53 protein-coding genes and 1 riboswitch (2 of these 54 running past the window's edge) are annotated in these 57671 nt (G+C 34.0%); of the genes, 24 read left to right on the forward strand and 29 right to left on the reverse strand.

All coding sequences use genetic code 11. From position 1 onward, the window contains the following. The 10 genes from GWR14_RS09425 to GWR14_RS09470 form a co-directional block, all read right to left on the reverse strand. On the reverse strand, window positions 1-519 hold the 5' portion of the coding sequence (locus tag GWR14_RS09425; protein WP_163408784.1) for a cytochrome P450. 828 nt of this gene lie to the left of the window's left edge; 519 of the gene's 1347 nt are visible here — the first part of the coding sequence; the start codon lies at window positions 517-519; the stop codon falls past the left edge of the window. A gap of 10 nt (window positions 520-529) precedes the next feature. Beyond that, on the reverse strand, window positions 530-1552 hold the full coding sequence (gene ruvB, locus GWR14_RS09430; RefSeq protein ID WP_163408785.1) for a Holliday junction branch migration DNA helicase RuvB: 1023 nt from the start codon (window positions 1550-1552) through the stop codon (window positions 530-532). A 105-nt stretch (window positions 1553-1657) separates the two neighbouring features. Beyond that, window positions 1658-3460 carry a cytochrome c oxidase subunit I gene (locus GWR14_RS09435; RefSeq protein ID WP_163408786.1) on the reverse strand — a complete coding sequence of 601 codons (1803 nt, stop codon included), beginning with the start codon at window positions 3458-3460 and terminating at the stop codon, window positions 1658-1660. Window positions 3461-3490: 30 nt separating this feature from the next. After that, window positions 3491-4681 carry a cytochrome c oxidase subunit II gene (locus GWR14_RS09440; protein WP_163408787.1) on the reverse strand — a complete coding sequence of 397 codons (1191 nt, stop codon included), beginning with the start codon at window positions 4679-4681 and terminating at the stop codon, window positions 3491-3493. A gap of 19 nt (window positions 4682-4700) precedes the next feature. Further along, on the reverse strand, window positions 4701-6227 hold the full coding sequence (locus tag GWR14_RS09445) for a quinol:cytochrome C oxidoreductase (RefSeq protein ID WP_163408920.1): 1527 nt from the start codon (window positions 6225-6227) through the stop codon (window positions 4701-4703). 27 nt (window positions 6228-6254) lie between these two features. Next, window positions 6255-6800 carry a c-type cytochrome gene (locus GWR14_RS09450; protein WP_163408788.1) on the reverse strand — a complete coding sequence of 182 codons (546 nt, stop codon included), beginning with the start codon at window positions 6798-6800 and terminating at the stop codon, window positions 6255-6257. A gap of 8 nt (window positions 6801-6808) precedes the next feature. After that, on the reverse strand, window positions 6809-7333 hold the full coding sequence (locus GWR14_RS09455) for a DUF3341 domain-containing protein (protein WP_109191793.1): 525 nt from the start codon (window positions 7331-7333) through the stop codon (window positions 6809-6811). Continuing rightward, window positions 7326-8729 carry an NrfD/PsrC family molybdoenzyme membrane anchor subunit gene (nrfD, locus tag GWR14_RS09460; protein ID WP_109191792.1) on the reverse strand — a complete coding sequence of 468 codons (1404 nt, stop codon included), beginning with the start codon at window positions 8727-8729 and terminating at the stop codon, window positions 7326-7328. Before nrfD ends, GWR14_RS09455 begins: the two co-directional genes overlap by 8 nt. Window positions 8730-8762: 33 nt before the next feature. Next, complete coding sequence (locus GWR14_RS09465) at window positions 8763-11822, reverse strand: TAT-variant-translocated molybdopterin oxidoreductase (protein WP_163408789.1); 3060 nt, start codon at window positions 11820-11822, stop codon at window positions 8763-8765. Window positions 11823-11854: 32 nt separating this feature from the next. Next, window positions 11855-13183: a c-type cytochrome gene (locus GWR14_RS09470; protein ID WP_163408790.1), complete on the reverse strand. Its 1329-nt coding sequence runs from the start codon at window positions 13181-13183 to the stop codon at window positions 11855-11857. 219 nt (window positions 13184-13402) lie between these two features. On the opposite strand from GWR14_RS09470, the gene GWR14_RS09475 reads away from it, so the two are divergent. Beyond that, on the forward strand, window positions 13403-13792 hold the full coding sequence (locus tag GWR14_RS09475) for an SPOR domain-containing protein (RefSeq protein ID WP_163408791.1): 390 nt from the start codon (window positions 13403-13405) through the stop codon (window positions 13790-13792). A gap of 312 nt (window positions 13793-14104) precedes the next feature. Here GWR14_RS09475 and infB read toward each other — a convergent pair whose 3' ends face one another. From infB to rimP, 3 genes are read right to left on the reverse strand one after another with little or no spacing between them, the layout of a single operon-like run. Next, window positions 14105-16975 (reverse strand): translation initiation factor IF-2, encoded by a 2871-nt coding sequence (infB, locus tag GWR14_RS09480; RefSeq protein WP_163408792.1) that lies wholly within the window; start codon window positions 16973-16975, stop codon window positions 14105-14107. Window positions 16976-17034: 59 nt separating this feature from the next. Beyond that, window positions 17035-18288 carry a transcription termination factor NusA gene (nusA, locus tag GWR14_RS09485; protein ID WP_144215481.1) on the reverse strand — a complete coding sequence of 418 codons (1254 nt, stop codon included), beginning with the start codon at window positions 18286-18288 and terminating at the stop codon, window positions 17035-17037. 13 nt (window positions 18289-18301) lie between these two features. Then, the gene (gene rimP / locus GWR14_RS09490; protein WP_163408793.1) at window positions 18302-18766 is read right to left on the reverse strand and encodes a ribosome assembly cofactor RimP; all 465 of its coding nucleotides are present in this window, start codon (window positions 18764-18766) and stop codon (window positions 18302-18304) included. Window positions 18767-18941: 175 nt separating this feature from the next. Here rimP and GWR14_RS09495 point away from each other — a divergent pair, with 175 nt between their 5' ends. Next, the gene (locus GWR14_RS09495; RefSeq protein WP_163408794.1) at window positions 18942-19766 is read left to right on the forward strand and encodes a universal stress protein; all 825 of its coding nucleotides are present in this window, start codon (window positions 18942-18944) and stop codon (window positions 19764-19766) included. Window positions 19767-19812: 46 nt separating this feature from the next. Here the strand turns inward: GWR14_RS09495 and GWR14_RS09500 are convergent, their stop codons facing one another. Next, window positions 19813-20841: a LacI family DNA-binding transcriptional regulator gene (locus GWR14_RS09500; protein ID WP_163408795.1), complete on the reverse strand. Its 1029-nt coding sequence runs from the start codon at window positions 20839-20841 to the stop codon at window positions 19813-19815. 351 nt (window positions 20842-21192) lie between these two features. Here GWR14_RS09500 and rplM point away from each other — a divergent pair, with 351 nt between their 5' ends. From rplM to tsf, 4 genes are all read left to right on the forward strand, one after another. After that, entirely contained in the window at window positions 21193-21648 is a 456-nt protein-coding gene (gene rplM / locus GWR14_RS09505; RefSeq protein ID WP_091493496.1) for a 50S ribosomal protein L13, read from the forward strand. Next, the gene (gene rpsI / locus GWR14_RS09510) at window positions 21648-22034 is read left to right on the forward strand and encodes a 30S ribosomal protein S9 (protein WP_035645327.1); all 387 of its coding nucleotides are present in this window, start codon (window positions 21648-21650) and stop codon (window positions 22032-22034) included. Before rplM ends, rpsI begins: the two co-directional genes overlap by 1 nt. Before the next feature lie 176 nt (window positions 22035-22210). Further along, window positions 22211-22972 carry a 30S ribosomal protein S2 gene (rpsB, locus tag GWR14_RS09515; protein WP_109191769.1) on the forward strand — a complete coding sequence of 254 codons (762 nt, stop codon included), beginning with the start codon at window positions 22211-22213 and terminating at the stop codon, window positions 22970-22972. A 140-nt stretch (window positions 22973-23112) separates the two neighbouring features. Then, the gene (gene tsf, locus GWR14_RS09520) at window positions 23113-24075 is read left to right on the forward strand and encodes a translation elongation factor Ts (RefSeq protein ID WP_163408796.1); all 963 of its coding nucleotides are present in this window, start codon (window positions 23113-23115) and stop codon (window positions 24073-24075) included. 165 nt (window positions 24076-24240) lie between these two features. Here the strand turns inward: tsf and GWR14_RS09525 are convergent, their stop codons facing one another. Continuing rightward, entirely contained in the window at window positions 24241-26358 is a 2118-nt protein-coding gene (locus GWR14_RS09525; protein WP_163408797.1) for a M3 family metallopeptidase, read from the reverse strand. Window positions 26359-26578: 220 nt separating this feature from the next. Here GWR14_RS09525 and GWR14_RS09530 point away from each other — a divergent pair, with 220 nt between their 5' ends. From GWR14_RS09530 to GWR14_RS09590, 13 genes are all read left to right on the forward strand, one after another. Next, window positions 26579-30265 carry a TraB/GumN family protein gene (locus GWR14_RS09530; RefSeq protein WP_163408798.1) on the forward strand — a complete coding sequence of 1229 codons (3687 nt, stop codon included), beginning with the start codon at window positions 26579-26581 and terminating at the stop codon, window positions 30263-30265. A 54-nt stretch (window positions 30266-30319) separates the two neighbouring features. After that, complete coding sequence (locus GWR14_RS09535; protein ID WP_163408799.1) at window positions 30320-30982, forward strand: queuosine precursor transporter; 663 nt, start codon at window positions 30320-30322, stop codon at window positions 30980-30982. 12 nt (window positions 30983-30994) lie between these two features. After that, entirely contained in the window at window positions 30995-31684 is a 690-nt protein-coding gene (locus tag GWR14_RS09540) for a hypothetical protein (RefSeq protein ID WP_163408800.1), read from the forward strand. Next, window positions 31684-32253 (forward strand): DNA-3-methyladenine glycosylase I, encoded by a 570-nt coding sequence (locus GWR14_RS09545; RefSeq protein ID WP_163408801.1) that lies wholly within the window; start codon window positions 31684-31686, stop codon window positions 32251-32253. Before GWR14_RS09540 ends, GWR14_RS09545 begins: the two co-directional genes overlap by 1 nt. Window positions 32254-32381: 128 nt before the next feature. After that, window positions 32382-32478: riboswitch (TPP riboswitch) on the forward strand. Window positions 32479-32565: 87 nt separating this feature from the next. Then, window positions 32566-32772 carry a sulfur carrier protein ThiS gene (gene thiS, locus GWR14_RS09550; RefSeq protein WP_163408802.1) on the forward strand — a complete coding sequence of 69 codons (207 nt, stop codon included), beginning with the start codon at window positions 32566-32568 and terminating at the stop codon, window positions 32770-32772. A 215-nt stretch (window positions 32773-32987) separates the two neighbouring features. Continuing rightward, entirely contained in the window at window positions 32988-34811 is a 1824-nt protein-coding gene (thiC, locus tag GWR14_RS09555; protein ID WP_163408803.1) for a phosphomethylpyrimidine synthase ThiC, read from the forward strand. A 90-nt stretch (window positions 34812-34901) separates the two neighbouring features. Continuing rightward, entirely contained in the window at window positions 34902-35492 is a 591-nt protein-coding gene (locus GWR14_RS09560; protein ID WP_163408804.1) for a thiamine phosphate synthase, read from the forward strand. Next, window positions 35459-36211, forward strand: a complete 753-nt coding sequence (locus GWR14_RS09565; RefSeq protein ID WP_163408805.1) for a hydroxymethylpyrimidine/phosphomethylpyrimidine kinase — start codon at window positions 35459-35461, stop codon at window positions 36209-36211. The genes GWR14_RS09560 and GWR14_RS09565 overlap by 34 nt, the downstream gene beginning before the upstream one ends. Continuing rightward, a complete protein-coding gene (locus tag GWR14_RS09570) occupies window positions 36204-36842 on the forward strand; it encodes a thiamine phosphate synthase (protein ID WP_163408806.1) in 639 nt (212 codons plus the stop codon). The genes GWR14_RS09565 and GWR14_RS09570 overlap by 8 nt, the downstream gene beginning before the upstream one ends. Beyond that, window positions 36823-37599: a thiazole synthase gene (locus tag GWR14_RS09575; RefSeq protein ID WP_163408807.1), complete on the forward strand. Its 777-nt coding sequence runs from the start codon at window positions 36823-36825 to the stop codon at window positions 37597-37599. Before GWR14_RS09570 ends, GWR14_RS09575 begins: the two co-directional genes overlap by 20 nt. Window positions 37600-37706: 107 nt before the next feature. Then, the gene (locus GWR14_RS09580) at window positions 37707-38084 is read left to right on the forward strand and encodes a GxxExxY protein (protein WP_025572562.1); all 378 of its coding nucleotides are present in this window, start codon (window positions 37707-37709) and stop codon (window positions 38082-38084) included. Window positions 38085-38126: 42 nt separating this feature from the next. Next, window positions 38127-39248, forward strand: a complete 1122-nt coding sequence (gene thiH, locus GWR14_RS09585; protein WP_163408808.1) for a 2-iminoacetate synthase ThiH — start codon at window positions 38127-38129, stop codon at window positions 39246-39248. 19 nt (window positions 39249-39267) lie between these two features. Then, complete coding sequence (locus GWR14_RS09590) at window positions 39268-39978, forward strand: HesA/MoeB/ThiF family protein (RefSeq protein WP_163408809.1); 711 nt, start codon at window positions 39268-39270, stop codon at window positions 39976-39978. Here the strand turns inward: GWR14_RS09590 and GWR14_RS09595 are convergent. The 4 genes from GWR14_RS09595 to GWR14_RS09610 all read right to left on the reverse strand — a co-directional run bounded on the left by GWR14_RS09595 (window position 39975) and on the right by GWR14_RS09610 (window position 42811). Continuing rightward, on the reverse strand, window positions 39975-40769 hold the full coding sequence (locus GWR14_RS09595) for an MOSC domain-containing protein (protein WP_163408810.1): 795 nt from the start codon (window positions 40767-40769) through the stop codon (window positions 39975-39977). The two genes, GWR14_RS09590 and GWR14_RS09595, sit on opposite strands and share 4 nt — an antisense overlap. Window position 40770: 1 nt before the next feature. After that, complete coding sequence (gene aat, locus GWR14_RS09600) at window positions 40771-41409, reverse strand: leucyl/phenylalanyl-tRNA--protein transferase (protein WP_163408811.1); 639 nt, start codon at window positions 41407-41409, stop codon at window positions 40771-40773. A 123-nt stretch (window positions 41410-41532) separates the two neighbouring features. Beyond that, the gene (locus GWR14_RS09605; protein WP_163408812.1) at window positions 41533-41904 is read right to left on the reverse strand and encodes a DUF3127 domain-containing protein; all 372 of its coding nucleotides are present in this window, start codon (window positions 41902-41904) and stop codon (window positions 41533-41535) included. A 31-nt stretch (window positions 41905-41935) separates the two neighbouring features. Beyond that, window positions 41936-42811, reverse strand: a complete 876-nt coding sequence (locus tag GWR14_RS09610; protein WP_163408813.1) for a flavin reductase family protein — start codon at window positions 42809-42811, stop codon at window positions 41936-41938. A gap of 160 nt (window positions 42812-42971) precedes the next feature. On the opposite strand from GWR14_RS09610, the gene GWR14_RS09615 reads away from it, so the two are divergent. Then, complete coding sequence (locus tag GWR14_RS09615) at window positions 42972-44120, forward strand: sensor histidine kinase (RefSeq protein WP_163408814.1); 1149 nt, start codon at window positions 42972-42974, stop codon at window positions 44118-44120. Here the strand turns inward: GWR14_RS09615 and GWR14_RS09620 are convergent. The 3 genes from GWR14_RS09620 to greA all read right to left on the reverse strand — a co-directional run bounded on the left by GWR14_RS09620 (window position 44113) and on the right by greA (window position 46404). After that, entirely contained in the window at window positions 44113-45258 is a 1146-nt protein-coding gene (locus GWR14_RS09620; protein ID WP_163408815.1) for a transglutaminase domain-containing protein, read from the reverse strand. The genes GWR14_RS09615 and GWR14_RS09620 overlap by 8 nt on opposite strands. A 230-nt stretch (window positions 45259-45488) precedes the next feature. Further along, window positions 45489-45878, reverse strand: a complete 390-nt coding sequence (locus tag GWR14_RS09625; RefSeq protein WP_163408816.1) for an HIT family protein — start codon at window positions 45876-45878, stop codon at window positions 45489-45491. Between the two features lie 49 nt (window positions 45879-45927). Further along, entirely contained in the window at window positions 45928-46404 is a 477-nt protein-coding gene (greA, locus tag GWR14_RS09630; RefSeq protein WP_163408817.1) for a transcription elongation factor GreA, read from the reverse strand. A gap of 157 nt (window positions 46405-46561) precedes the next feature. Here greA and GWR14_RS09635 point away from each other — a divergent pair, with 157 nt between their 5' ends. Then, entirely contained in the window at window positions 46562-46975 is a 414-nt protein-coding gene (locus tag GWR14_RS09635) for a Rieske (2Fe-2S) protein (RefSeq protein ID WP_163408818.1), read from the forward strand. 53 nt (window positions 46976-47028) lie between these two features. On the opposite strand, the gene GWR14_RS09640 is transcribed toward GWR14_RS09635, so the two are convergent. From GWR14_RS09640 to GWR14_RS09660, 5 genes are all read right to left on the reverse strand, one after another. Continuing rightward, window positions 47029-49179, reverse strand: coding sequence for a TonB-dependent receptor (locus GWR14_RS09640; protein ID WP_163408819.1), 2151 nt, complete (start codon window positions 49177-49179; stop codon window positions 47029-47031). A 306-nt stretch (window positions 49180-49485) separates the two neighbouring features. Next, the gene (gene arfB / locus GWR14_RS09645) at window positions 49486-49890 is read right to left on the reverse strand and encodes an alternative ribosome rescue aminoacyl-tRNA hydrolase ArfB (protein ID WP_163408820.1); all 405 of its coding nucleotides are present in this window, start codon (window positions 49888-49890) and stop codon (window positions 49486-49488) included. After that, the gene (locus tag GWR14_RS09650) at window positions 49890-52004 is read right to left on the reverse strand and encodes a DUF4301 family protein (protein WP_163408821.1); all 2115 of its coding nucleotides are present in this window, start codon (window positions 52002-52004) and stop codon (window positions 49890-49892) included. The genes arfB and GWR14_RS09650 overlap by 1 nt, the downstream gene beginning before the upstream one ends. Continuing rightward, window positions 51965-52588 carry a nicotinamide riboside transporter PnuC gene (gene pnuC, locus GWR14_RS09655; RefSeq protein WP_163408822.1) on the reverse strand — a complete coding sequence of 208 codons (624 nt, stop codon included), beginning with the start codon at window positions 52586-52588 and terminating at the stop codon, window positions 51965-51967. Before pnuC ends, GWR14_RS09650 begins: the two co-directional genes overlap by 40 nt. A 23-nt stretch (window positions 52589-52611) precedes the next feature. Then, window positions 52612-53340 carry a geranylgeranylglyceryl/heptaprenylglyceryl phosphate synthase gene (locus GWR14_RS09660; RefSeq protein ID WP_163408823.1) on the reverse strand — a complete coding sequence of 243 codons (729 nt, stop codon included), beginning with the start codon at window positions 53338-53340 and terminating at the stop codon, window positions 52612-52614. Window positions 53341-53434: 94 nt separating this feature from the next. On the opposite strand from GWR14_RS09660, the gene GWR14_RS09665 reads away from it, so the two are divergent. The 3 genes from GWR14_RS09665 to GWR14_RS09675 all read left to right on the forward strand — a co-directional run bounded on the left by GWR14_RS09665 (window position 53435) and on the right by GWR14_RS09675 (window position 54784). Next, a complete protein-coding gene (locus GWR14_RS09665) occupies window positions 53435-54031 on the forward strand; it encodes a Crp/Fnr family transcriptional regulator (protein WP_163408824.1) in 597 nt (198 codons plus the stop codon). Between the two features lie 82 nt (window positions 54032-54113). Next, entirely contained in the window at window positions 54114-54401 is a 288-nt protein-coding gene (locus tag GWR14_RS09670) for a hypothetical protein (protein ID WP_163408825.1), read from the forward strand. Next, window positions 54398-54784 (forward strand): group III truncated hemoglobin, encoded by a 387-nt coding sequence (locus GWR14_RS09675; protein WP_163408826.1) that lies wholly within the window; start codon window positions 54398-54400, stop codon window positions 54782-54784. The genes GWR14_RS09670 and GWR14_RS09675 overlap by 4 nt, the downstream gene beginning before the upstream one ends. A 94-nt stretch (window positions 54785-54878) precedes the next feature. Here the strand turns inward: GWR14_RS09675 and GWR14_RS09680 are convergent, their stop codons facing one another. Then, on the reverse strand, window positions 54879-56927 hold the full coding sequence (locus GWR14_RS09680) for an insulinase family protein (RefSeq protein ID WP_187356528.1): 2049 nt from the start codon (window positions 56925-56927) through the stop codon (window positions 54879-54881). A gap of 12 nt (window positions 56928-56939) precedes the next feature. Beyond that, on the reverse strand, window positions 56940-57671 hold the 3' portion of the coding sequence (locus tag GWR14_RS09685; protein WP_163408827.1) for a M16 family metallopeptidase. The gene runs 591 nt beyond the window's last position; only the last 732 of its 1323 coding nucleotides appear in the window; the start codon falls outside the window, past its right edge; the stop codon is at window positions 56940-56942.

A 57671-nucleotide genomic window follows, 5' to 3' on the forward strand; every position in this document is an offset into this window, starting at 1 on the left:
GAATTTTATACGATTTAATTTTTTATCAGAAGTAGAAAGCTGAAACAATGATTTGGCCACAACATTGAAAGCCAGCTCACTCATTACTGGAAAAAGATTAATTGATTTTTCTTCAACTAAATCATTAAGCTCAGAAATAATTATCTTTTCCATGTTTTCAACCAGTTGATTCATTTTTTGTCTATGAAAAGCCGGTTGTATGAGTCTTCTTTGTTTTAACCAAAATTCACCATCAACTGTTAAAAGTCCTTTTCCTAAATATTTCGAAAGATATACAGACTGAAACTTTGATTTATGATAATTCTTTTGATTTTTCTGCAAAATATACTCTGCAACATCATTATCTCTGGATAAAATGATATATTTTGATTTTCCAATTCTAATAGAAAATGAATCTCCTAAAACATCAAAGTATCTATTATGAAACGGAATAGGATTTTTACGTATCCCTTCAGCATCCAAAAAGAACCTTATAATTGAAAGCTTGTTTGGATAATTATATTTTTTATTCTCAGACATTGAATATAAATTAAAACAATCCTCCTTGAATATTAGTGTTTATTTTCCCCAAATGCTTATAAGCTTTATCAGTAACTTCACGCCCGCGAGGAGTACGCATAATAAAACCTTCCTGAATTAAAAATGGCTCATAAACCTCTTCAATTGTTTCACTGCTTTCAGAAACTGCAGTTGCCAAAGTTGAAAGACCAACAGGCCCGCCTTTAAATTTGTTTATAATGGTCAACAATATCTTGTTATCCATTTCATCGAGTCCATGTGCGTCAACGTTTAATGCTTTTAGGGCATACCTTGAAATTTCTAAATCTATTCTACCGTTTCCTTTAATCTGAGCAAAATCTCGTACACGACGCAATAGAGCATTTGCAATACGGGGCGTACCACGGCTTCTTCCTGCAATTTCAATTGCTGCTTCAAGATCAATAGGCATTTTTAATATAGAGGCACTTCTTTCAACAATAGTTGTTAAAAGTTCGGTCGTATAATATTGTAAACGGGAAGATATTCCAAAACGGGCACGCATAGGAGCGGTTAACAATCCTGAACGTGTAGTCGCACCAATTAAGGTGAAAGGATTCAAATTTATTTGAACTGTTCTTGCATTTGGACCAGATTCAATCATAATATCAATTTTGAAATCTTCCATAGCCGAGTACAAATATTCCTCAACAACCGGGCTTAATCGATGGATTTCATCAATGAACAAAACATCTCTTTCATCAAGATTAGTTAACAAACCGGCTAAATCGCCTGGTTTATCTAACACAGGCCCGGAAGTGATTTTGATTCCAACTTCAAGTTCATTCGCTAAAATATTAGCCAAAGTGGTTTTTCCAAGCCCCGGAGGTCCATGAAAAAGTGCGTGATCCAGCGCTTCACCACGTTGGTTCGCCGCAGCAACAAAAACTTTTAAGTTTTCTAAAACCTGGTCTTGTCCCGCAAAATCATCAAATGACAGTGGACGTAATCTTTTTTCAAGATCTAACTCTTCTGGGTTGTATCCTTTTGTTGTAGGATCTAGGTTTTCATTCATTTTACAAAGATATACAAAGTAATCAGTTTGTAAAACAGTAGTTCATAGATAAAACTTTTACAAAACAAAAAGACCATCATTTCTGATGGTCTCTTAAAAATATTTTTAGTGGTGTAAAACTTCTTCACCTTCTTTCATCGGCACATTTTGAGGAACAAAATCTACATCATGATTTGGGTTACTATAGTCATACGGCCAACGATATACATGAGGAATTTCACCTGGCCAGTTACCATGAATATGCTCAACTGGAGTAGTCCATTCTAAAGTTGTAGATTTCCATGGATTCTGAACTGCTTTCTTACCGTAGAAAATACTACTAAAGAAGTTATATAAAAATACTAACTGAAAAGCACCTCCTACAAGAGCAAATGTTGTAATTAAAACATTTACATTTTGTAAATCATCAAATAATGGGAAATTAGTATTAGTATAATAACGTCTTGGCAAACCTGCTAATCCAATAAAGTGCATTGGAAAGAAAACTCCATAAGCACAAACTGCAGTTACCCAAAAATGGATATAACCTAAGTTTTTGTTTAACATTCTTCCGTACATTTTAGGGAACCAGTGGTAAATACCAGCAAACATTCCGTAAAGTGCAGAGATACCCATTACTAAGTGAAAGTGTGCAATTACAAAGTAAGTATCGTGAACGTTAATATCTAAAGTACTATCTCCTAAAATGATTCCTGTTAAACCTCCGGTGATGAAAGTAGAAACCATTCCGATAGAGAATAACATTGCAGGGTTGAACTGTAAGTTACCTTTCCATAAAGTTGTAATCCAGTTGAACGCTTTTACAGCAGATGGAATTGCAATCAATAAAGTTGTAAAAGTAAACACAGATCCTAAGAAAGGATTCATACCTGAAAGGAACATATGGTGTCCCCAAACAATTGTGGATAAAAATGCAATTGCAAGAACAGACATAATCATTGCTCTGTATCCGAAAATAGGCTTACGAGAATTCGTTGACATAATTTCAGACACTAACCCCATTGCAGGTAAAATTACGATGTAAACCTCAGGGTGGCCCAAAAACCAGAATAAATGTTCAAACAATACCGGAGAACCTCCTTGGTAATGTAAAACCTCTCCTGCAATATAAATATCAGATAAGAAAAATGAAGTTCCAAAACTTCTGTCGAAAATCAACAACAAAGCTGCTGATAATAAAACTGGAAATGAAATAACACCAATAATTGCTGTTACGAAGAATGTCCAAATAGTAAGAGGAAGTCTTGTCATAGACATTCCTTTAGTTCTTAAATTAATTACAGTTACAATGTAATTTAAAGATCCCATTAATGAAGATGCAATAAAGATAGCCATTGAAACTAACCATAAAGTCATACCTGTTCCAGATCCTGGAATTGCTTGTGGCAAAGCACTTAATGGAGGATAAATTGTCCAACCTGCAGAAGCTGGTCCAGCTTCAACAAATAAAGAACATAACATTACTACAGCAGATAAGAAAAACAACCAGTATGAAATCATGTTCATAAATCCAGATGCCATATCTCTTGCACCAATCTGAAGCGGAATAAGCAAGTTACTAAAAGTTCCACTCAAACCAGCTGTCAATACAAAGAATACCATTATGGTACCGTGAATTGTAACTAAGGCCAGATAAATATCATTAGCCATTACACCATCAGGTGCAAATTTATCTCCTAATAAAACATTGAATATTTTAAAAGATTCTTCAGGCCAAGCTAATTGCATTCTAAAAAGCAAAGACATTGCAATACCAATAATCCCCATAATAATACCTGTTATCAAGTATTGCTTAGCGATCATTTTGTGATCAATACTAAAAATATATTTAGTAATGAACGTGTCTTTATGATGATGTTCGTGCTCGTGATCGTGTCCGTGATCGTGACCGTGCGCTTCTGCTGACATATATGTATACTTTAAATTTTCTTAATAATATTATTTAACCGCAACTTTTGCTACAGCTGCTTTAACAGTATCAATAACCGCTTTTACAGTATCTTTTACTTTAGCAGTTGTATCTGTCGTTGAGGCAGCTCCTTCAGCTGGTTTTTCAGCAGCCGCAGCAGCTTTAATATCCTGTGCCAAAGTAGTTTTTTCGCTTAACCACTTTTTATAGTCTTCAGGAGAATCAACAACAACTTTCATTTGCATATTGTAGTGAGAAGCTCCACAAATTTTATTACATAATAATAAGTAATCAAATGTATAAGGATCTAAAGCTGTACCTCCTTTTGCAATAAGTTCTACACTTTTTGCAGCTCTTAATTTGTTGATATTTGCAACTTTCTCAACCATAAAAGGCAATTCTCTGTATTCAGCAGTTGTATAAGTTGGAACAAAAGCAAATTCAGTAACCATTCCAGGAACGCAGTTCATTTGAGCTCTGAAATGAGGAAAATAAGCAGAGTGTAAAACGTCCTGAGAACGCATTTTGAAATGTACTTTTTTCCCTTTAGGAATATGTAATTCTGTTACTACAATATCATCCTGAGCATTAGGATCTGACATATCAACTCCTAAAGTGTTAACACCTTCGATTAAACGAACATTAGCCTTTCCTAAAACATTATCGTTTCCTGCATACCTTGCAGTCCATTTAAACTGTTGAGCATATAATTCAATTTCAACTACATCCTCATCTTTATCAACAAACATGATGTTGTTCCATGCGTACAATCCATAAAGAATTAAGATTGCTAAAACAACCGATGGAATAATACTCCAAATTGCTTCAAGTTTATTACTATCAGCGAAAAACAATGCTTTTTTATCTTTATTCCCTTTATATTTAAAAGAAAACCAATATAGTAAGCCCTGAGTAATTACCTGAACAGTAAAAATTAACACCCAGGTAATGTTCATTAAATTATCCACTAAAAGACCATGCTCCGAAGCTGGTGTATGAAGTGCCAAATTACCCCATTTTAGTAAACCATAAATGGTGAAGATATAAATGAAAGCCAAAAAACCAAACATAATATATCCCTGAACGTTGTTATCATTATCAGATGCAACCTGAGAATCGTCCGAAGATGCTCCTACTTGCGTAAGATCAAATATCTTGGTCAATTGCCATAATGCAACTGCTAATAAAACTAAAACTATAATTACCAACAAACTTGTCATCTGTTTATTTCTTTAAATATTAATAATGAAAATGTTTACTTTCTTCTATGAAAGGATTTCTTTTTGCTAACAAAGGTGACTTACTCAAAGCAGTAAACACTACAAAAATAAATAAACCTAAGAAGAAAAGAATAGATGCAATTTCAGGAACTCCAATAAACCATCTGTCACCAACCGTACCCGGCATAATCATATTAAAGAAGTCAACATAGTGCCCTAATAAGATAACAATTCCAGCCATTACGATTACCCAGTTAAGACGTTTGAAGTCTGTATTGATTAATATCAATAATGGAAAAACAAAGTTCATAACTACTGCACCAAAGAAAGGCAGATTGTATAATTGGATTCTTGTTACGAAATAAGTTACCTCTTCAGGAATATTTGCGTACCAAATCAACATAAACTGAGAGAACCACAAATAAGTCCAGAATACACTAATACCAAACATGAATTTAGCTAAATCATGGATGTGACTTGTATTCACATATTCTAAATATCCTTTAGATTTTAAGTAAATCGTTACTAATGCAATTGCTGTGATACCACTTACAAAGAATGAAGCGAATACATACCACGCAAATAAAGTACTGAACCAGTGCGGATCGAAAGACATAATCCAATCCCAAGCCATGATAGACTCAGATACGATAAAGAATACTAAGAATCCAGCAGACGCTTTGAAATTCTTTTTATAATAAAGATCATCATTTACTTCATCTTGTGCTAAACAATTTTTTCTTGAGAAATGACGGTAAACATTCCATCCTATCAAAAATACTGCTGCTCTAACAATCCAGAAAGGGAAATTTAAATAACCTGATTTTCCTGCGATGATAGCATCATAATTTGGACTTTTAGGATCAGTTACTCCTTCACCCAACCAAACAAATATATGATTAAAGTGCAAACCACATAAAACTAAAATTATAAAGAATATAACAGAACCCGCTGGTAAATATGCCGTAATACCCTGCATAACTCTAAACAATACCGGTGACCATCCTGCCTGAGCTACTTGTTGAATAGCATAAAACGCTAACACTCCCATTGAAAGCAACAAAAAGAAAACACAAGCAACATACAAAGCAGACCAAGGTTTGTTTTGCAATTGATGTAAAACATGTTCTGCATGAGCTTTAGGATCATGTTCATGAGAAACTTCTTCATGTTTTTCTGCTTTTACTTCATGATTAGCAACAGCTGCTTCATGTGCTACTTCAGTTTTTACTTCTTCATGAACTGTATCTTCATTTGCAACAACTGAATCTTTATTAACTGCAACAACTGCATGTGCTTCTTCAACTTCTTCATGATGAACAACCCCTTCGGCTTTTTCTTCGTGAATAGCTTCAGTTTTTTCTTCATGATGGGCTGCAGCAGCTTCATGATGATCTCCACCATGCTCTGATGCTTCTTTTTTAAGAAGAGTTTCAACCTCTTCAATATTTTTAGGAGCGTTTAAAAAACCATATCCAATCCCTAATATACCAACGGCCATTAGAATGATAGAAAAAGTTTTTAATTTACTTGAAAATGTGTACATATCTATTACGATCAGTTTGTTCAACAATTATAATTGGCTTCTTAGTTTTAGAACATAGTCAGCAACTAACCAACGTTCGTGGGCACTTAATTGATTTGCATGTGAACCCATTGCATTTAAACCATAAGTTTCTACGTGAAAGATACTTCCTTCAGTAATTTCTCTGTCTTTATAGCTAGGTACTCCAAGAAATTTTTCTCTTTCAACCAATTTACCTTTACCATTTCCTGTTGCACCATGACAACTAATACAATAAATTTCAAAAAGCTCTTTTCCTTTTCCTGAATTTCTGTCTTCTTCAGTCAAAGGAGATTTCAAATTAGCTTTTGCTAATTCATAACCTGCAGTTGAATTTTCATACTCATAAGGTTCAAAACCTCTATTAATAGTTCCTTCAACAGGAAGCTGACCTTCTTTTCCTCCTTTAAATACTTTTGCTTCTGCATAAGGCTCATAACCTACAGATTCATACATATTTGGAAAATACTGATAGTTTGGTGCCGAATTATTGTGGCAAGATGAAACTAAAATAGTTATACCAACTAAAAGTGTTATTTTATATATCCTTTTCATAGCTACAATTAATTCTTTTCTATTACTTTAACTTCAACAGCTCCTGTACCTTCGAAGAAAGAAACCAATTCAGCTTCATTATCGTTTACAGCAACTTCCATTAAAAAATGGTCATCAGTTGTTCTTACATCCGGATTTTCAGCTTCTTTAAATGGCCATAATCTACTTCTCATATAAAAAGTAATTACCATTAAGTGAGCAGCAAAAAATACTGTCATCTCAAACATAATTGGCACAAAAGATGGCATATTCTGAATGAAACTGAAACTTGGCTTACCTCCAATATCTTGAGGCCAGTCATGAATCATGATGTAGCTCATCATAGTTGTTGCAACAGAAATACCAACACATCCATATAAAAAAGCACATATTGCTAATCTTGTTGGTGCTAATCCCATGGCTTTATCCAATCCGTGAACCGGGAACGGAGTAAAAACCTCTTCAATATGATGATGAGCAGCTCTAGTTTTCTTTACTGCACTCATCAAAACGTCATCGTCATTATAAATGGCGTATATAACTTTATTACTCATGATGTGAATCTTTACTGTTTGCTCTTTCTCTAATATAATTATCTCCTGTTCCTTTCAAAATTGTTTTAACCTCTGCCTGAGCAATTACAGGGAATGTTCTAGAGTATAACAAAAACAATACAAAGAAGAAACCAATTGTTCCAATGAAAATTCCGATATCAACAAATGTTGGTGAGAACATTGTCCAAGAAGATGGAAGGTAATCTCTATGTAAAGAAGTAACAATAATTACGAATCTTTCGAACCACATTCCGATGTTTACTACAATCGAAATGATGAATGAGAACATGATACTAGTTCTTAATTTTTTAAACCACATGAACTGAGGAGAGAACACGTTACAAGTCATCATCGACCAATATGCCCACCAGTAAGGTCCAGTAGCTCTGTTTAAGAATGCATATTGCTCATACTCTACTCCTGAATACCAAGCCACAAATAACTCAGTGATATAGGCAACACCAACAATAGAACCAGTGATCATGATGATGATGTTCATTAATTCGATATGTTGTAATGTAATGTAAGCTTCAAGGTTAGATACTTTTCTCATAACGATCAACAATGTATTTACCATTGCGAATCCAGAGAAAACGGCTCCAGCAACGAAGTATGGAGGGAAAATTGTTGTATGCCATCCTGGAATTACAGAAGTAGCAAAGTCCATAGATACAATTGTGTGTACAGAAAGCACAAGTGGAGTAGCTAAACCAGCAAGAACTAAAGATACTTCTTCAAAACGCTGCCAGTCTTTTGCTCTACCGCTCCATCCAAAACTTAAGATAGAATAAACTCTTTTATTAAATGGAGTTATAGCTCTATCACGAAGCATTGCAAAGTCAGGTAATAAACCAGTCCACCAGAAAACTAATGATACTGAAAGATAAGTTGAAATCGCAAATACGTCCCAAAGTAATGGTGAGTTAAAGTTTACCCAAAGAGAACCAAACTGGTTCGGGATAGGTAATACCCAGTATGCCAACCATGGACGTCCCATGTGAATAATTGGAAATAGACCTGCTTGAACTACTGAGAAGATAGTCATTGCTTCCGCAGAACGGTTAATAGCCATTCTCCAACGCTGACGGAAAAGTAATAATACCGCAGAAATTAATGTTCCGGCGTGACCAATACCTACCCACCAAACGAAGTTAGTGATATCCCAAGCCCAACCTACTGTTTTATTTAATCCCCATGTTCCGATACCGGTAGATACGGTGTAAATTATACAACCTAACCCCCAAAGGAAGGCTACTAATGCGATTGTAAATACAATCCACCATTGTTTATTTGCAGGTCCTTCAACAGGCGCTGCCACATCTACAGTTACATCGTGATATGATTTATCACCTATAACTAAAGGTTTTCTAATGGGTGCTTCGTAATGAGACGACATAATCCTTTATATTGTTTCTTAATTAATAATTTACTAAGTATTTCTAACTTTTACATGATAGAAAACGTTTGGTTTAGTACCAACATGCTCTAATAAGTGATAAGCTCTTTCGCTTTCTGCTAATTTAGCAACTTCGCTTTCTTTATCATTAACATCCCCAAAAACCATAGCTCCAGAAGAACAAGCAGCAGAACAAGCACAAGCATTGTTGAACTCATCTTTTGCTACTACTCTACCTTCACGTTTTGCTTGAAGAATTACAGCTTGAGTACTTTGGATACAGAAAGAACATTTTTCCATAACTCCACGAGAACGTACGTTTACGTCAGGGTTTAATACCATACGACCTAAATCGTCATTCATATGATAATCGAATTCACTGTTTTTGTTGTACAAGAACCAGTTAAAACGACGTACTTTATAAGGACAATTGTTTGCACAATAACGAGTACCAACACATCTGTTATAAGCCATGTGATTTTGACCTTGACGACCATGAGATGTAGCAGCAACTGGACAAACTGTTTCACAAGGTGCGTGGTTACAGTGTTGACACATTACTGGTTGGAAAGCTACTTGTGGATTATCTCCTGGTTTTTCCATTTCATTAAATGTAGATAATGAACTTGATAAACCTGCAATTCCTTCTTTTCTTTCGTTATCTCCTTCAAAAGTACTTTCAGAAGAATAATATCTATCGATACGCAACCAGTGCATATCACGACTTCTTCTTACCTCTGCTTTACCAACAACAGGAACGTTGTTTTCAGCGTGACAAGCGATAACGCAAGCTCCACATCCTGTACAAGCATTTAAGTCAATTGAAAGGTTGAAGTGGTGACCAGTTGTACGATCAAATGATTCCCATAAATCTACAGTTGTAGCTTCAACTTCTTGGTGATCTAAAGATACCATTGGTTTTTCATTCCAATGTTCAGCATCTTTAGTATTGAATATTTCTAAAGAAGTTTCTTTGATAATATCACCTCTACCCATTAACGTTTTCTGACCTTGAACACAAGCAAATTCGTGCTCTCCTCCAGCTTTCGCAATAGAAACAGATTGAACTCCTTTGAAACCTTTATATAAAGCGTAAGCATTTAAACCTACCTGCATTTCTTCTTTCAAAGACTCTTTACGACCGTAACCAACTGCTAAACCAACAGTTCCTACAGCTTGACCCGGCTGAACAATAACTGGAACATTTTCCAATTTAGTACCATCAGCGATAGTCAATGTAGCATAACTACCGTTTAAACCTCCGTTGGCAACAATTTCGTTAGACAAACCAAGTTTCTTAGCATCAGCATTTGAAACTGTAACATAGTTATCCCAAGAAACTCTTGTAATCGGGTCTGGAAACTCTTGTAACCAAGGGTTGTTTGCATGTTGTCCGTCACCTAACCCCGTTTTAGTGTATAATACTAATTCGAAGTCATCAGCAGACTTAGATTTTGCAACTGCACTAGCAGCAGACGCAGCATCTATAGCACCTCCAGCTAAAGCCGTAGCTCCAACAACAGCAACACCATCATGTAATACTTTATTCCAAGAAGAACCGGCAGTATAAGCAGCAGAATTAGCTTTTAAGTAATCATAAAAAGTACCTGCTGTACCATTTAATGATAATAAAACATCTTGAAATTGTTTTGTATTAAATATAGGGCGAATAGTCGGCTGAGTTAAACTATATGTTCCACTTGTAATTTCAACATCTCCCCAAGACTCTAAATAATGAGGAGCAGGAGCAGCAATTTTAACAATAGAAGCTGTTTCATCTTCTTTTAAAGAAAAAGCAATAGATTTTTCAATTTTTTTCAATCCAGATACAAAAGAAGCAGAATCTGCTAAAGTGTAAACCGGATTAACTCCACTCATAATTAAAGTATGAACATTTCCAGCATTCAAATCTTTAATTAACTGTGAAATAGCCGCATTAGAACCTTTTCTAATTTGTCTAGCTCCAGCAGTACTAAAAGCTTCACTAGCCAATAGTTGATTGATAGCTAAAACTAATAATTGAGCATTTTTATCTTCAATTCCAGATACTAAAACTCCTTTTGAGCCAGCAGCTTTAAGTTGCTGAGCAGCTTTTACTACTTCAGCTTTAACTTTTTCATCTAAAACTACAGAAACAGAAGCACCTGCAATAATATTATAAATCTGAACCAAAGCTTGCTTTTGAGCAGCCGTAGTCAAAGGAACACGCTTATCAGCAGCAGCTCCAGATAATGTCATATTTGATTCAAACTGAAAGTGACGAGACATTTTTCCATTTTGAGGAATACGTCCTTTTGCATATCCAGAATCATATCCGCCACCTTGCCAGTCTCCTAAGAAATCAGCACCGACAGATACAATCAATGAAGCTTTTGAAAAATCATAATCAACTAAAGCTCTTTGGCCATAAACTGATTCAAAAGCATCCAAAGCTTCCGATGAAGAAACTGCATCATACACCACATGCTTAGCATTAGGATTTTTAGCAATAAATTCAGCAATTAATTTTTCTGTAGTTGGACTAGCCAAAGTATTAGTTAACAATACTACTTGTTTTCCTTTAGCTTTCGCATCAGCTAAACCTGATTTAATTTCTAAATCAACTGCTGACCAAGTAGAATTTTTACCATCTACTTTCGGCTCTTTTAAACGACCGCTGTCATACAATCCTAAGATAGACGCATGAATTCTAGCGTTCGCAGCAAATTTAGCTCCTGCAATTGTATTGTTTTCAATTTTAATTGGACGACCCTCACGAGTCTTAACCAAAAGGTTTGCAAAATCAAAACCATCAAAAACGGTAGTTGCATAATAATCTGCAACACCAGGAATGATTTGCTCTGGTTGTAATACATAAGGGATAGACTTGTGAACCGGACCTTCGCAAGCAGCCAAAGTAACAGCTGCAGTACTAAACCCTACGTACTTTAAAAAGTCACGACGTGAAGTCCCAGATGTAGATAAAGCCTCAGCGTTACCCAAAAACTCATCAGTAGGAATTTCTTCAACAAATTCGTTATTTCTAAGCGCCTCAACAATAGAGCTGTTTTCTAGCTCCTCAACACTTTTCCAGTATTTTTTGTTTGATGACATTGTATATATATATTAAAATCTTAATAAATCGATTAATAGTGGCATTTACCGCATTCTAAACCTCCCATTTGCGCTGCAGTTAATTTCTCTACACCGTATTTTTTAGAAAGTTCAGCATGAATCTTATCATAGTAAGCATTACCTTCCATCTTAACATCTGTTTTTCTATGGCAATCAACACACCATCCCATTGTTAATTTAGAGTATTGCTTCATGATTTCGAATTCTTGTACTGGACCGTGACAAGTCTGACATTCAATTCCGGCAACAGAAACGTGTTGTGAGTGATTGAAGTAAACAAAGTCAGGAAGATTATGAATACGAACCCATTTTACAGGCATTGTTTTTCCAGTATAAGCCTGTTTAGTCTTATCCCATCCAACAGCATCATATAATTTTTGGATTTGAGCATCGTAAAATGCTTTGCTGTACTCAGGAGTAGCAGTAGTTTCAGCAACTTCAGAAATATTTTTATGACAATTCATACAAACATTTAATGAAGGAATACCAGCTGTTTTACTTACACGAGCAGCAGAGTGGCAATACTTACAATTAATTTCGTTATCACCAGCGTGAATTTTGTGAGAGTAGTGAATTGGCTGAATTGGCTCATAATTCTGATCTACACCTACCTGCATCAAGTAACCGTATACAAAATAACCACTAGCCAAAAGCAAAAAGATTGCAGTAACTAAAACCAAAAATTGGTTTTTAGCGAAAGCTTTCCAGATTGGAGTTCTAGCCTCTTTTGGAGCTACTTCAATACCGTTTTTATTAGCAACTTTAGTTAACACCTTGTTCACCATGAACAACATCACAACCAAAATAGCCATTACAAGAGCAAGAGCCCCTAAAATAATATTGTTTGAAATTCCGCCACCTTCAACTTTCTCTCCAGGAGGAACAGTCCCCAGAGCTGGAACAGGATCTTTTTTTACTTCAGAAGTATAAGCTATAATATTATCAATATCTCCTTCAGACAATTGAGGAAAAGAAGTCATAACAGCTTTGTTATTTTCCTCAAAAAGTTTAACAGCAACAGCATCACCTGACTTAATCATGTCAGAACTGTTATGCACCCACTTGTAAATCCAAGCCATATCATGCTTAGCAGCCACCCCTCTTAACGCAGGACCAGTTGATTTAGCATCTAATTTGTGACATGCAGCGCAATTTGCATTAAAAAGTTCTTTCCCTTTTACTGGATCACCGCCTCCTGCAGCTGGAGCAGCAGCCGCTGCTTCAGGCGCCGCCGGAGCAGCAGCATCTTGAGCAAATGAAGTTAGGGAGAAAATTAACGTCAGCGATAAGCTAAGCAGCAATTTTCTTGAGATCGAATTATGGTTACCCACCTTTTTCATATAGTATAAATAATTGTCTACTAATTTTTGGTATGATTTTTTCTAAACGAAATTCAGTAAAACACATACCGTTTTTTAAAACCTGCACAAAAATACAATTTAAGTAGTATTCTCAAAACCTTAAAATAGTCTTAAATATCAATTTATATCAATTCTAAATAATAAAAACATTTCATATATAAACCTTAAATACTACTTTTGTATAAAAACCATCACATTATGAGAATTTTAGCCCCTTCAAAAAAAATCCTATTAACATTAGCAGCATTTACCCTATCTTATAATATTAATGCCCAAGACCAAAATATTACACTGAATCAAGACCCGAAATTTGAGCAATTATTGAATGATAAACGTAAAATTAACACGTCTATTAGTACCAACGATACGTACAAAATTCAAATTTTCAGCGGCAAAAGCGATGAGGCAAAAAAGACATTATCAAATTTTAAACGTGAATTTAACACAATAGATGGCACCATTATTTTCAATACTCCGAACTATAAAGTTCTCGTTGGGAATTTTAAAACCAGAATTGAAGCTGAAAGAAATTTAGAAGAGATTAAAAAACGATATAAGAGCGTTTTCCTTATTAAACCCAGCAAATAATATTATTTACAATAAAAAGGCTTTTAAATCACCTATTGAAAGCAAAAAACAGGCTATTTTCACATTACGAAACAGCCTGTTTTTTACAACATCTAATATCCTCTTAAATAAATCAGTTTAGATTTTCAATTTCAGGCTTGAGTTTTGTAAATTGAAATTTTTCAAATGTCATTACAAAAAGCCATAAAAACCAAAGTAATAATTTTCACATCTTTCTTCAATAACAAATTTTCATACTAAATCTACAAAGAGACGTATCAAAAAAAAGTCCCAATTTTCATTAGGACTTTAAATAATATAATATATTCAAGTTTATTTCAACTTCTTTTTAATTGCAACTTCGTGATACGCTTCAATAACATCATTTATTTCAATATCATTAAAACCTTTAATCTGAATACCACAATCGTATCCTTTCGTAACCTCTTTAACATCATCTTTAAAGCGCTTTAAAGCCACTAATTCACCTGTGTAAACAACAACCCCTTCTCTAATAACTCTTATTTTAGAAGCTCTTAGAATTTTACCATCAGTAACCATACATCCTGCAATTGAACCTACTTTAGAAATCTTGAAGATTTCACGAATTTCAGCATTTCCAAGCACCTCTTCTTTCATTTCAGGAGCAAGCATTCCTTCCATTGCATCTTTCAAGTCATCGATTGCTGCGTAGATAATAGAATAGTAACGGATATCGATTTCTTCCTTATCTGCAAGCTGTCTGGCATTCCCTGCAGGACGAACATTAAACCCGATAATAATCGCATCAGAAGCAGAGGCTAAGTTAACATCGGTTTCGGTAATCGCACCAACACCTTTATGAATAATATTAATTTGAACTTCTTCCGTAGAAAGTTTAGAGAACGAGTCAGATAATGCTTCAACAGAACCATCCACGTCACCTTTAAGAATTACATTCAATTCTTTAAACTGACCAAGAGCAATACGTCGTCCGATTTCGTCAAGAGTAATATGTCTTTGAGTACGTACAGATTGTTCACGCATTAATTGAGAACGTTTGGATGCAATTTGTTTTGCCTCTTTTTCATCTTCAAAAACATTGAATTTATCACCAGCTGTCGCAGCACCATCAAGCCCTAAAACAGATACCGGAGTCGACGGACCAGCTTCTTTAATATTATGCCCTCTTTCATCATGCATCGCCTTAACTTTACCATGATGCTTTCCAGCTAACATATAATCTCCAATTCTCAAAGTTCCATGCTGAACCAAAATTGTAGAAACATATCCTTTTCCTTTATCCAGGAATGCTTCAACTACAGTTCCCTGAGCGGCTTTATTTGGATTTGCTTTTAAATCTAATATTTCAGCTTCTAATAAAACTTTCTCCAGCAATTCTTTTACACCTGTTCCTACTTTTGCAGAAATATCATGTGACTGAATTTTTCCACCCCAATCCTCAACAAGCAAATTCATACCAGCCAAACGCTCTTTAATTTTTTCAACATTAGCATTTGGTTTATCAATTTTATTAATTGCAAATATAATTGGAACCCCTGCAGCCTGTGCATGAGAAATTGCTTCTTTTGTCTGTGGCATGATATCATCATCCGCCGCTACTACAATAATAGCTATATCCGTAACCTGAGCTCCACGCGCACGCATGGCCGTAAACGCTTCGTGACCCGGAGTATCTAAGAATGCTATTTTTTGACCATTATCTAAAGTTACTCCATATGCTCCAATGTGCTGTGTAATACCTCCAGACTCACCGGCAATAACATTTTCTTTACGAATATAATCCAGTAAAGATGTTTTACCGTGATCGACGTGCCCCATTACAGTAACAATCGGTGCTCTGGTCACTAAATCTTCTTCTTTATCTTCTACTACCTCAATAGCTTCTTCGATATCAACAGTAATAAACTCCACTTCATAACCGAATTCATCAGCCACAATTGTTAACGTTTCAGCATCTAGACGTTGGTTCATGGTAACCATGATTCCGAGAGACATACAAGTTCCGATTACTTTAGTAATCGGCACATCCATCATGATTGCAATTTCACCTACTGTAACGAATTCCGTAACTTTAATTGTTTTACTTCCTTCATCAAGAGCTCTTTGCTCATCATCAGATTTCTGACGGTGTGTTTCTCTTTTATCTCTTCTATATTTTGCCGCTTTAGATTTACCTCCTTTGCCCTGAAGTTTTTCAAGAGTTTCTCTAATTTGGTTTTTTACTTCTTCTTCTGTTGGCTCAACTTTAGCGACAATAGCCGGACGGTTTCCTTTTACAAAACCCGGCCTTGAGCTTCTGTTAGCATTAAAACCTCCACCATTATTATTTGGTGTGATTTTATTTGGATTTGGCGTACCAGGAGCATTACCTGTTGCTGGTTTTGGCGCACCTGGTGTACCTGGCTTAGGAGCTATTCTTTTACGCTTATTCTTATTAGCGTTATTTCCTGTTCCCGGAACCCCTGGCTTATTTTGATTAACTTTCGGATCTTCCTTCTTTTTCTTTGGCTTATTGAACTGAGATAAATCAATTGTTTGCCCTGTAAGAGTAGTTCCTGAAAGCTTTTGATATTGCGTAGTGATAGTTTCTTCTGAAGTTGTTGGATCTGTAGACACAATAGGCTCTTGTGCAACTTTCGAAGATTCAACTTTAACTTCTTTTTTCTCAGTAATAACAGGCTCTTCTTTTTTAGTCTCAGAAACTGGCGGATTCACAACTGGTTCCGGCTTTACTGTTTCGTTTTGAACAGGTTTCTCTGGCTGCACAGGTGCAACAACAGCTTTTGGCTCTTCAGCCTTAACTGTTTCCTCAGAAGGAGTAATAGCAGGCTTTTTTGGATTTAAGTCAATTTTTCCAACTTGTACAGGCCCGGTAACAACAGCTCTTGCCTTTATAATTTCTTGCTGTTTTTGACGCTCTTCTTCTTGTCTGCGTTTGTCTTCAATTTCTTTCTCACGCTCTATACGCAATGCTTCTTTTTCTTTTCTTTTTTCTTCCCCTACCTCTTTAGAAGCTTCCTTATTCCCCTTATCGCCCGCAAATTGGCTTTGAAGAATATTAAATTCACTATCAGAAATTTTAGCATTTGGATTTGCATCAATAGCAATTCCCTTATCTTTTAGATAATCAACAGCTCTTTCTAACGAAATATTTAATTCCCTTAAAACCTTGTTTATTCTTATTACTCTCTCTTCAGACATATAACCTTTTTATTATTACCTTTTTCGTTGTGTTGTTAGAGCAGATGTTCAGCTATAGACTAACTATCAAACTCTTCTTTTAGTATTTTCATAACATCCAGAATAGTTTCCTCTTCTAAATCTGTTCTTCTTACTAAATCTTCTACATCGTGTTTCAAGATACTTTTTGCAGTATCCAAACCGATTTTTGCAAACTCTTCAATTACCCACTCTTCGATCTCATCTGAGAACTCTGTTAATTCAACATCGTCTTCATCTGCAACAGTACCGGCAACATCTCCTTCACGAATAACATCTAACTCATAACCTGTCAACTGACCAGCTAGCTTGATATTGTGACCACCTCTACCAATTGCTTTAGAAACCTCTTCTAATTTCAAGAATACTTCAGCACGTTTGTTATCTTCATCAATTTTGATAGAAGAAACTTTAGCAGGGCTTAAAGCTCTTGTAATAAATAATTGAATATTGTTTGTATAATTGATTACATCAATATTTTCATTTCCTAATTCACGAACAATTCCATGAATACGAGAACCTTTCATTCCTACGCAAGCTCCAACCGGATCGATTCTATCATCATAAGAATCTACCGCTACTTTCGCTTTTTCACCCGGAATACGAACTACATTTTTAACCGTGATCAATCCGTCAAAAACCTCTGGAATTTCTTGTTCAAATAATTTCTCTAAAAACTTCTCAGAAGTTCTGGACATGATAATTTGAGGTTTATTTCCTTTTAATTCAACGCTTTCAATAATTCCACGTACATTATCCCCTTTACGGAAAAAGTCAGATGGAATTTGTTTTTCTTTCGGAAGTACAATTTCGTTCCCTTCGTCATCAACTAAGATAACAACTCTCGGACGTACGTGATGTACTTCTGCAGTATAAATATCACCGATAATATCTTTAAATTGCTTGTAAAGATTGGTATTATCATGTTCGTGAATTTTAGATATTAAGTTCTGACGCAAAGCCAAAATAGCTCTTCTTCCTAAATCAATCAATTTAACTTCTTCAGAAACCTCTTCACCAATTTCAAAATCCGCTTCGATCATTCTGGCTTCAGTCAAAGTAATTTCTTCATTTTCAAAATCAAGATCTTCGTCAGCAACGATAACTCTTCTTCTCCAAATCTCCATATCTCCTTTATCAGGATTTATAATGATATCAAAATTATCATCAGAACCGTATTTTTTCTTCAATGCATTTCTAAACACGTCCTCTAAAATTGCCATAAGCGTTACACGATCAATAAGTTTATTATCTTTAAACTCTGAGAATGAATCGATTAATGCTAAATTTTCCATGCGAATTCTTTAATTAAAATGTTACTGTAACAATTGCCTCTATAATTTCTGTATAAGGTATTTGTTGCTCTTTTTGAACTGTTTCTTTTCCTTTTCCTACTTTTTTTGGTTCTCTTGCTTTCCAAGACAAAATTATAAAAACATCATTAGCTTCTACCAATTCTGCCTCTATTTTTTCATTATTTGTGGTAACAATCAACGTTCTACCAATGTTTTTTTTGTATTGCCTTACCATTTTCAGAGGTGTCCCTACTCCAACTGATGCTACTTCAAGCGAAAAATCCTGTTCTTCACGATCCAGATTATTCTCGATTGCACGACTGACATCTATACAATCCTGCAACATCACTCCATTATCTCCGTCTAAACCAACACTAATTTTAAAAGAATCCGAAACAGCCAAATCAACCAAAAAGATTGATGGTTTTTCCAGAAGAGCTTCTGCAATTAATCCGTTTACTTTTTCTTTAAATGTCATAATTTTATAAAAAGAGGGGACACTTAGTCCCCTCATTATTTAGATTTTAATAAATAACGATGCAAATATAGTGTTTTTTTTATAAATCAAATAAATTGATTACTCTAAAAATATTTCTTACCTTTATATAAGCACTAACTATACAGATTATTCAAATAATTTAACCCAAAAAATTATGAAACGAATTTTAGTCCCTACTGACTTTTCCGAACACGCAGAAGATGCCTTAAAAGTTGCTGCACAAATAGCACGCAAGCACGATTCTGAAATAATCCTGCTTCACATGCTGGAATTACCCAGCCAGATGAATGACGCCATCACAGGAGGAGCAAGCATTCCTGAAACTATCTTATTCGTAAAAAAAGCCAACGAAATGCTGAACAAAACTACCGAAAAACCCTACCTTAAAGATCTTTCTGTAATTGAAATCTTAAAAATAGATAAAACTATTCATGGAATTTCACAAGTCAGCAAAGAAAACGACATTGATTTAATCATAATGGGATCACACGGTTCCTCAGGCGTTCAGGAATTATTAATTGGTTCGAATACTGAAAAAGTTGTTCGAAATTCTGACATTCCAGTTTTAGTCATTAAAAATGATATCACAGATTTTAATGCTACAACAATTGTTTTCGCTTCAGATTTCACAGAAGAATCCAAAAAACCTTTTGAAAAACTATTAAAATTCACCACACTATTTGACTCAAAAATACACCTCGTTACAATTTGCACCCCAAACAGTTTCAAACCCACCCATGTTATTGAAAAAGCCATGAAGGAATTTGTAAGCGAATTTAACCTGACAAATTATTCGACACACATTTACAACGACACTAATATTGAAAAGGGAATTATCAATTTCTCAAACAGCATTAACGCCGACATTATAGGAATGTGCACACACGGCAGAACAGCTTTTGCTCATTTTTTCAACGGCAGCATTAGTGAGGGCTTGGTAAATCATGCCACAAAACCCGTTATAACCTTTAAAATTTAAAACCACAAAAAAAGAAATCCATCTTTAAAGCAAGATGGATTTCTTTTTATTTAAATTTTCTGGTTGACTCCCTTTCCTTCAATTTTGTTTTAATAACAATTGTTTCATAATCTGAAGTTTCACCTTCTTCCTCTTCTAACCTAGAGATTAATCGTTTAGCAGCAACTTCACCTATCTCAATTCCATGTTGGCTTACGGTTGTTAAACTTGGAGATAAACGTCTTGAAGCTAAAATTCCATCCGCAAATCCTATTATTGAAATATCCTCAGGAACTTTGTAGCCTTTTTTCAAACTCACTCTCAAAGCCGCAACCGAATCATTTTCGTCCAAAGCAAAAATTCCGTCAATTTCATGATCAAAAATTGAATCAATTTTACTCTTCATATCATCCTCAGAGTCTGTACGAAGAATAATTTTCTCGTTTACTGTAATATTATTATCTGCCAAAGCTTTCAAATATCCATCCGCCCTTAATTTACCAACACTTAAATTATCTACAGAAGAAATTAAAGCAATATTTTTACATCCTAAATCAATCAAATGCTGTGTCGAATTTAAAGCAGAATCAAAATCATCAACTACAACTTTATCACAATCTACTTCATCAGCAATCCTATCAAACATCACAATTGGCGTCCCGTCATTAATTATTTCGGAAAAATGATTGTAATCCTGAAGTGTTTGTGCCTCTTTCGAAACAGATAAAATAAATCCATCAATTGTCCCATTACTTAACATTTCTAACGTATGAACCTCTTTTTCAATGGACTCATTAGAAATACAGGTAATTACATTATACCCTTTTTTATCGGCCACTTTTTCAATACCACTAAAAACTTTCGCAAAAAAAGAATTTAATATATTAGGTATAATCACACCAATCGTTTTGGTTTTTCTATTCTTTAAGTTCAAACCAATAACATTCGGCTTATAATTTTTGAGTTTGGCATACTCTTTAATTTTCACCTTGGTTTGTTCACTAATCTCAGGGCTATCATTCAATGCCTTAGACACAGTAGAAACAGAAACACCAAGTTCCTTCGCAATTTGTTTTAGAGTTGCTTTAGCTTTCATCCAATTGATTTTTTATGTAATTAATACAAATATAGTAGAATTAGCTAAAATAAAACAAAAAAGACCTGCCAGTATTCAAAATCACCATGCCTTTTCAAAATAAAACCGCAATAGAGATATATCTTCCTTAAATCGTGCAGAAAAAAATAGTTTTTATTTTTTTCACATAAAAAGAATCAGCCTTTTACACCTTAAATAACATAAACTATATTTTTACAGATTTAATTCCAAAACTGACAGTCCTGATTTTCAGGATTTAAAATATTCTTTTCAGGTATTTGGTTTTAAAATAATTAATTGTACTTTTGCATCCCCTTTATTGGGGATGGAATGTTTAATTAAAATAATATTATGGACGCATTAAGCTACAAGACAGTTTCAGCTAGCAAAGCCACTGTAACTAAAGAGTGGATTGTTGTTGACGCTGAAGGTCATAACTTAGGACGTCTTGCTTCTAAAGTTGCAATGATCTTAAGAGGTAAGTACAAGCCAAGTTACACACCGCACGTTGACTGTGGAGATAACGTAATTGTTATCAACTCAGAAAAAATTAACCTTACAGGTACAAAATTGAATGACAAAATTTACATGCGTCATACAGGTTACCCAGGAGGACAAAGAACTTTAACTGCTAAAGTATTGCAAGCTAAAAACCCTGCATTATTAGTAGAAAAAGCTGTAAAAGGTATGTTGCCTAAAAACAAATTAGGAGCTGAACTTTTTAGAAATCTAAATGTTGTTGTAGGAGCTGAGCACAAACACGGAGCTCAAAAACCTAGAACTGTTAACCTAAATGATCTTAAGTAATGGGAGTTATTCACAAAATCGGTAGAAGAAAAACCGCTGTTGCACGTGTATACGTTTCTGAAGGAACTGGAAACATCACTGTAAACAAAAAAGAATTCGCAACTTACTTTCCAACTGCAACTTTACAATACAAAGTTTTACAACCGCTTTCTATGACAGAAAACGCTGGTAACTTTGACGTAAAAGTAAACGTTTACGGAGGTGGTACAACTGGTCAGGCAGAAGCTGTAAGAATGGCATTAGCACGCGTAATGTGTGAAGTTAACGCTGAAAACAGAGGAATCCTTAAACCAGAAGGTTTATTAACAAGAGACCCAAGAATGGTTGAACGTAAGAAATTCGGTCAGAAGAAAGCTCGTAAGAGATTCCAGTTCTCTAAACGTTAATATTACCTGTCTTGTTCAGATGGGACAAGACATTATCAATTATTTATTGAAATTAAAAAACACAGTTATTGTTGCTCTCCTATCGAGGTAGGATATAGTTTAGCATCTAAATGTATAAAGCCAGAGAAATCGCCATTTATACATTGCTAATCAACAGAACGTAAACTAGTACAAAAATGGCAAACAAAATAGAAGTAAAAGAATTACTAGAAGCAGGTGTTCACTTCGGACACATGACTAGAAAATGGGATCCAAACATGGCCCCTTACATTTATATGGAGCGTAATGGTATTCACATTATCAATCTATATAAAACTGCAGCTAAAATTGAAGAAGCTAACGAAGCTTTGAAAAAAATCGCTGCATCAGGTAGAAAAATCTTATTCGTAGCTACCAAAAAACAAGCAAAAGACATCGTTGCTGATAAAGCAAAAGCTGCAAACATGCCTTACATCACTGAAAGATGGCCAGGTGGAATGCTAACTAACTTCGTAACTATCAGAAAGGCAGTTAAAAAAATGTCTTCTATCGATAAAATGAAGAAAGATGGTACTTTCAACACACTTTCTAAAAAAGAGCGTTTACAAGTTGATCGTCTTAGAGCTAAATTAGAGAAAAACTTAGGTTCAATTGCTGATATGTCTAGATTACCTGCAGCATTGTTCGTAGTAGATATCAAAGCTGAACACATCGCAATAAAAGAAGCTCAAAAATTAAACATTCCAGTTTTCGCAATGGTTGATACGAATTCTGACCCAAGAGAGGTTGATTACGTGATTCCTGCAAATGATGATGCTTCTAAATCAATTGACAAAATTTTATCTTTAGTGACTACTGCAGTAATCGAAGGTCTTTCTGACAGAGGTGCTGAAAAAGAAGTTGAAGCTGCTGAAGAAGCTCCTGCTGTTGAAGCTGAAGCTCCTGCAACTGAAGAATAAATCAAAATTTAAATTCCAAATTTTAAATTCCAAAATCCAACCAGAATTAAAAACGTTATGTTGATAATTTATTAAAATTGGAGTTTGGGATTTAAAAGCTGGAATTTTTTACTTTTAAACACATTAAAACTTAAAATATTATGGCAACAATTACTGCTGCAGACGTAAATAAATTAAGACAATCTACAGGTGCCGGAATGATGGACTGTAAAAAAGCTTTAGTTGAAGCGGAAGGAGATTTCGACAAAGCTATACAAATCCTTAGAGAAAAAGGACAAAAAGTTGCTGCTAACCGTTCTGACCGTGAGTCTTCTGAAGGAGCTGCTGTTTCTTTTATCAATGCTGACAACACTAAAGGAGCTATCATCACTTTAAACTGTGAGACTGACTTCGTAGGTAAAAACGAAGCTTTTATTGCTTTAGCTAAAGATTTAGTAGAAAGAGCTATCAACTTCTCTTCTAAAGAAGAATTATTAGCTTCTGATTTCAACGGAATCACTGTTGCTGAGAAATTAATCGAGCAAACTGGAGTTATCGGTGAGAAAATCGAAATCGGTGGTTTCGAGATTTTAGAAGGTGCTTTCGTTGGATCTTATGTTCACGTTAACAAAATTGCTGCTTTAACTGCAATTTCTGCTCCAGTTGCAAACGCTGAAGCTTTAACAAAAGACATCTCTATGCAAGTTGCTTCTATGGGAGCTGATACTTTATCTTACAAAGATTTTGATCCTGCTTTCGTTGAGTCTGAACTTGCTGCTCGTATTGCTGTAATCGAAAAAGACAATGAAGAAGCAAAACGTTTAGGAAAAACTTTGAAAAATGTTCCTAAATACATCTCTTTCTCTCAATTAACTCCAGAAGTTATCAAACAAGCAGAAGAAGATGCTAAAGCTGAATTAAAAGCTGAAGGAAAACCAGAGCAAATCTGGGACAAAATTCTTCCAGGAAAAGTTCAACGTTTTATCTCTGACAACACTACTTTAGATCAAGAAAAAGCTTTACTTGATCAAAACTTCATCAAAGATGACAGTAAAAAAGTTGGTGATTACGTAAAAGGATTCAATGTTGAAATCACAGGTTTCAAAAGAGTTACTTTAGGTTAATATATTATTTTCAATATTAAAAAGCTCCGAATAACTGAATATTCGGAGCTTTTTTGTTTTCATTATTTACAAGCTCTTTCTTCTTAACTAATAACTCAATGTACAATTCAATAAAAAAAGCCCAAATATTGAATATTTAGGCTTTTCTGATTATATATATCTAATTTACTTCTTAGCTGGAATAGGAAAATTTCTTGCTCTCATTAAAGCATCAGACTTAGGAGCTCTTCCTCTAAAGTTTTCATATGCTTTTTCTTGATCAATAGTATTTCCAACACTAAATACGCTGTCATAAAGTCTTTTTGCCACCACTTTATCGTAAGGTCCTTTTCCTTCTAAGAAAGCTTCCCAAGCATCAGCATTGATAACATCTGCCCACAAATAGCTGTAGTATCCTGCTGCATACCCATCACTTGAAAAAATATGACCAAATTGTGGAATTCTATGTCTCATAACAATTTCAGAAGGCATATGAAGCGCATCTAAAGTTTCTTTTTCGAATTTATGAGGATCAATTTTATCAGTTGTTAAGTGTAATTTCATATCTATTAAAGAACTCGAAATTGTTTCTACAGTTGCAAAACCTTCCCCAAAATTAGCCGCTTTTTCAATTCTGTCAACCAAAGACTGAGGTAATGGCTGATTTGTTTTATAGTGTAATGCAAATTTATTCAACACTTCAGGAGTTGCAAGCCAGTGTTCTAACAATTGCGAAGGAAATTCAACATAATCCCTTGCAACGGATGTTCCTGCTAAACTTGGGTACGTAACATTCGAACATAATCCGTGAAGTGCATGTCCAAATTCATGAAATAAAGTCGAAGCATCATCCCAGGAAATTAAAATTGGCTCATTATCTGCTCCTTTTATAAAGTTACAGTTGTTAGACACAATAGTAAGTACTTCCCCTTCTAATTTTTGCTGATCGCGATAAGCATTCATCCATGCTCCGGAACGTTTCCCTGCACGAGCGTAAGGATCAAAATACCATAATCCAACTGTTTTTCCCGTTACTTTATTACTTACCTCCCAAACTCGTACATCTGGATGATAAACGGGAACGTTTGTAATTTGTCTAAAGCTTAAATTAAATAATTCTCCAGCAACCCAAAACATTCCTTCTCGCAAGTTTTCTAGCTGAAGATACGGCTTAACTTCGTTTTGATCTAAATCGTATTTTGCTTTTCGAACTTTTTCAGCATAAAAACGGTAATCCCATGGCTGGATTTTAAAATTTCCTCCTTCAGCATCAACAATTTTTTGCATTTCAGCAACATCTTTATGAACTTGCTCAACAGCTGGCTCCCAAACTGATTCCATTAAAGCCAAAGTCTTTTTTGGATCTTTTGCCATTTTGTTAGATAAACTCCAATCAGCAAATGTTGGATAACCTAATAATTTTGCTTTTTGAGTACGCAATTGTAAAATCGAAACAAGAGTTGCATTATTATCATTTTCGTTTCCATTATCTCCACGCTTTACAAAAATGTCAAATGCCTTTTCTCTTAAATCTCTACGTGTTGAAAAAGTTAAAAATGGCTCGATTGAAGAACGTGTATTAGCAATACAGCCCATAACATCCAGCTTTCTTTCTTTTGCTTCAGCAATAGCGGCATTTTTAACTTCGGTAGGTAAACCATCAAAATCGCTTTCTGTTTTTAAAGCCACATATTGATTGTGTTCTTCCGCTAATAGATTTTGGCTAAAACGCGTAAAAAGAGATGCCATTTCTTTGTTAATTTCTGCAACTTTAGCTTTGTCAGCTTCGTTTAACTGAGCGCCCTGGCGAACAAAATTGGTGTAATACAACCAGATTAGGCGTTGTTGCTCGCCCGTAAGTTTGCTTTTATCTTTTGAATTGTAAACTGTTTCAATTCTGGCAAATAACTTTTTATTTTGATTGATTTTATCTGAAAACTCAGAAAATTTAGGAGACATTTCTCTGTCAATCGCACTAAATTCAGGGCTGCTTAAGTTTGATCTGTAAATTCCATAAACAGTCATAATTCTTTCGATTGTTCCTCCGGAACGTTCTAAAGCAACAATAGTATTTTCGAAAGTAGCAGGTTTTGAATTATTAGCAATTACATCAATTTCATTCAGTTTTTCCTGAATTGCAAAGAGAATTGCAGGTTTAAAATCTGAGACCTTATATTCATTAAAAGCAGGAACACCTCCATAAGGGCCTGCCCATTTTTTAAGCAAAGGATTATTTTCCTTATTTTGTGCATTTATCGCAAAAAAAGTTGTTCCCATGAGAAAAATTGAGATTAATTTTTTCATATTATTATTTTGAATTAGTAATTCTTCAAAAGTATCCAAAATTCATCAACTTGAAATAACTTTTAACATTCAAAATCAATCATGAAAAGTATCAGCTTATCTAAAACTGTTTTTAAATTCCTAAAACACCATTAACTAAAACTTAGAAAATCTAAATCCATTAACAAATTAACAGGATTCTATCCTATATTTGTTCAGCAAAACTAATAAAACCAACCCATTGAAAAAACTACTTTTAATTTCATTATTGATAACTTCATTTGTTCAGGCTCAAAACAAAAGTTTATTTTGGGAAATATCAGGCAACGGCCTCACCAAAAACTCTTATTTATACGGCACAATGCATGTTAATGATAAAATTTCTTTCCATTTATCCGATTCTTTTTTCAAAAATCTTTTAAACTCTGATATTGTAGCTAATGAGAGTAATCCGGAAACATGGACTGACCTTAATGATCTAATGCGAGGTGATAATTACAATCTGTACAACAAATTTTATACAGAATTTTATCTTTTTCCAACAACAAAAGAAAATGTAAAAACTATTTTTAATAATGATAGTTCCCGTTTTTTTAGAAGTATGCTCTCCGGTGTTGAAGGACAACAGGCCGATTTTCAGGAAAACACAGTTCTTGACATGTTTATCTTTCAAACCGGAAAAAAATATAAGAAAAAAATTGTTGGTTTAGAAAATGCTAAAGAATCAATACTTTCTATACTTCAGATAGAAGATGAGGATGCAAAACCTAAGGAAGAGAATAAAGTTCCTTTAATGAAAATATTAAAGAGCAGAAACCCGACAGAAGCCCTTAAAGAATACTATAGAGAGAAAGATATCATTATGCTGGATTCTATCTATAAACTAATGTTCTCAAAAAAAGCTCACGACGCTCTTATTGTTAACCGAAATAAAATCATGGCCAACAGCATAGATTCTATTGCTAAAACCGGAAGTTTATTTTCTGCTGTGGGAGCTGCTCATCTTGCCGGAAATGATGGAATGATTGAGATTTTAAAACGTAAAGGATATACAGTGAAACCTATAACAGATGCTTTTACAGAGAATGGAAAAAATCAAAAGAAGACAATTGAAGCTTACTTCCCAAATCCTAATTTTGTTGCTTCTTTTACAAAAGATAAAATGGTACAAATGCCATTATACAATACTGTTATAGAAGAAAATGAAATTTTAGGATCACCGGATTTTACAAACGGAGGCGCTATTACCATCAAAAGGATTCCTCTAAATTATTTCCTTAAAAAGAGCGATATATTATACAATTCCAAGTCGTTAGACAGTTTGTTTTTTGAAAAAATTGCCGGAGATATTATTGAAAAAAAATATTTTGAGCAGCCTAACTATTCCGGATATGATATAAAAAACATCACTAAAACCGGCAACAGCCAACATTCAAGATTTTACATAACTCCTTTAGAAATTATTTCAGTCTCTATGACCGGACCCGCAAATTATGTGCGTCAATATGAAAACGGAGTTTTTGATAATATAAAAATAAAGCCTTTTAAAAATGACTGGGAGAAAATAAAACCGGTGAAAGGAGGATTTGAAATAGAAATCCCTTCTTTTAATTTGGTCTTTGGAAACAGTCTTGAAAAAGGAACCAATATTGATATTCAGGCTTATGATAATCAGGAAAAAGGATATTATTTTTTAAGGGAAAAAACTCTTAATGATACTGCTTTATTAGAAAACTCCGAGTATGAGCAAAAGCAGATTCATTATCAGTTTTATTTACAGAATGATACTGATTCTACGAAAACGAGCTATAACAAAGTCGACAATTCTTTTATTTCATCATCTGCTATCGGAGACAGAAAAATCAATCTTAAAACAATTGTACACGGAAACAAATATTATTTGTTAGGAACCGTAAATGCATCCGAAACAAATACAAACCGCTTTTTTAATTCCTTTTTGGTTGCGCCTTTCGATTATAAATCAAAAACGAAAATACTAATTGATTCAACAGCTAATTATAAAATAGAAATTCCTGAAAGAGAAAATGAAAATCTATTTTTGAAGCGAAAAACAAAAGAATACGAAGCGAAAAACACTTTTAGGGAAGTAAATCAATATCAGGTTTTTAATTCTGAAACGGGCAGAAAAATAAACTTAGAATATCATAAATACCATAAATACGAACGTTATTTACCAATTGATTCCATTCAGCACAAATTAAAAAAAGCATTTTTAAAACAATTTGAGGAGGATTTTGATGAAGATTATTATGATGACGAAAGTGAATCGTATGGAAATCTTACCTCATTGCTAAATATTGAATTATATAAGAAAAAAGGATTTTCAAAATCTCTTTGGGATAAAATGCTAATTGACAAAACAAACAATTATGAGTTGCTGAATGAAAATACTACTTTTAATAAAGAAGAAAACAGTTACACCATTAATGCAACAGTTTCTAAGCCAGATGCTGTTCAGGCGGTTAAATATAAAGCTCTTTATAAAAACAACACCTATTACTTACTGAGCACTTTAGTAGAGAAAAACTATCAAAATAATGATTCATTTATAGAAAAAACTTTTGAATCATTAGCTTTTGCAGAAAACAAAAAAACAGATCGTTATGAAGATAAAATCAAGCTTTTTATAGAAGATGCCAAAAGCGAAAAAGATACTATTCGATACTCTGCACTAAAATCTGTGTACAATCTGGATATTACAAAAAATGATGTGGAGAGTATCACTAATTTCATCACCACATTTAACTTTAAAGAAAATGAAACGGATGCCCTTTCTGCACTTTTACAAAAATTAGGACAAATAAACGATGAAAGAGTCATTCCTTTTCTGGAAAATTATTACAAACAAGAATCTGTTAAAACTGATGTCCAAATTAGTATTCTAAAAAGCATTTCACTTCAAAAATCAAAAGCAGGATATAAAAAAATCAATGAATTATTTGAATATGATTTGCCTATTTCTGACAATCAATATGAAATAACAAGCCTTTTCAACTCTTTTGAAAGTGATCCTGAAAACAGTAAAGAATTGTTCCCTGAAATTTTTCAGTATTATAGTATCAAAGAATACAATAAACCTATTATTGATTTCTGTAATTTGTTATTAGAGAAAAAATTAATATCTGTCAATAAAATAAAGGCATTTAAAAAAATTATTCTAACCAACACAAAACTGGAATATAAAAGAGTGGCAAGCTGGAATCAAAAAAACAAGAAAAATGAGGATACAGAAGAAACTGCAGAAGCAATTGATTCATTTGTCGAACCTACAGAATCATTAACAGATCTGATAAACTACACTAACTTAATCTATAATTATGCTGACGACAATGCAGTAAAAGAGATTCTGAAAAAAATAAAAAATCTGGATATTCCCGAATTAAATATAGAATTGGTCAGATTAGGAATTATCCACAACAAATTGACCTCATCTAAAATTGAAGAGTTTTTAAAAGATCCAAAAACACAATTTGTAACTATCAATTTACTTTTAAATCAAAATAAGAAAGAGTTTGTACGTTTTTCGGATGAAGAAATCTCCAAATCTGCCGTTGTAAATTTTCAAAATTTGTCCAAAAAAGACTCTGTTTCGTTATTAAAAAAGAAATTGATTGAAAAAAATGGTAAAGAAATTTCATTCTATTTTTACAAAATCAGCACAAAAAACAAAGAAACAGAAATAACTAAAAATCAATTATTTCCAATAGCTTTTATAATAGAAAACAAAGAAATAAATCCTTTGGCTTTTAAGGCTTTTAACATGATCCCGATAGATGAAGAAGAAAATCTAGAAGAAAAGTATGAATTGATTATCAATGAATCCCTAAATGACAATCATCCAAGAGCAAGTTTTGAAAAAGAAAAAACAGTTAACGATGCAATCCTTAATGACGAATTTTTAAATTAATTTCAACTTAAAAAGAATTAACTTTGAAAATCTGTATATATATTGTGAATATTTATGTTTAAAACCAAAAAGGAAATTGTTTTTGTAGTTCTGGCAGGAATTTTTATAACTAATGCTGTTGTCGCTGAACTTATTGGAGGAAAATTAATTCAGATAGGACCATTTGTAATGAGCATTGGAATTTTACCCTGGCCAATTGTTTTTCTGACAACTGATTTGATTAATGAATATTTTGGGGAAAAGGGGGTTAAAAAATTATCTCTCATTACAGCTTGTTTAATTGCTTATGCTTTTTTGATATTATTTATGTCAATCGTAATACCGGCTGCAAAAGGAATAAGCCCAGTAAATGATGAACAATTTCAGGCTGTTTTTGGTCAAAGCATGTGGATTATTGTCGGAAGTATTATAGCCTTTATGGCATCGCAGCTTATTGATGTTTGGATATTCTGGTTTTTTAAAAACAGAACCGGAGAAAAGAAAATATGGTTAAGAGCAACAGGTTCTACCATAATTTCGCAATTATTTGACTCTTTCATTGTTCTCGGAATCGCTTTTTGGCTTCCCGGAAAAATTGATTTTGACACCTATATTTCATCAGGGTTAACGGGTTACCTATTCAAGCTTTCGGTTGCAATTTTACTAACTCCGCTAATTTATGCCGGGCATCATTTGATTAAAAAATATTTAGAAGAAGATCCTCATCCCAAAGATTAAAACTTCACAACCATGAAAAGGAACAGTATCGTTATATTACTTTTAATCCCCAATTTCTTTATAAGCTGCGGTAATGACGAAAAAAAACAGCCCAAAAAAGAAATAGTGTACCCTGTAAATAAACTGAAATCTGTTTCTGTTTCTCAAAAAAACACCAGAAATACGTCCTTAGACACAATTTCCATTACAAATGATTTGAGAAAAAATTCAAATACCCCTAAAAAAACCGTTTTTTCAGAAAAAGAGAAAATTTCCACCATTTCTCAAACTAACAAACCCCAAACTACTTCAGAAAAAAATACTTCAGATATAAGAAAAAAAGCCCACGAGAATTTAATGACCTTTGTCAATTTGCGAAAAATACTTTCTCTCACTAAAATTGGTCAGACGCTAACACAAGACCAATTAACTCAAAACTTTAAAATCCCGGAAGAGGCAGTCAAACTTGTAAAAAGTGTAACCAAAACAGCCGAAAACGAGCTCGCAGTAAAATGGCATTCCACCTGGTTTATCGAAAAAGTATCTGATGCCGAACTTGAAGACGGCCGAATGAGAGTAACATTCAGATCCAATAAGATGTATACCTCCGGCAAAGCTATTGGTATCAAATACAATAAAAAAGTATACAATAATTTAATCATAATTGGCCGTTCAGCCTATATTCCAAGTGTTAAGGGATACAGCTGGCAAATTGGAAGATGATGGAAAACACAAATATTATTAGATGCAGCTGGTGTAACGCCAGTGATTTATATAAAAAATACCATGATGAAGAATGGGGTGTTCCTGTTTATGATGACCCTACTCTATTCGAATTTTTAATTCTGGAAACTTTTCAGGCCGGATTGAGTTGGATTACCATTTTAAACAAAAGAGAAAACTTCAGAATCGCTTTTGATCATTTTGATTATCAAAAAGTAGCTCAGTATTCTGAAGAAAAATTTGAAGAATTAATGCAAAATACCGGAATCATACGCAATAAACTAAAAATTAAAGCTGCTGTTTCTAATGCTCAGGCTTTCATAAAGATCCAGGAAGAATTTGGAAGTTTCTCTGATTATATCTGGAAATTCAGCGATGGAAAACCCATCATAAACCATCCAAAAACCTCAAAAGACGTTCCCGCCACTACTCCGCTTTCTGACGAAATCAGTAAAGATTTAAAAAAAAGAGGATTTAAATTTGTAGGTTCAACAGTTGTTTATGCACACATGCAAGCCACCGGAATGGTCAATGATCACGCCGAAGATTGCTGGACAAGAACTAAATAAAAGTTTTTTTGTTTCAGGTTTCATGTTTCAAGTTACTAAAATAACGGTAAAAAATGCAAAAAACTTAACCGCAAACACAACTTGAAACCTAAAACTTGAAACTTTAAACAAAAATTATCTATATTTGCTTCACACTTTAGGGGTGTCTGCATCGTGCAGGCTGAGATTTTACCCTCTGAACCTGATCTAGTTCATACTAGCGTAGGGAAAAGTAAGATGACTTCTTCACGCATTTTTTTGTGCGTAATTGTAGCCATTCCTAAGGTTTTTAGATGCACAGCAGTGCATCTCTACAACTAAAATTCAAAAGGAATGGAACTAAAAATCAACCAACAAATCAAACAATTCAATGCTGAATCGCTAAGCGTTCAATCATTGCTCGATCTAGAAATTCCAAACAAACAGAACGGAATCGCCGTTGCCATTAACAATACCGTTGTTCCAAAAATAGACTGGAGCCAGCACTTTGTATCCGAAACTGACGAAATCTTAATTATTTCTGCTACCCAAGGAGGATAATTAAGGCTGCACGAACGGGCTATTCGTTACAAGTCCGCAGTCGTCAACTACAAAAACATAGTCATAACAAAGCTTCCGCTGGTCGCTTTTTTATTCCTTGTTTTTTACGGTTTTCTCCTTTACGGGCTTTACACTTCTATCCCCGGCAGAAAACCAGTTACGAGAAATTTAAATTTTCAATCAAAATAACAATAGTAATTCAAATCTAAAGAAGAATGAATCAGGAAGAACAAATATCCAGAACCCCGTTTCCAAATTCCAGAAAAGTATATATTGATGGAGAAATTCATCCCATAAAAGTCGCCATGCGCGAAATTCATTTAAGCGACACCAAACTTTCGAATGGAGGGGTTGAGAAAAATCCACCAGTTACTGTTTACGATACTTCTGGAGCTTATACTGATCCGAACATAGAAATCAACATCAGAAAAGGGCTTCCACGTTTAAGAGAACAATGGATTTTAGAACGAAATGATGTTGAGATTTTAAACGAAATAACTTCAGATTACGGACAATCCCGTTTAAAGGATGAAAGTTTGAATCACCTTCGTTTTGAATATTTACATCAGCCAAAACGTGCAAAAAAAGGCGCAAACGTAACGCAATTATATTACGCCAAACAAGGAATCATTACTCCTGAAATGGAATATATTGCGATTCGTGAAAACCAGCGAATCGAACTTTTAAACGAACAAACCAAAACCATGCAATGTCAGCACAGTGGACATAGTTTTGGTGCCAATACCCCAAAAAGCAAAATCACTCCGGAATTTGTTCGTTCAGAAGTTGCCTGCGGAAGAGCCATTATTCCAAACAACATCAATCATCCTGAAAGCGAACCTATGATTGTGGGTCGTAACTTTTTGGTTAAAATCAATGCTAATATCGGAAACAGTGCCGTGACTTCCAGCATCGAAGAAGAAGTTGAAAAAGCAGTCTGGGCTTGCCGTTGGGGAGCTGACACGATTATGGATCTTTCGACAGGAAAAAATATTCACGAAACCAGAGAATGGATTATTCGCAATTCGCCTGTTCCAATTGGTACGGTTCCTATTTACCAGGCTTTGGAAAAAGTAAAAGGAATTGCCGAAGATTTAACTTGGGAAATTTTCAGAGACACATTAATTGAACAGGCAGAACAAGGCGTTTCTTATTTCACGATTCATGCGGGAGTTTTACTTCGCTATATTCATTTAACAGCTAACCGTGTAACAGGAATCGTTTCACGAGGCGGATCAATCATGGCAAAATGGTGTTTATTTCATCATAAAGAAAACTTCTTATATACCCATTTTGAGGAAATCTGCGAAATCATGAAACAATACGACGTGGCTTTTTCTCTTGGAGATGGTTTACGCCCTGGATCTATCGCAGATGCTAACGATGCTGCTCAATTTGCAGAATTAGAAACCTTGGGTGAGTTGACAAAAATAGCCTGGAAACATGATGTTCAGGTTTTTATTGAAGGTCCCGGACACGTTCCGATGCACATGATTAAGGAAAACATGGACAAACAATTAGAACACTGTCATGAAGCTCCATTTTATACTTTAGGTCCTTTGACAACAGATATTGCTCCTGGTTACGACCATATTACCTCAGCAATTGGCGCTGCGATGATTGGCTGGTACGGCTGCGCCATGTTGTGTTATGTAACTCCGAAAGAACATCTTGGTTTACCGAATAAAAAAGACGTAAAAGATGGTGTTATCACTTATAAAATCTCAGCCCACGCTGCCGATCTCGCAAAAGGTCATCCGGGAGCGCAATATCGTGACAATGCTTTGAGTAAAGCCCGTTTTGAATTCCGATGGGAAGACCAGTTCAATTTAGCATTAGACCCTGATACCGCAAGAGAATTTCATGATGAAACGCTTCCGGCTGATGGTGCAAAAGTGGCTCATTTCTGTTCGATGTGCGGACCGAAATTCTGCTCTATGAAAATATCTCAGGAAATCAGGGATGTCGCTGCTGCCGAAAAAGGGATGCAGGAGAAATCAGAAGAATTTATTGAACAGGGAAAAGAGATTTATATTTAATAAGAATCAAGATTATTGTATTAAGTATTAAGATTTATACACAGAATTGCTGTCTTAATACTAAATACTAAATTCTTAATACTTTCAAAAATGATCGTAATCACAAATCCTTCGGTTGTTGCAAATGAAATCGGCATTATTGATTCTTTATTTGAAGAAGGATTGTCTTTGCTTCATATTCGGAAACCGGGTTTTTCAGAAATAGAAACCGCTAAATTCATTCATCAGATAAAACAGAAATATCGGGGAAATCTTGTTTTGCACAATCATCATGAAATTGCAGCTGACTTCGGGATTAACAGAATTCATTTTTCTGAAACAAAAAGAAAGACAATTGGTTCTCTTCTAATTTCAAATATGGTTTTATCAACCTCAACGCATTCAATTGAAGATTTCAATGCATTGGAAAACATTTTTGAATATGCTTTTTTGAGTCCTGTGTTTCCTAGTATTTCAAAAGAGAATTACAGTTCAAAAACGAATCTTTTTGAAGAAATAAAACAGAGAGAAAATTTTAATGCCAAAATAGTTGCTTTAGGCGGAATTTATTCGGACAATGTTGAAAAGCCTCTACAAAGTGGTTTCGATAATGTTGCTCTTTTAGGTACAATCTGGAATAGCTCTAATCCAATTAAAAATTTTAAACTATGTCAAAAAATCGTCCTTTCGCTCTCAGCATAGCAGGTTTAGATCCTTCGGGAGGAGCCGGAATTTTAGCAGATACTAAAACTTTTGAACAGCATCAGGTGCAGGGATTAGCTATAAGTACTGCAAATACAATTCAAACCGATTGTAAATTCTACGAAATCGAATGGACATCTCTTGATTTTGTATTACGATCCATCAAAAAGTTATTCAAAAACTATTCTGTAAAATCGGTTAAAATTGGTATTGTTCCTTCGTTTTTTTATTTAAATGAAATTGTTTCCTTGATAAAAAAACTAAACCCAAACACCATTATTGTGTGGGATACTGTATTGAAATCCTCTACTGCATTTGAATTTTTAACAATTGAAAACCAAACAGATTTACAAAAAACATTATCCAAAATTGATTTGATAACTCCAAATTATGACGAAATTCTTCAGCTCTACCCTAATTTTATCTCTGAAAAACTTTGGTTAAAAAATGAACTCCCTACAGCAATTTTACTAAAAGGAGGTCATAATCGTACTGCCCTTGGTACCGACTATTTATTTCTGAAAAATAATATTATCGAACTTTTGCCGACAAAAATCACTTTCCTGCCCAAACACGGTTCCGGCTGTGTATTGTCTTCTGCAATCGCTGCAAATTTAGCTTTAGGGCATGATTTAAAAACCGCTTGTTTAGAGGCTAAAGTTTATATCGAAAAATACTTAAGTTCCTCTCCATCATTAATTGGCTATCATTATGTTTAACAAACTACAATATATTTCACAAGGCGAAACAGTCGAAAAACAATTATACAATATTCATCAGGCGCTGGATGCCGGCTGTGACTGGATACAAATGCGATTCAAGAATCAAACTTCTGAAAAAAAATTTGTTTTAGCTGAAGCTGTAAAAACTTTATGCGAAGAGTACCTGGCAAATTTCATTGTAAATGATGACGTTTTACTTGCTCAGAAAATTGCTTCAGATGGTGTTCATTTAGGTTTAACAGATATGAGTGTTTCAGAAGCGCGGATTATTTTAGGAAACACAAAAATTATTGGTGCAACCGCAAACACTTTTGAAGACATTCTTTTTCAGACAAAAAACGGCTGTGATTATATTGGTTTAGGTCCTTTTCAATTTACTGAAATGAAAGAAAAACTAAGCCCAATTCTAGGAACAGAAGGTTATGCTTCTATACTGAATAAAATGAAATCAGAAAATATTATAACCCCAGTTTATGCAATTGGCGGAATCACTTCAGAAAACATAGAAAGCCTTATGAAAACAGGTATTCATGGTATTGCCGTTTCCGGAATGATTACAAAGAGCCTCCAAAAAGAACAACTGGTTCAACAACTTAACGACAAATTATATGCAAACGTCATTATTTAATATAGGAGATAAAACCTTTAATTCCCGCTTATTTTTGGGAACAGGTAAATTTGGTTCTAACCTGCAGATGGAAGAAGCCATTTTAGCTTCAGAAAGCGAATTGGTCACAGTCGCCTTAAAACGCATTGATCTCGAAACAGATACAGATGCTGTTTTATCACATTTACAACATCCAAACATCAATTTATTACCTAATACATCAGGTGCCAGAAATGCAAAGGAAGCTGTTTTTGCATCTCAACTGGCGCGTGAAGCTCTCGAAACCAACTGGGTAAAACTTGAAATTCATCCGGATCCGAAATATTTAATGCCAGATCCCATTGAGACTTTAAAAGCTACTGAAGAATTGGCTAAACTTGGCTTTTTTGTTCTGCCGTATATTCACGCTGATCCTGTTTTATGCAAACATCTGGAAAATGCAGGAACCACTGCAGTCATGCCTTTGGGTTCGCCGATTGGAAGCAACAAAGGCTTAAAAACAATTGATTTTTTAGAAATTATTATTGAACAAAGTACAGTTCCTGTGATTATTGATGCTGGAATTGGTGCTCCCTCAGACGCTGCAAAAGCCATGGAAATTGGTGCTGATGCCGTTTTGGTCAATACTGCAATTGCTGTTGCAGGAAATCCAAAGTTAATGGCTGAAGCTTTTAAAGAAGCAGTAATTGCAGGAAGAAAAGCGTTTGAGGCTAAAGTCGCTAATCAGCAAAATTATGCTGTGGCTTCCAGTCCTTTGACTTCTTTTCTTTATGAATAAATTTTGACTCTCGCAGATTTTGGAGATTGAGCTGATTATTTTCTGGAATACCCAAATAAAAAGTAAGATTTTTCATTATTTTTGTTGTTTACATCAAAAATAATTTTATGACTGAAAATGAAATTTCATATCAAATAAGAGGATCAATTTTTAAAGTTTACAATACACTTGGTCCTGGCTTATTAGAATCAATTTATGAATGTGCTTTATTTTATCAATTAAAAAAAGACGGGCTAAATGTTATTAAACAGATTGATGTACCTGTTAAGTACGGCGACGTATACTTAGATATTAATTTTCGATTAGACTTATTAGTAGAAGACAAAGTAATTGTAGAATTAAAATCTATTGACGAAATTAAATCTATCCATTTTAAACAATTAAATACTTATTTAAAATTGACAAATAAAAAATTAGGGTTGTTAGTCAATTTTAATTGTGGAAATATTCTCGATAATATTCATCGAGTAGTAAATAAAATATAATCTGCGCGATCTGCAAAATCTGCGAGAGAAACCAAAATAAAAATGAAAACATTCAAATCTATTTTTGAACAATACAATTGGGATTCCATTCAATCAAAAATATACCAAACCACATCAAAAGATGTTGAATATTCTTTAGCTAAAACCAAAAGAAATCTCGATGACTTTCTGGTTTTGATTTCACCGACTGCTCAGCCTTATTTGGAGCAAATGGCACAGGAATGCCATGAAATTACCAAAAAACGTTTTGGCAAAACCATTCAGATGTATGCGCCGCTTTATTTAAGCAATGAATGCCAAAACATTTGTACTTATTGCGGTTTTAGTCTGGACAATAAAATTAAGCGAAAAACACTTTTGGACTCAGAGATAAAACTGGAAGTTGAAGCACTAAAAAATACAGGATTTGATCATGTCTTATTGGTTACCGGCGAAGCTAATTACACTGTAAATATTAATTATTTTCTGAATGCAATTAATTTAATTAGAGAACAATTTTCGATTATTTCTGTTGAAGTTCAGCCACTTTCAACCGAAGAATACCAACGTTTACACGAAGCTGGCGTATATTCTGTTTTGGTTTATCAGGAAACGTATCATCAGGAAGTTTACAAAAAATACCATACCAAAGGCAAGAAATCAAATTTCGATTACAGACTTGAAACTCCAGACCGAATTGGAAATGCGGGAATTCATAAAATAGGTTTGGGTGTTTTATTGGGACTCGAAGACTGGCGCACCGACAGCTTCTTCAATGCTCTGCATTTGGATTATCTTCAAAAGAAATACTGGCAGACCAAATATTCGGTTTCTTTCCCCAGATTGCGTCCTGCAGAAGGCATCATCGAACCTAATTTTATTATGGATGACAAAGACCTGACACAATTAATCTGCGCTTATCGTTTGTGGAATGAAGATCTGGAAATTTCTATTTCAACTCGTGAAAACGAAAAATTCCGAAATCATATTATTCCGATTGGCGTTACCAGCATGAGTGCGGGTTCTAAAACAAATCCTGGTGGTTATGTTGTTGATAAACAAACTCTGGAACAATTCGAAATCAGTGATGAACGTTCTGCAGAAGAAATCAAACAAATTATAAAAAAATCAGGCTACGAACCCGTTTTGAAAGACTGGGACAGAAGCTTTAGTCATCAGATCTAATATTTTACATTTCACAGTAATGAGCATTATAAAAGAATTTTTACGTTACAGCAGACAAACCATCTTACCGGAAATTGGCGACGAAGGTCAGGAAAAACTCAAAAAGGCAAAAGTTCTGGTTATTGGAGCCGGAGGTTTAGGATGCCCTATTTTACAATATATTGCTACCGCCGGGGTAGGTTTTATTGGAATAATGGATTTTGATACTATCGAAATCCACAATCTTCACAGGCAGATTTTATATACTGAAAGCGAAATTGGTCAGCAGAAAGCAATTGTAGCCCAAAATATTGTTTCGAAACTAAATCCCTTAATTCAGGCTGAAGCTATTTCTGAAAAATTAACGATTGAAAATGCAGCCCAGATAATTAAACAATATGATGTTATTGTAGACGGCTCAGATAATTTTGCAACCCGTTATCTGGTAAACGACACTTGTGTTAATTTAAAAAAACCTCTGGTGTATGGAAGTATTTTAAAATTCGAAGGCCAGGTAGCTGTTTTTAATCATAACGGAAGTAAAAATCTCCGTGATTTGTTTCCTGAAATGCCAGATGCGAAGAATGTTCCAAATTGTAATTTAAATGGAGTTCTGGGTACTTTACCTGGAATTATCGGCACGATGATGGCACATGAAACACTAAAATTAATTTTGGATTTACCTTCTTTAAATAATGAACTGGTACTTTTTAATACTCTGGATTGGGGCTTTACAAAAATTAATTTTTAAAAAACAACTTCATCACCAACCTGAATTATTCCAGGATTCAAACCTACTATATTGGTTCCGAATAAAACAGAATTGTTGAAATTCCTGTACTTACTCAATGTTTTTAGGGGTTCTTTTTTCACAATTCCACTCTGCGGATCATTGTTAACCATAATACATCTTCCGCAGGGTTTTACATTTTTAAAGTGAACTTCTCCAATTTTAAAATGTTCAAAATCATCTTCTTCATGGGGATTTTTGCTGCTGATAACAATATTGGGACGGAATCTTCTTATGGTAATTTTTTCTTCTAATTTATCATTCAGAAAATCTAAGCTTTTTGTTCCGATTAGTAAGTATGGATACGCATCGGCAAAACTGACATTATAGGTTTCTTTGGATCTTGAACTTTCGTGCTTGCGGTCTCCTGCCTTAATTATTTTTACCAATTTACATTCAAATCCTAAATGATCACTAAACCATTTTGAAGTCGCTTTATTTACTTCGAAAACAAAACTTTTATCATCCCATACTTTTGTGTAAATCTGATCATCTAAGTGTTCACTGATTGAAAATTCATGTTTCTGATCCTGAAAAGTAACTGTAATTTTTCCATCTGAGATTTGAGGATAAAACTGACTCATTATTGGATATTCACGCTGTGTGATATGCTGATTATCTGAGTCCAGCAACATCCATCTGCGGTCATTTTCAAAACCCATTTCTTCAGCAAAAGCCTTTTGACAGCTAATTCCGGCAAGACTTTTTATCGGATAAATATAAATTTCTTTTACAATGTAAACAGCACTCATTTTATTCACTTTTTAAAATAGACATAAAATCGTCACGATCAATTTCCCGGCAGCCTAAGCTATCTAAATGCGGATTATAAACCTGACAATCCAGCAATTTATAATTTTCATTTTTTAAATGTTTCACCAAAGATATAAAAGCCACTTTTGAAGCATTTGAAACCTTGGAAAACATACTTTCTCCACAAAAAACATGACCTAAATCTACTCCGTATAAACCGCCAACCAAAACCTCATCCTGCCAAACCTCAACCGATTTAGCAATTCCCTGATTATGAAGCTCACAATACGATTCGATTATTTCGTCCGAAATCCATGTTCCATCCTGACCATCACGTAATATTTGCTGACAATTCAAAATTACATCTTTAAAACAGGTATTAAAAGTAACGGTAAACAGATTACGATTCAAAATGTTACGCATACTCTTGGACACAACCAATTCATCCAGAAATAAAACCATACGTGGATTTGGTGCCCACCAAAGAATCGATTCTCCTTCATTAAACCATGGAAAAATTCCTCTTTTGTAAGCAAGTTTAAGCCGTTCAGGGCTTAAATCGCCTCCAACAGCCAAAATCCCTTCTTCATCAGCTTCTGAAACAGGAGGAAAATATAAATTATCAAATAAAAAATACATTTTTAAAATTTCCAAACATTAATGAAATTCCAATTCTCTCAATATTTTCAAAAACAAAATTCCAAATTCCAATATATTGATGAAATTGGAATTTGGAATTTTAATTTTTTGTAATTTAAACTTTTAGAATGGCAAATCGTCCGGTTCGTCTTCGTTTAAATTTGTAGCAGGTGCAAAAGCTTCTGCAGCAGGTACTGGTGGCGTCTGCGCTGGCCCTTCAGGAGCTAGTCTTTCGATTCTCCATCCCTGAATACTATTGAAATATCTGGTTTCTCCTTGTGGATTAACCCATTCTCTTCCTCTTAAATTGATAGAAACTTTTACAGCCTCACCTTGTTTGTAGCTACTTAATAAATCGCATTTATCTTGTGTAAATTCGATTAAAATATGTTGTGGATACTGCTCTTCTGTAGTAACAACTAATTCTCTTTTTTTGAATGAGGCACTAACTTGCTGCTCCGGATTAACCACTTTTACTTTTCCTGTAACTTCCATCTTCTGTCTATATTAATTATTGTTTCTTTTCTTATTTCTTTGCCAAAAGCACTTTCCATGCTGATGAAATATTCCCTTTATCAAGGTATTTTTTGGCTTCCAAATGTATTTTTTGCTGATCATCAGAGCTTAAAACTCCTTTTACAGAAAAATTTTCTTTCACAAATATACTAACTTCTTCTGTTGTAGGCAAGGCTTCTATATTACCTAATTTTCCTAAATCATTACCATTAAAAACAGAGCTTTCCTTGATAAAATTCGGAATAGCATCTACTCCGACCCCTAAAGTTGTCAATGGTTTTTCTACTTCAAAAAGCCCCTGATTCGATCTTGAATACCAGTTACTCCCTAATCTCGAAACCAAATCAATTTTATGCTGGTCTATTGCTCCGTTTTCATCTAAAACTGACTCGTGAATATGAATTTTTACCACTTCGCAGAGAATCAGATTTCCCGCTCCTCCTTCTGTTCCCAATGGAATAATCTGAGTAACTTTACATTCAAATTGCACTGGAGATTCTTTAACACGATATGGTTTTACTAAGTCTGATGGTACTTGAGTTAATCCTGCTTTTATAAATTCGTTTACACCATCTCCATATTCTGTACTTGCCAGTGAAGTCTGCTGTACCAAATCATAATTTACCACATTAATTACGACTTCACGGGTAGCTTCGGCATTGATTAAGGTATGTTTTACCGTATTGTCACGTACACGCCTCGCAGGAGAAAAAATCAAAATTGGTGGATTGGCACTAAACACATTAAAGAAACTAAAAGGCGATAAATTAGGAATTCCTTTTGCACTAATTGTGCTGGCAAAAGCAATTGGTCTTGGGCCAACAGCGCTTTGCAGATAGCCTTGTAATTTTGCTGTTGGTATCTCTTTTGGATTAATGCTAATCATATTTTTTCTTTTTAAACCTTTATTATTTCAGCAAATACAAAAGTATAGAAATGGTTTAAGTCAAAGAAATAGTTTCTCGCTTAAAAACAAAAATCTTTGAACACCCGCAAAATATTAAATGTGTATATTTCGTTATATTTATACCTCAAAAATTTAACTTATGTTTTTTTCCGAAAGAAGAAATACAACCCGCTGGATTATCATTTTTATATCCTTTTTAATTATTTCTCTGATACTCTGGAATACCTATACTTTTTTTCAAATATTTAAAAATGAAGAACGACTGAAAATGAACCTTTGGGCCAGTGCTCAAAAAGCGTTGGTTAATGCTGATGAAAACACTGATCTGGACCTGCCTCTCGAAATCACAAACAACAACACTACAGTTCCGGTAATGCTGGTAATGTATGATAAGATTATCAGCACCAAAAATGTCCCTGAACATATAATGAATGACAAAAAAGAATCAATGGCTTTTTTGAACAATCTGAAAAGTGAAAATGACCCTATTATAATTGAATATGCACCCGGAAAATATCATCGGATATATTATGGGAATTCGGCTCTGCTAAACAAACTGAAATATTATCCAATTGCTTTATTACTGATTATTTTTTTGTTTGGTGCTTTGATTTACAATTTTTACAAGAGCACCAAAATGGCTACCCAAAACAAACTTTGGGCTGGAATGGCAAAAGAAACAGCACATCAGATCGGCACACCTCTTTCTTCCTTAATTGGCTGGATCGAAATATTAAAAACAGAAGATATTGATCAGACAATCACAACAGAAATCGAAAAAGATGTAGAGCGTCTACAGACAATTACAGACCGTTTTTCTAAAATTGGTTCTGTCCCTGTTTTGGAAGAACATGATATTGTTGCTGAAACCTTAAAAACATACGATTATTTGCAATCTCGTTTTTCTAAACAGGTAACTTTTAGTTATTCAGGTTCAAAAGAACCTGTTATAGCATTATTTAATCCAACGTTACACAGCTGGACCATTGAAAATCTAGTCAAAAATGCTATTGATGCCATGAGAGGAAAAGGAACTTTAGAGCTCCAAATAGAGCAGGATGCTCATCATGTAAAAATAAATGTGAAAGATTCCGGTACCGGGATTCCGAAAAACCAGTTCAAAACTATTTTTGAACCCGGTTTTACCACCAAAAAACGCGGCTGGGGTCTTGGACTTTCTTTAACCAAAAGAATTGTAGAAGAATATCACAGCGGTAGAATCAGAGTTTTGCATTCTGAAATAGGCAAAGGAACTACGTTTCAGCTCAAATTCAACAAAATTATTTGACCGTATTGGGCTTCCTGACAAATGGTTTATTAAACATTTCTTTTCTTGCCAGTTCTGGCTTAGCCAAATATGCATTTACAAATTGTACGTTTTCATCTGCATTTTCCAAAACATTAGAAATTGATTTTTTAAGATTTTCGATATTTTCTTTATTAGAACTGTTTTCCTCATTGTCAAACTCAGACAGAGCCTCATTGCACTGAGCTAATAGATCTCTGGGAGCCTGAATTTTTTTCTTAATTTCATCATCAGAAAGTTTTGGCTGAAATTTTCTGTTTTTATATCTAAGAAATTCATTTAACTGTTTAACAGCTTCATTACTATTAGTTACAATTTCATTAAATTTTCTTCCTTTCTCTTTTTGTTCTTCGTTTTTCCAGGCTGTTTTTGCATGTATAAAAGCCTGAGAAATATGCTGGTTTTTCAAACCTCCTTTTTCAATGCGCTGAGATACCTCAAAAAGTTGCTGAACCTTGGGTATACTTTCGTATCGGACTATTTCTTTTTCAAAATCAAACATTGGTTTCTGTTCACCTGAATAAACTCCCTCCATAAATTCCTGATTATTTATAGGATTGTTGAGAAATTGCCATAAATAATCAAATGGCATGTGCGACATAATCATTAATTCCGGGTCAATCTTAAACCAATTATTATTAATCTTTCTTATAAAAACCTGATTTACAAAATAACCTGAACCCCAGGTAGAATCAAATAAATACCATTTATTATCAATTCTAGCAGCATTCCAGGAATGGGGCAAATTGTCTATATTTATTCGGTTTGACTTTGTATAACCCGCTATCACAAAACATTTAATTCCCGCTTTTACAGCTAATACATTAAATATATTGGAGTAATCAAAACAAACCCCTTTTCGGGTGATAAATGTTCTCTCAATTCTATCGCTAAGACTTTCGTCAAACTTAACCTCAAACATGTTTTCAACATCATAACTAATTGTTTTAGCTGTCCAGTAAAAAACTGCCCTTATCTTTTCTGACTCTGTTGCAAAATTTTTATTTATATAACTCCCAATACTATCAATTGACTGGTTCAACTCTATGGGCATTTGATCCATTTTGGCATCAAGCAAGTCATAGTTTTTCTGATTATTTTTTTGTTTTTTTTGCGCCATTCCAAAAAACACACAAAAGCAACTAAGGAATAATAAAAATCTCATACGGTTATAAACAATATATTAATAGACAACGACAAATATAAGTGATTAAAATTTTAAATTATTAAGATTTTTACAACAAAAAAACACTCGTAAATTTAAAAAAAATGCAAATCCTATTTCAAAGCATAAAAAAATCGTTTAAGAAAATAAATTCTTAAACGATTTTTTATTTTAATTTTTAAATCTTAAAGATTTGCCTGAATATTTTTCGCCAAAGTTTCAAACTCATCTTTAGAAAGCGATACCTTATTAAGAAATCGCATTTCATCCATTTCATTTAACGGAATCAGATGTACGTGTGCATGAGGGACTTCTAAACCCACAACTGCTATCCCCACTCTTTTGCATGGAACAGTTTTCTCTAAAGCAATTGCAATCTTTTTAGAAAATTTCATTAAACCTAAATAAAGTTCATCATCTAGATCAAAAATTTTATCGGTTTCCTGTTTCGGAATGCAAAGTGTGTGTCCTTTGGCATTTGGATTTATGTCTAAAAAAGCTAAAAAATTGTCATCTTCAGCAATTTTATAGGCAGGAATATCTCCGTTTATTATTTTAGTAAATATTGAACTCATTGTTTATCTGTTTAACTGGTTAGATATTTAACCGATTTAACTACCAAAATTATTCTCTTGTAATTTCAAGGATTTCAAATTTCAAAACACCGTTTGGTACTGTAATTTCAGCTACTTCGCCAACAGATTTCCCAAGAAGACCTTTTCCGATAGGAGATGTTACCGAGATTTTTCCTGTTTTTAAATCTGCTTCACTTTCAGCAACAAGCGTATATTTCATTTCCATTCCGTTGCTTTGATTTTTGATTTTCACATTCGAAAGAACCAAAACTTTAGAAACATCCAATTGAGATTCATCAATTAATCTTGCATTTGCATAAACCTCTTCAAGTTTCGCAATTCTCATTTCTAATAAACCCTGCGCTTCTTTTGCAGCATCATATTCGGCGTTCTCTGACAAATCGCCTTTATCTCTTGCTTCTGCTATATCTTGAGATGCTTTCGGACGCATTACACTTTTTAAATGCTCCAACTCATCTTTTAATTTTTTTAAACCGTCTGCGGTGTAATAAGATACTTTACTCATAACTTCATCGTTTATATAAATACAAAAAATCCCATCGGGACGGGATTTTTCTTATTACAAATATAGTATTATTTTTAATAGTACATAATTATATGTTAATCATATAAAATTGAAATGCAAATAAATTATTTTTGTCTTACTAATTTCCCTTGAAACAATGAAAAAAATCTGGCTTTTAATCCTTTTCATTTCGGTACTTTTTTCGTGCAGCGATAATGAGATAAACAACAAAAACCCTTATATTCCCAATTATACTGTGAATTTTACCATAGATATGAATCTTCCGGCTTACTCTAATCTAAAATATGTCAGTAATGGAGTTATTATTTCTGGTTATGGCGCAAAAGGTGTCATTATTTTCAATGCCGGAAACGGTTATAATGCGTTTGATGCCGCATGCCCCAATCAGGCTTTAACTTCTTGTACTGCTATGACTATAGAGGGTATTAATGCAGTTTGTTCTTGTGATGATGCTGAATATAGCTTATTCTCAGGATTAGGAGGAAAAGAATATCCTCTGAAACAATACCGTGTTGAAGTAAGCGGGTCTGTCATTCACGTTTATAACTAAAAACAAACGCCTGAAAGTCTAAATTTTCAGGCGTTTGTTTTTTTGATATATTTTTAGAATTTCAATGTCAGTCCGGCTAAGAAATTAATTCCTGCCTGTGGATAATAATAAGGATAGATATCCCACATGTATCCGTTTGAAACATACTTTTTATCTAAAATATTATTTACCAAACCGGTAATCATAATTGATTTAAAAATAGATTTTGGTTTAATTTCAAAAGAAACATTCAAATCATTTACAAAATAATCAGCCAGTTTTGCAGATGGTAATTCAATATTATTCATATATTGTTCCCCTACATATTTCTGCAATAACGAAATATGCAAATCCTGAATCGGACTGTAAACAATTATATTTCCTGCAATAACAGAAGGCGAATAAGCAATATCTGTTGTACCATAGTTCTGATCTTCAACATCTAAATCAACATTTTTATTACTGCTTAAGGTAAAGTTTGGTCTAAGAATAAATTTATCTGAAAGTTTAATTGTTGCATCGGCTTCAAAACCTAAACGATAACTTTTATCTGTATTTGAACGAATTGGGTTTCCAACATCGTCTAACGTTCCCGTTAAAATCAATTGATCTTTATAACCCATATAATATAAGTTAGTAGTCAGTTGAAATTTCTCTGAATTGAATCTCCAGCCTAATTCAAAATCATTTAATTTTTCAGGTTTTACATTTCCTCCTTCATAATCAGTTCTGTTTGGCTCTCGATTCGCACGGGCATATGAAAAATAAAGTGTATTTTTTTGATCGATTTCAAAATTTAAACCCGCTTTTGGATTAAAGAAATTAAAAGTATCGTCTACCAGACCGGTTTCCCAACTATTGGCTTTATATCTTACATTTCGGTATTGCAGATCGCCATAAAAACTTAATTTATCAAATATTTGATAATTAGCTTTTGCAAAAATATTCCCATCAGTTTTTGTCGAAAAATCATCATAATAGTGATCGCCCAGTTCTGATTGTGATGCATATCTCGCCCAGATTACTTTTCCGAAATGATCACCCTCGTACTTATTCCAGCCTCCACCAAGCATGACATCCAGCTTTTCTTCTTTATATTTTACAGAAAAAGTCGTTCCGTAAAAGTCATTATCCAGCCATTTTTGACGTACCAAATCAGTTGTTGTTATCGCACCAACATCATTCAAACCATAATCGGCCATGTCGGCGTCTTCTTTGTAGTTTTCATAATAACCTTTTCCTTTTGTATAATGGAAAGCTAAATTAGTACTCCATTTATCAGAGAATGATTCACTCCAGTGCAGCTGATAATGGTCCTGATTGTAATTATCGGTTTCATTATCATAAAAACGATCATTTCCGGCTTCATCTGTATATGCTCCTGCAGAATTATATCTTCTGTCTTTATTTAAAGTTTCAGCATCGATTCCGTTCCAGGACTGATATGTTTTTTGAGTTCCCCCAAAAACCAATGCTTTAATCAAAGTCGTTCTGCCAACATACGTTCCCTGTAAAAAATACGATTTTAGGTCAGAACTTGCTCTGTCAACATAACCATCAGATTTAATTGTAGACAAACGTCCTGCAAGTTCAAAATGATCATTTAGTAAACCTGTACTGAATTTTACAGTATTTTTATTCGAATTGAAACTCCCATAAGAACTTGAAATTTCACCACTTGCTTTTGTGGCATAATTATCTGTCAACATATTCAAACTGGCACCAAAAGCACCAGAACCGTTGGTTGATGTTCCGACACCACGCTGTAACTGCAGACTTTCTACCGAAGAAGCAAAATCAGGCATATTTACCCAAAAAGTTCCCTGACTTTCTGCATCGTTATACGGAATTCCGTTTATAGTAACATTTACCCTTGTTGCATCGCTTCCACGTACACGTATTCCTGTGTATCCCATTCCGTTTCCTGCATCAGAAGTGGTTACTACTGATGGCAGATAGTTCATTAAAATTGGAATATCCTGACCTAAATTCCTGTATTTGATTTCTTTTTTATCCATATTACTAAAACTTACCGGTGTTTTTGTTGTAACACGAACTGCAGAAACCAATACGTTATCCAATTGATTAACTTTGGTTGAATCCTGTTCTTGCGAAAAAGAATATAGAGTAAAGAAAATAGAAAAAAGAGTGAAAAAAATAGACTTTTGGTTCCTCTTAGAACCTTTGTAACTTAGTACCTTAGTACCTTTGAAAATGGTTTTCATCCGTAAGAATTACGAATAAAAGGGGGAATTATTCTTTTGGTTAAATTAATAAATGTGTTTCCCGACAAAATATAGTTTACACTGAAATGTTTGTCGTTTTTCCCTTAGCAACATTACTCGCTCAGGTTCTTTGGGTATGATCTCAGCTCGTTATTTAGAGCACCCCTTTGAGACAGTGCAAAGGTAATGTTAAAATAATTAAAACTCCAAAAAAGAAATTCCAAATTCTAAAACAACATTTCTTGGTGCTTTGGAATTTGGACCCGAGTGATAGCGAACTTGCGAAGCAATTTAAAAAATTGAAATTTATTCTAAGTTGGGTTTCCTACGAGATTGTTTCAATTCAGAAATATTCTTCTTATCCTTGATTCTCTTTTTAATTACAGCTTTTGGAATTTTAGTTGCCTTTCGAACCTTCGGAATATACAATCCTTTTTTGATGATTTCCAAAAAACGTTTCGTAACGATTTCTTTGTTTTTAAGCTGACTTCGGTCTTCGTCGCAATTTAAGATTAGAATATTTTCAGAAGTTAATCTTGCTAATATATTTTCTTTTAAAAGCATTTTTTCATCGTCAGATAATCCCTGAGAAACATTCAAATCAAAAGTAAGCACAACTTTCGAAGACACTTTGTTTACATTTTGCCCTCCTGCCCCACTGCTTCGTATGGCTTTGAAATTTAATTCTGATATGATTTTTTCAACATCCATTATTGTGGCTGATGAGCCGGTTTTAATAAATCGTTTACTGTTTTTACCGGATTAAATGTTATTAACGGAACCGCAACAAAAATGGTAAGCCAATTTGACATTCCGCCATTCCATAATCCCGGTAATTCGTAGTTTTTCACAACTTTTCCTTCAGCACTTTTCTCTACGATAAATCCTGTATTATGATCTACGAATTCTGGCAGGTCGAATTTTTCTCCTTTATAATTTTTAGTCCCGCAAACCAAATCAACCGGATTAAAATGTGTCGAATCTTCTAAAATTGAGTTTTGCTTTTTGCTGGTTAAATCTACTTGTGAGCTTTCTACAATTTGCAATGAAATATCACCTTTATCGTTCCTAATCCAAAAAGGTCCTCCTCCGGCTTCTCCTTCATTTTTTACCATTCCACAAACACGGATTGGTCTATCGAGAAGTTCTTTTATTTTGCTTATTTTGTTTTCGAAAGTGTATTTATTAAAGTCACCTGTCATTTCTATATTAAGCTTTTGCATTAAAAACTTAACAATTTCCTCAACGTCCTGTTCTTTAATTTGCTCCTTTTCGATAGCATTTAGATAACCAAAAACTTTTTGCTGGGCTTCAATTAAAATTCCAGCTAATGCTTTTTTATATAAAGTAGTTTTATCAATATTATTCTGAATCACATTATCAATATTCTTTATAAAAATAATGTCAGCATCAATGTTATTTAAATTTTCAATTAAGGCTCCATGACCGCCAGGTCTGAAAATGAACGATCCTCTCTGGCTTCTGAAAACATTGTCTTTAATATCAACCGCAATCGAATCTGTTTGCTTGTTTTGGTATGAAAAACTAATATTTATCTGTGTTCCCGATTCAGATTCTACTTTTTCTTTTACCTCTGCTATCGCTTTTTCAAATAGCTTCTGATGTGCTTCTGAAACTGTAAAATGCAAATTCGAAGTTTTATTTGTAGCGGCATAGTGCACGCATTCATTCAAGTGTTCTTCTATTGGATTTGCAATATGCGTTTTATATTTATGAAAAGGCAAAACTGCTTTTGGTTTATTCGCAAAATCAAAATAATCTGAAGACAGTAAGAATTTTATAAAATAATAATTTTTATAGTCCCTGTGTAAAGCATCAAAATCCGGATAAACCTCTTTCAGCTTTTTATACACATCTTCAAAAAAAGGAAATTTATCCATTCCGACAATAAAAATAGATAAGTCATTGTCTTTTTTTCTGTTGATGTAAGCGTTAATAGTTTCTTTTTCAATATCATAACTATTAAAAAAAGCTATTAAAAATTTAAACATCCTTGTCGCTGCTCCAGAAGCGGGAATGAATTTACATATCTTAAAATTCTCTTTATTCTTATCAAAGAAATCGGCTTTTTCTTTAAAATCTTCATCTGAAAGGCTTAAAATCCCATTGTTAATGGTCGCCGGACTTATCAAATTACATTTTGAAATTCCTTTTTTAAAGATTTTAAGCTGTTTCAGTATATTTTCGAAAGGAATTCCGTGATTATAAATTTCAACAAAATCAGCCGATGAAAACCCTTTCTTTTTGGCAATTGTCAGATTATCAATAATCGCAATAGCTTTTGCCAAACGGCTTTCTTTATCACCGGAAATCGTAATAAACGGTTTTTTATTATCGATTAAAGTTTGTTTAAAGCCCGAAAAAACAGTCTCTCTTTTATTTGGACTGTCCCTAATATCATCTTTTTCCCATGGAACATCAATGTCTGTAAGGAAAAATAAATCGTATTCATGCAGTAAGGCAGCTTCATTTAAAAGTGGATTACAAACACCATAATACATTTCTGAAAAAGCCTTTGTTACCATTAAATTCGTATCGCAAAACAAATAATTTTGAGCATGATCCAGTTTTTCATTTTCTAATGCGACTTGTCCATACGCTATAGGCATCATGTCTTCTTCGGTACAAACCTGCTGTTTTTCTTCCCATTTTTGCTGCAGATAATCACGTGCAAACTCAGGAACCCAATCCGTTTCATAATAGTCTGCAAGCTGTTTTGCCAATGTGGTTTTCCCTGTACTTTCAGGTCCAAATAAGGCAATTTTTATGATGTTTGTTTTTTGCTGTCTAAGATTTTTCTCCATTCTATATAAGCTGAAATAGCTAAAATTGTAAAAATTAAATACTGAAGTGACAGCATTCCTAAACCACGATACGCATAAAGCGGTACAACAATAATATCACCTATAATCCAGAGTGTCCAGTTTTCGATTTTTTTCCTTGCCATGTACCACATTCCAGCAAAGAATATTCCTGATGAAATCATGTCAACATAATTATCAGGATTAATAGTATAATCGAAATATTTATAAATGCCGAAAACTACAAAAATAGTAACTATAAACAATAAAATTCCTATTATTTTTTCGTTTAAATTTGTTCTTGTAATCGGTAAATTATCTTCAACTGTTCCGCCTTTCGCCCAAACGTACCAGCCATAAATACTCATAACCGAAAAATAGCCATTGATAATCATATCTCCTATGTAACCAGCAATATACAAAAGATAAACTGAAATTACAGTAGCGATTAACCCTGTTGGATAAACCCAGATATTCTCTTTTTTAGCAAACCAGACGCTCAATATTCCGCACACAAAAACTAAGAATTCTAAAACGATATGCCATAAAGGAGCATTTTTATAACTTTCAAGAAAAAAATCAATCATTTTGGTTGTGCTTTTGGTTTATTTTAAAGTTCAAAAAAATGGCTGTCGTTTTCAAATGCCGTTCCAATTACTACTAAATCAGCTCCGGCTTTGTATGCTTTTTGAATTCCCTGTAAATCTGTAATTCCGCCTCCGACAATTATTGGAATTTCGATATTTTGTGCAATTAACTGAATCATTTCCAAAGGAACCGCATTCTTCGCACCGCTTCCGGCTTCTAAATACATTAATTTATTTCCTAACATTTCTCCCGCCTGAGCCGTAGCCAGAACCAAATCTAAATTTTCTCGATTTAACGGTTTTGTTTTGCTGACACGGGCAACGGCGGTTTCATTACCGCTTTCGATCAGAATATAACCTGTTGAAATCACTTCCAAATTGGTTTTTTTAAGGATTGGCGCAGCCTGAACCTGATATTCAATCAAATAATCCGGATTTCGCCCAGATAATAATGAAAGGAATAAAATTGCATCTGCCTGTGGTGAAATCTGCGATGGATCACCCGGAAATATAACAACGGGCAAGTTTGTTTTTTGTTTTAGCTGCGCAATTAATTCTTCTAAAATAGTAGCCTGAACGATACTTCCTCCCACAAAAATATGGGTAGCAGGAGACTGATTGATTTTTTGGATTAACCTGTCCAGATTTTCCAACACGATTTTATCCGGATCCAAAAGTATCGCCAGCAATTTCTGTCCTTTGCTTTTAGCCTCTAAAATCTGTTGGTGTATATTTAATGTTTTTTGCTGCATAACGGGCGTAAAAGTAAAAGTTTTTTAAAGCAGAAGAACTATTTTGAATAAATTATATTTGTATAACTGCTTTTAAAAACTGAAGAAGAAACGTATGATTACTCCTGAATTATTAGAAAAATATGGTGCCGTAAAGAAGTCATTCGACAAAAATGAAATTATTTTTGAGGAAGGGATTTTTCCTTCAAATTATTATCAGATTCTTTCAGGTGAAGTAAAAATGAGCAATTACAATGATGATGGGCGAGAGTTTATTCAGGGGATATTTTATAAAAATCAATCTTTTGGAGAACCACCTCTCTTTCTGAATCAAAAATATCCTGCCAATGCGATTGCAGTAGAAGACAGTGAAATTTTTCTTCTCCCAAAAGTAAACTTCATCAAAATGCTGGAAGAAAACCCAAAAATCAGCATTAAAATAATAGAAAACCTCGCACAGCGTCTTTATTATAAATCAGTAATGGCAGCAGAAATTTCGACTCAGGAACCAGAGCACAGGGTTTTGAAATTAATTGACCACGGAATCGCCTATTTTAATTTTCAAAAAGATAAAAATGGTTATCTCATCAATTTTACCAGACAGCAAATCGGAGATCTCACTGGTTTGCGTGTAGAAACCGTTATCAGAACCATAAAAGCGCTGGAGAAAAAAGGCGAATTGAAGATTATAAACCGAAAAGTATACCGATAAAAAAGTTCTTGTTTTATGATTTAAGTCATAAAATACAGCGGTGTTGTGCATGTACCTTTGTTGATATAAAAAACTCAATATCATGACACTATATCAAACAACATTCGACATTTTCAATAAAAATTACATGGGATCAGCTGCAATGGCTGTAATTGGCCAAAGCTGTTTAGGCGGTGCTGCTGCAATGTATGTTTTGGCTAACGGAACTTCAGTTCTACAAATGATTCAATTAGCTGTTATTGTTTTAGCTTGTATTTTTGTAAACACTTCTATTTTGGCTCAAATGAAACACAAAATTGTTTTTAACCTTTTAATTCTGAGTTCAATCTTAAGTGTATTATTTATTCTTTTAAATACCATTTTTCTGTGAAAAAACAAATAGAAAATAGAGCTGACATTTCACTCTTAGTACATCAGTTCTATGCTAAAATAAGAGCCGATAAAGAAATCGGCTTTTATTTTAACGAAATGATTTCTGATTGGGACACTCATCTCGAAAAGCTTACTGATTTTTGGGAGATGAATTTATTTGGCGTAAAAAAATACAACGGAAATCCAATTGCAGTTCATAATGAAGTTGACGCTCATTTTGATGGCAAAATTACTTCAAATGAATTCGGGATCTGGTTAAACCATTGGTTTCAAACCATTGATGAATATTTTGAAGGCGAAAATGCCGATACATTAAAAAGACGTGCCAGAAAAATGAGTACGTTTTTGTATATGAGTATGTTTGAAAATCGAAAAAAATAAAATAATTACACATAAAATAAAAATAACACAAATTATATAAAAACAGAAAGGCTGCCAGTTACGACAGCCTTTCTGTTTTTATAATAATAGAATCTTAAAGAAAATCTTTTTCAGTAACTCCCTCATTGATTTTGATATCAGACATTTTAATATCTAATTCAAAACCTGCGTTTTGGATTAAGTTAAAAGGAACTTTTACACCTTTTACTTCTTTATAATCATTAAAGTATGTTGTTTGTGTAGTTGATTGACCGCTTTGTTCTTTTACTTTGGTTTCGGCTACTTTTAAACCGGATTTTACATCATAAAAGTAAATTGTTTTGCCGTCTTTTATGGAGTAAGCATCATTACCGTTTATTTGCTCAATTCCATTTACCGTTAAATCAGTTCTTTTGCTTAGTTGTAATTCTTCAAAAGGAGCTGCATTGGCTTTCATTTCTGCTAAATCAGCACCTTCTAAATTTTTGCGTTGTCCTTGCTGTTCAATATAAGCGCCTTTTTCGTTTACAACCTGTTTCATCAAAGCCATGCTTCCCATAGAAAGTGAAACGATCATTTTTCCTTTCGAATCTAATTTTGAAACAAAAGTTAAAGGAGCAGGGGCTTGAGGAATTGTTGTGGTTCCATTCATAAATAATGTTTTTACGGATGAAACGGCTTTTTCTCCTCCAATTGCTTTAATGTAATTATCAAAAACAACTTTTGCTGTAACTCCCGCAGGTGCTTCTTTTTTAGTAACAGGTTTCGCAATTGTGTTCCCGTACTTGTCAAAATAAGAAATCGGAATTTCGAGTTTTTCTAAGCCAGGGAGCACTTCAGAGCCTTTTCCGACAATTACTATTCTCATGTTGTCGATTTGAAAATACTTGTTCGAAACACGATAAATATCGTCAATTGTAACATTATTAATGGTCTGAATGTATTTTTCGTAGAAATCAGCCGGAAGTTTTTCTGTTTCAATGTTTAAAGCATAACGCGCAACCGACTGAGGTTTTTCAACCTGCATTACAAAACGTCCAATATAGCCTGCTTTTACATTTTTCAGTACATCTTCAGAAACTTTTTCAGTTCTGATTCTTTTGATTTCTTTTATAAACTGAACTACTGCGCTGTCAGTAACCGCATTTCTAACAGCAGATGAAGCTTTGAATTTAGTTACATATTTTCCACTTCCGATATTTGAACTTGCGCCGTACGTCCATGCGTGCTTTTCACGTAAATTCATATTCAGGTAACTGTTGAAATCTCCTCCTAAAATTTGATTTGCAATTACAGCAGGGAAAAAATCAGGGTCGCTCATTTTTAAATTTACTGTATTTACCAATGCGATTTCAGACTGAACTGCATTTGGAACATCTACGAAATCAATTTCAAGTTTAGCAATATTTTCAGGATTTGGATAAGTGCTTTTTGGCGCAGCCTGTTTTTTCCATCCGCTGAAAAGTTTCTCTACAGCAGTTTTTGTTTCTTTAAATTTGATATCACCAACTATAACTAAATAAGCGTTTTCAGGAACAAAATAAGTATTGTAATTCGCTTTAACATCATCAAGAGTAACATTTTGAAGTGTTTGTTCAGAAACAAATTCGCCTGAAGGATGGTTTTTTCCGAAAGTTAAAACATCTACAATACGATTGGCAATAGCAGGAACGCTTTTTTCATCAGCTTTAAGGCCTTCCAGCATTTTTGCTTTTTCTTTGTCAAACTCGTCCTGTGTGAAATTGGGTTGTAAAGCACCTTCTGCCAAAAGTTCTAAAACACGCCCGGAATATTTAGAAAGAGCACTTGCAGAAGCTCCCTGAGAAGTAAAATTGATGTTTGCTCCGTAGAAGTCAATTTCTTCATTGAATGCTTCTTTTGTAGTTTTTTTGGTTCCGTTTCCAATTAAACTGCTGGTTAGTTCGTCGACACCTTTTTTGTTTCCTTCGGTAAAAGGAGCGTTGTCCAGCGTAAGATTAAAACTTACCCTTGGTAATTTATGGTTTTCAACTACCAAAACTTTCATACCGTTTGCTAAAACAAAAGTCTGTGGTTTTTTGATATTGACAACTGGTGATTTTCCTGGTTTTGGCTGTGGTCGGTCTTGTGCTTGCATAATTCCGGTAAGGAATAAAAGGATTAAAACTGTATGTATTTGTTTCATGATTCGATATTCTTAGTTTTGAACTTTTTTTGAAGGGACATAATCTAAAATTAAACGCTGATTAGGATTTAAATACTTTTTAGCGACTTCTCTGATTTCTTCTCTGGTAATAGAGTGGTAAATGTCGATTTCGGTATTAATAAGGTTTACGTCTCCGTAAAGCAAATAATAAGAGGCTAGATTTTCTGCAATTCCTTCAACGCTTGCATTTGCATTCACAAAATTATTATCGAATTTATTTTGTAATTTTTGATAGTCTTTCTCAGAAATTAAATCGGTTTGGATTTTTACAATTTCTTCGTCCATTTCTTTTAAAATGTCTGATGTAGTGTATTTGCCCATTGGCAGACCATATAAAATGTACATTCCGTAATCTTCCTGGCTAAAACCTACCGCACCAATTTGAAGGGCCATTTTTTTGTCATCCACTATTTTTTTATATAGTTTAGAACTTTTTCCGTCACTTAAATAAGAGGATATTAAGTCCAGAACCCTTGCATCTCTGGTTTTCATCGAAGGCGTTCTATAGGTTGCAACCACCATCGGAATCTGGATGTTAGGATCTTCGTAAGTTGCGGTTATGGTCTTTGTAATTGGTTCTTCCGTATAAGTTTGTTTTTTTAAAACTTCTCCTTTCGGAATTGGTCCAAAATATTTCTGAATCCATTCTTTAGCTTTGGTTTTGTCAAAATCTCCGGCAACGACTAAAACAGCATTGTTAGGAGTGTAGAATTTTTTGTTGAA

It is taken from the genome of Flavobacterium ajazii, from assembly GCF_010614725.1.
Classification (GTDB): domain Bacteria; phylum Bacteroidota; class Bacteroidia; order Flavobacteriales; family Flavobacteriaceae; genus Flavobacterium; species Flavobacterium ajazii.

Bases quoted from the DNA above. Each gene is read 5' to 3' on its own strand.
- GWR14_RS09580 (WP_025572562.1), top strand. From the start codon at position 37,707: ATGACTGAAAATGAAATTTCATATCAAATAAGAGGATCAATTTTTAAA.
- tsf (WP_163408796.1), top strand. From the start codon at position 23,113: ATGGCAACAATTACTGCTGCAGACGTAAATAAATTAAGACAATCTACA.
- GWR14_RS09615 (WP_163408814.1), top strand. From the start codon at position 42,972: ATGTTTTTTTCCGAAAGAAGAAATACAACCCGCTGGATTATCATTTTT.
- greA (WP_163408817.1), bottom strand. From the start codon at position 46,404: ATGAGTAAAGTATCTTATTACACCGCAGACGGTTTAAAAAAATTAAAA.
- GWR14_RS09575 (WP_163408807.1), top strand. From the start codon at position 36,823: ATGCAAACGTCATTATTTAATATAGGAGATAAAACCTTTAATTCCCGC.
- GWR14_RS09640 (WP_163408819.1), bottom strand. From the start codon at position 49,179: ATGAAAACCATTTTCAAAGGTACTAAGGTACTAAGTTACAAAGGTTCT.
- thiH (WP_163408808.1), top strand. From the start codon at position 38,127: ATGAAAACATTCAAATCTATTTTTGAACAATACAATTGGGATTCCATT.
- rimP (WP_163408793.1), bottom strand. From the start codon at position 18,766: ATGACATTTAAAGAAAAAGTAAACGGATTAATTGCAGAAGCTCTTCTG.
- GWR14_RS09435 (WP_163408786.1), bottom strand. From the start codon at position 3,460: ATGTCAGCAGAAGCGCACGGTCACGATCACGGACACGATCACGAGCAC.
- GWR14_RS09670 (WP_163408825.1), top strand. From the start codon at position 54,114: ATGACACTATATCAAACAACATTCGACATTTTCAATAAAAATTACATG.
- nusA (WP_144215481.1), bottom strand. From the start codon at position 18,288: ATGGAAAATTTAGCATTAATCGATTCATTCTCAGAGTTTAAAGATAAT.
- GWR14_RS09475 (WP_163408791.1), top strand. From the start codon at position 13,403: ATGAGAATTTTAGCCCCTTCAAAAAAAATCCTATTAACATTAGCAGCA.
- GWR14_RS09560 (WP_163408804.1), top strand. From the start codon at position 34,902: ATGATCGTAATCACAAATCCTTCGGTTGTTGCAAATGAAATCGGCATT.
- arfB (WP_163408820.1), bottom strand. From the start codon at position 49,890: ATGGATGTTGAAAAAATCATATCAGAATTAAATTTCAAAGCCATACGA.
- GWR14_RS09525 (WP_163408797.1), bottom strand. From the start codon at position 26,358: ATGAAAAAATTAATCTCAATTTTTCTCATGGGAACAACTTTTTTTGCG.
- GWR14_RS09625 (WP_163408816.1), bottom strand. From the start codon at position 45,878: ATGAGTTCAATATTTACTAAAATAATAAACGGAGATATTCCTGCCTAT.
- GWR14_RS09680 (WP_187356528.1), bottom strand. From the start codon at position 56,927: ATGAAACAAATACATACAGTTTTAATCCTTTTATTCCTTACCGGAATT.
- thiC (WP_163408803.1), top strand. From the start codon at position 32,988: ATGAATCAGGAAGAACAAATATCCAGAACCCCGTTTCCAAATTCCAGA.
- GWR14_RS09650 (WP_163408821.1), bottom strand. From the start codon at position 52,004: ATGGAGAAAAATCTTAGACAGCAAAAAACAAACATCATAAAAATTGCC.
- ruvB (WP_163408785.1), bottom strand. From the start codon at position 1,552: ATGAATGAAAACCTAGATCCTACAACAAAAGGATACAACCCAGAAGAG.
- GWR14_RS09565 (WP_163408805.1), top strand. From the start codon at position 35,459: ATGTCAAAAAATCGTCCTTTCGCTCTCAGCATAGCAGGTTTAGATCCT.
- pnuC (WP_163408822.1), bottom strand. From the start codon at position 52,588: ATGATTGATTTTTTTCTTGAAAGTTATAAAAATGCTCCTTTATGGCAT.
- GWR14_RS09470 (WP_163408790.1), bottom strand. From the start codon at position 13,183: ATGAAAAAGGTGGGTAACCATAATTCGATCTCAAGAAAATTGCTGCTT.
- GWR14_RS09660 (WP_163408823.1), bottom strand. From the start codon at position 53,340: ATGCAGCAAAAAACATTAAATATACACCAACAGATTTTAGAGGCTAAA.
- GWR14_RS09605 (WP_163408812.1), bottom strand. From the start codon at position 41,904: ATGGAAGTTACAGGAAAAGTAAAAGTGGTTAATCCGGAGCAGCAAGTT.
- GWR14_RS09595 (WP_163408810.1), bottom strand. From the start codon at position 40,769: ATGAGTGCTGTTTACATTGTAAAAGAAATTTATATTTATCCGATAAAA.
- infB (WP_163408792.1), bottom strand. From the start codon at position 16,975: ATGTCTGAAGAGAGAGTAATAAGAATAAACAAGGTTTTAAGGGAATTA.
- GWR14_RS09610 (WP_163408813.1), bottom strand. From the start codon at position 42,811: ATGATTAGCATTAATCCAAAAGAGATACCAACAGCAAAATTACAAGGC.
- GWR14_RS09450 (WP_163408788.1), bottom strand. From the start codon at position 6,800: ATGAAAAGGATATATAAAATAACACTTTTAGTTGGTATAACTATTTTA.
- thiS (WP_163408802.1), top strand. From the start codon at position 32,566: ATGGAACTAAAAATCAACCAACAAATCAAACAATTCAATGCTGAATCG.
- GWR14_RS09445 (WP_163408920.1), bottom strand. From the start codon at position 6,227: ATGTACACATTTTCAAGTAAATTAAAAACTTTTTCTATCATTCTAATG.
- GWR14_RS09455 (WP_109191793.1), bottom strand. From the start codon at position 7,333: ATGAGTAATAAAGTTATATACGCCATTTATAATGACGATGACGTTTTG.
- GWR14_RS09590 (WP_163408809.1), top strand. From the start codon at position 39,268: ATGAGCATTATAAAAGAATTTTTACGTTACAGCAGACAAACCATCTTA.
- GWR14_RS09545 (WP_163408801.1), top strand. From the start codon at position 31,684: ATGGAAAACACAAATATTATTAGATGCAGCTGGTGTAACGCCAGTGAT.
- rpsI (WP_035645327.1), top strand. From the start codon at position 21,648: ATGGGAGTTATTCACAAAATCGGTAGAAGAAAAACCGCTGTTGCACGT.
- GWR14_RS09665 (WP_163408824.1), top strand. From the start codon at position 53,435: ATGATTACTCCTGAATTATTAGAAAAATATGGTGCCGTAAAGAAGTCA.
- GWR14_RS09500 (WP_163408795.1), bottom strand. From the start codon at position 20,841: ATGAAAGCTAAAGCAACTCTAAAACAAATTGCGAAGGAACTTGGTGTT.
- rpsB (WP_109191769.1), top strand. From the start codon at position 22,211: ATGGCAAACAAAATAGAAGTAAAAGAATTACTAGAAGCAGGTGTTCAC.
- GWR14_RS09635 (WP_163408818.1), top strand. From the start codon at position 46,562: ATGAAAAAAATCTGGCTTTTAATCCTTTTCATTTCGGTACTTTTTTCG.
- GWR14_RS09535 (WP_163408799.1), top strand. From the start codon at position 30,320: ATGTTTAAAACCAAAAAGGAAATTGTTTTTGTAGTTCTGGCAGGAATT.
- rplM (WP_091493496.1), top strand. From the start codon at position 21,193: ATGGACGCATTAAGCTACAAGACAGTTTCAGCTAGCAAAGCCACTGTA.
- GWR14_RS09540 (WP_163408800.1), top strand. From the start codon at position 30,995: ATGAAAAGGAACAGTATCGTTATATTACTTTTAATCCCCAATTTCTTT.
- GWR14_RS09465 (WP_163408789.1), bottom strand. From the start codon at position 11,822: ATGTCATCAAACAAAAAATACTGGAAAAGTGTTGAGGAGCTAGAAAAC.
- GWR14_RS09440 (WP_163408787.1), bottom strand. From the start codon at position 4,681: ATGACAAGTTTGTTGGTAATTATAGTTTTAGTTTTATTAGCAGTTGCA.
- GWR14_RS09495 (WP_163408794.1), top strand. From the start codon at position 18,942: ATGAAACGAATTTTAGTCCCTACTGACTTTTCCGAACACGCAGAAGAT.
- nrfD (WP_109191792.1), bottom strand. From the start codon at position 8,729: ATGTCGTCTCATTACGAAGCACCCATTAGAAAACCTTTAGTTATAGGT.
- aat (WP_163408811.1), bottom strand. From the start codon at position 41,409: ATGTATTTTTTATTTGATAATTTATATTTTCCTCCTGTTTCAGAAGCT.
- GWR14_RS09620 (WP_163408815.1), bottom strand. From the start codon at position 45,258: ATGGCGCAAAAAAAACAAAAAAATAATCAGAAAAACTATGACTTGCTT.
- GWR14_RS09570 (WP_163408806.1), top strand. From the start codon at position 36,204: ATGTTTAACAAACTACAATATATTTCACAAGGCGAAACAGTCGAAAAA.